Origin of the sequence: Taylorella equigenitalis ATCC 35865, from assembly GCF_000276685.1 — a bacterium.
Classification (GTDB): domain Bacteria; phylum Pseudomonadota; class Gammaproteobacteria; order Burkholderiales; family Burkholderiaceae_B; genus Taylorella; species Taylorella equigenitalis.
In genome coordinates, this window is record NC_018108.1 from 1,672,472 (window position 1) to 1,730,142 (window position 57,671).

Here is a 57,671-nt window from a genome sequence, read left to right on the forward strand (position 1 = left end):
CGTAGCTGCCTTGGATTCCGACATATTTCCCAGAATCACACTGTTTGCGTTGGCTACGGTTACATTGCGACCCAATACATATGTGCGGTCTGCAGTTTCTTCGATTGTATTGAAGTTACCGAATGCACCCGAAGAGTTAGAATTAACAATGTTTTTATTACCGTATGCGTATGCACTAGGCGATTTAACTTGGTTTGCGTAACCATATGCACCAGAATAGCGACCATTCACTTTGTTAGCATCACCAGTGGAGAAGCTCTGTGCCATAAATGATTCGTTATGACGACCCAGTGCTAATGAGCTTTCACCAAAGGCATGTGCAGTATCACCATAAGCACTTGATAGGAACCCATAAGCGTATGCTTGATAGCCAGAAGCGATTGCACGAGATTTAGTTGCATGAGCTTCTACCCCTAGGGCAACAGAATTTGACTCAGAAGCAATAGATTCATGTCCGATTGCTGTAGCAAAGTCGGCTGCTGCAATGTTCCTACTACCAAATGTATGGGCATTTTTACCAAATGAAGCATTTGCGTAACCCACTGCTGTACTGAAATTACCTTTCTCAGCATCAATTTGTTCTTTAGTGGGTTTTAGATAACCTACCAAGTTACTACTACCCAAGGCAGTAGCATTTCTAGCCATGGCTCTATTGAAAAACCCTAGTGAGGATGTTTTATCATCTTTAGACAGGTTGAATTGTCCTACAGCTAACGATTGATTTCCAAGTGCTAAGTTGTAATAACCTGAAGATAATGTTTTATCACCTACTGCGTAATTGTTATAACCCAAAGCTACTTGATACCCACCATAGACAGGCAGGTATGCGTTAGGTTTGTTTTGGTCATAGTCTTTATGTTTAGTTTTGTCTACGTTTAAATTTTCATGGGCTAAAAGAATATTAGTGTCTACGCCAAATACATTTAAAAATTTAAGTCTTTCACCATTCTCTGCAGAAATGCTTGTTCCATGAGTATTTCCAGATGCACCTGCAAAAACATCAAATTCATCTGATAATTCATAAATTGTTTCTTGTGTAGTTAGCTTGCCAGCTACGTTGTTGTTCCCGAAAGTGGATGAATTTATACCCAGTGATCTATTAGTTACCCCATAGGAATTTGAATAATCACCCAGTGCTACAGAATACAACCCTATTGCGTTAGCTTTAAAATTTGAATAAGAATAATATCCTAAAGCAAGTGATCGATTACCCTCAGCTGTTGAAAAATATCCACCTGCAAAAGACTGTTCACCTTTTGCTAAGTTCCTAGCTCCAATTGCTGTAGAATAAGTATTTAAAGCTGTGTTCCTATAACCCAATCCCGTTGCGTATGCTGCTGAAACATAGTTACGCACGCCAAGTGCAGATCCATTAATTACTGGTTGGGAATTACCTTTTAATATGAAAGGCGTTTCTTTAGAAATTCTATTTCCAAATCCAAGAATTGAAGCAAACTGTTGAACCGATACATTTTCCGTACCCACAAGTTGGGAATATTCACCTATAGATAAATTATCTCTACCAATTAATGTTGTATTGTAGCTTCTAGACTTATTGCCATAACCAATAGCAAGGCTGTACTGACCCAGTATAGTGTTAAAACTACCAAAAGCTATTGATCTATTGTTATAGTTGTTATTTGGATTGCTTAAACCTCCTTCGTCATCAACTATTTGCTTTTCTTGTGATTTAAGAGCTTCTCTCAGTTTTTTATCGAAATCGTCTACCTCATTTAATAAAATTTGACTCTTTAACAAGTTATCATTGCCAAGTGAGTCAATGTTAGAGTTATCCCATTTAAGTCCAGACGGTTTTTCAGTTTGGAATGAGTCAGCATAGTTGGTCATATTCTCTGATATTATTTGATCAAACTTAGCTATCTCTTCTGCTTTGTGCGTTCCTATATAATTAGAATCACCAATCATCATAGCACCTGTTGAATAATAGGTATGGTTTTGTGCACCAATTGCTATTAGGGAACCCCAAGCAATATTGTTATAACCAGACACTACGGATCGCGCTGAGGATTCTGTAAGATTTTTATACCCAGTTACTACTTGGTTCCGACCTAATGCATGGTTGGAAGTACCCATTACTATGGAATCAACTCCATCGATGTAATTGTCCAGACCAATTCCAATACTACCTGGGATAAATTCAGGATGTTTAGCTGGACTTTGAAGAAGCCTAAACTTATTAAGTGAACCTATAGCAATATTACCCACACCTTTGGCATCATTTTCTGCACCTATCGTTACTCCACCAAGGCTATGAGAATTATTATTTGTACCGATAACTACTTCATGATTTCGTGATGATATATTCTTATCACCTATGGCAATAGAAGATTCACCAAAAGCCGTATTCCTATGTCCTATACCGATTGATTTCCAACCAAATACGGCTGAATCTGTACCTATTGAAATTAAATCAGACCCCATTGTAAGTGCCTTATGGCCTAATGCAATATTGCGACCTACAGTGAATCCCTGCAATCTTTTATCTCCGTCAGCTTTTCTTTTGAGAAGATCTCTATTTGAAGCTAAATCTTCTGACGGACCATAAATTTCGACTATATAGTTTCTTACGTAACCCCTGGTTCTAATGTTACGTAATTTGTTTTGATCGAAGCCAATCTGTGTTTGACTACCTATAGAAATGGATTTATTTGTTAGTATGTTATTTTGAGTTCCAAATACAACTAACTCAGTTAGATTTTGACCGTCCTCTATATTTTTGACTGTGTTTTTCTTTCCGAGTACTACTGAATCTTGAAGTTTTGTAACTTGGTTTTCTTTTCCTAAAACCACGGAATCTGTAGCATCTGTCACGGTGTTTGTATTTGAAATTAAGTTGCCTTGTGCATTAAGTTGTGGTTGAGCTTGAGTTTGTGGATAGGCTACCCCACACATTGAAAGAAAGAACATTGCCACCATTGCAAGTTTTGATGTATTGGATTTTTTTCCGTGAGATTTTGTGTTTTCTGAGACGGCAACCCAAGCACCAAGGGTTTCGTTATATAAAGACTTATAAACCTTATTCATATGCACTCCAAGATTAGTATGAGGACGGAATTGAAATATTTTGAAAGGACTTGAAATAAGTCTTAAATTTTAGTAATAATTTGCAAGTTTTAGAAGTTCTTTATAACAAAAAACCCCATATTCTTTCGAATATGGGGCAAAAACGTAACAAAAGCTAAAGAATTAAATAACGCGAGCAGCCTCAACTAATTTAACTACTCTCCACGATTTATGTTTTGAGATTGGGCGACCTTCAGCGATTTCAACTGTATCACCTTCGTTATACTCATTATTCTCGTCGTGTGCTTTGTACTTATTTGTACGGATGATGATTTTGCCATAAAGAGGATGTTTTACGCGACGTTCAACTTGAACAACTACAGTTTTATCCATTTTATTGCTAACAACTTTACCGACTAATGTACGTTGAAGTTTTTTAGGTGTGTCTACTGAAGTAGCATCAGTAGACTGACTTTGAGTTTGGTTTTGTTCTGTCATGTCTATTTACCTGCCTTTTCAGTAATCAATGTACGAACACGAGCAATATCACGACGCACTTTGCCTAATTGGCTTGTGTTTGTAAGTTGCTGTGTGGCACGTTGCATACGTAAACCGAATTGTGCTTTAAGAAGCTCATCAAGCTCTTTTTTCAATTCAGCTACATCTTTAGAACGTAGTTCACTTGCTTTCATAAGAGCTCCTTAAGATAAATGGCGTGTTACGAATGTAGTAGAGATTGGCAATTTTGCAGCTGCTAAGCGGAATGCCTCTCTAGCTAGTTCTTCACTAACACCGTCCATTTCATATAACACTTTACCAGGTTGGATTTCTGCTACCCAGTACTCTGGGTTACCTTTACCATTACCCATACGAACTTCTGCAGGTTTCTGAGAAATCGGTTTGTCTGGGAATATGCGGATCCAAATACGACCACCACGTTTGATATGACGAGTCATAGCACGACGAGCCGCCTCGATTTGACGAGCAGTAAGACGACCGCGACCAGTTGCTTTAAGACCGAAATCACCGAAGTTAACGTTAGTGCCGCGAGTAGCAAGACCAGTATTACGACCTTTTTGCTCTTTACGATATTTTCTACGAGCTGGTGACAACATTTATTATTCTCCTTTTGCTTCCGCTTGCGGTTTAGCTTCAGCCTGAGCCTGTTCTTTAGCTTGTGGCTGATCCTTAGCTGCGGTCTGTGCCTGAGCTTGAGAGCTATCACCTTGAGCTTGAGCTTGTGAGTTTTCTGCTTGGGCTCCTGCAGCTTTACGTGCACGACCACGACCGCTAGGACGGCGCTGATCTTGGCGCTCACCACGTGGACGACGTGTGCGACGCTCCTCTTCACGAGAAACTGTCTCTACTGGAGCTTCACCGTTAGGTAGAAGATCGCCTTTGTAGACCCAAACTTTGATACCTAATAATCCATAAGTAGTTAATGCTTCAGAAGTTGCATAATCTACCATTGCACGTAAAGTGTGTAGAGGCACACGACCTTCACGATACCACTCAGTACGAGCAATCTCAATACCATTTAGACGACCAGAAGCTGCAACTTTAATACCCTGTGCACCTGCACGCATAGCATTTTGAATAGCACGTTTCATAGCTCTACGGAACATGATACGTTTTTCAAGTTGCTGTGCAATAGAGTCTGCAATCAGTTGAGCATCAACTTCAGGTTTACGGATTTCTTCAATATTTATATGAACAGGAACGCCCATAATTCTTTGTAAATCGGATTTAAGTGCATCGATATCATCTCCGCCTTTTCCGATAATCACACCTGGACGTGCTGTAAATACAGTAATACGTGCGTTTTTCTCTGGACGCTCAATAAGAACGCGACCTACAGAAGCTTGCTTAAGTTTGCGTTTAAGATATTCGCGTACACGAAGATCCTGTGCAAGCATAGTTCCAAAGTCTTTGTCCTCTGCGAACCAACGAGAATTCCAATTACGAGTAACCGCAAGGCGGAAACCGGTTGGGTGAACTTTCTGACCCATTATTGCTCCTTAGTGCCAACTTTGACCGTAATATGGCAAGTTTGCTTTTCAATGCGGTTGCCGCGACCTTTAGCGCGTGCGGAGAAACGCTTCATAGACTGTGCTTTATCCACGAATATAGTAGTTACTGTAAGTTCGTCGATATCTGCACCATTATTGTGCTCAGCATTTGCGATGGCAGATTCAAGAGCTTTCTTAAGAATGCCAGCAGCTTTTTTCTGAGTGAAGTTTAAGATATGCAAAGCTTGATCAACTTTTTTGCCACGGATTAAATCTGCAACAAGTCTAGTTTTTTGAGCTGATATATGTACTCCACGTACTATTGATGTAACTTCCATGGTTTACCTCTTAGCTTTCTTATCTGCTGCGTGACCTTTAAAGGTACGAGTGTGCGAGAATTCACCAAGTTTATGACCAACCATGTTCTCGTTTATATATACAGGAACATGCTGACGACCATTGTGAACAGCAATCGTTAGACCAATAAAGTCTGGCAATATAGTTGAACGACGTGACCAAGTTTTGATCGGTTTTTTATCTTTATTTTCAATAGCTACTTCAACCTTTTTAATAAGGTGAGCATCTACGAAAGGTCCTTTTTTAGTTGAACGTGACATTAAATACTCCCTTATTATTTACGCTTACGACGCGAAACAATCATGTTATCGGTACGCTTATTACTGCGAGTTTTGTAGCCTTTCGCTGGTGTACCCCATGGACTCACAGGCTCACGAGCTTCACCAGTACGACCCTCACCACCACCATGTGGGTGATCTACAGGGTTCATCGCTACACCGCGAACTGTAGGGCGGATACCCCTCCAACGCACGGCACCAGCTTTACCGATTTGACGTAGGCTGTGCTCACCATTACTCATCTCACCGATAGTTGCACGGCAATCGATATGAATTAGGCGTACTTCACCAGAGCGAAGACGAAGTTGTGCATAAACACCTTCACGTGCCATAAGCACCGCAGAAGCACCTGCTGAACGTGCGATTTGAGCACCCTTACCTGGTTGCATCTCAATGGCATGAACAGTAGTACCAACAGGGATATTACGAATCAACATAGTGTTACCCACGCGGATAGGAGTTTCTTTTCCTGATTCGATTTTATCACCCGCTTTAAGTCCGTTAGGAGCAAGAATATAACGACGCTCACCATCTGCATAGCAAACCAAAGCGATGTGTGCTGTACGGTTAGGATCGTACTCAATACGCTCAACTTTAGCTGGGATACCATCTTTATTTCTACGGAAGTCAATCACACGGTAGTGAGATTTATGACCACCACCACGATGACGTACAGTGATATGTCCATTATTATTACGACCAGAACTACGCTTTTTAGGCTCAAGTAAAGGAGCATATGGAGCACCTTTATGTAGGTCTGGATGCACGATTTTAATCATGCCACGACGACCTGCCGATGTAGGTTTAATCTTAACGATAGCCATCTTAGTTTACCTCCGCGAAGTCAAATTCTTGACCTTTTTTGAGTGACACATAGGCAATACGATTATCGCGACGACGACCCATAAAACGACCAGTACGCTTAAGTTTACCTTTGCGATTTAGTACGGAAACTGAATCAACCTCAACTTTAAATAACAATTCAACCGCATCCTTAATTTCAGATTTAGTAGCATCGGATGCCACACGGATAGCGATTTGAGGTTTAGAACCAGACTCAGCAACAAATGTAGCCTTCTCGGTTATTACAGGAGCAAGAATTACTTGCATAAGACGCTGCTGATACGCTTGTGATTTTGTATTTGTAGTACTCATGCAAACATCTCCTCTAACTGAGCGATAGCAGCTTTAGTAATCAACACCTTTTTGTAGTGAACTAAAGATAGTGGATCTGCATAACGCGGTTCTACAACTGCAACATGCGGAAGATTACGAGTGGCAAGATAAGTATTTTCGTCTAGGGAATCAGTAATGATTAATACTGAATCCAATCCCATATCTTTCAATCTAGCAGCCGCTTGTTTAGTTTTAGGTGAATCAAATGTAAACGTATCCACGACCGCAATACGATCCTCACGTGCTAATTGAGAGAAGATAGAACGGATACCTACACGGTACATTTTCTTATTTAATTTTTGTGAAAAATTCTCTTCTGGAGAATTTGGGAATGTGCGACCACCTCCACGCCACAACGGTGATGAAGTCATACCAGCACGAGCACGGCCAGTACCCTTTTGACGCCATGGTTTTTTAGTAGTGTGCTTAACTTCTGAGCGATCCTTTTGAGCACGATTTCCGCCACGAGCATTTGCTTGATATGCAACTACTAACTGGTGAACAAGTGCTTCATTAAATTCGCGACCGAAAATAGCATCAGAAGCAGAGATAGTTTCGCTTGATTGTCCCTGATCATTGATTAGCTTAAGATCCATTATTTAGCTCCTTTTGCTACCATTTTGATTGCAGGCAAAACAACGATATCGGAATTTTTGTGACCAGGAACCGCACCTTTTACTAATAAAAGACCACGCTCTGCATCCACGCGAACGATATCTAAATTCTGAACTGTACGAGTAACATCACCCATATGACCAGACATGCGCTTACCAGGGAAAATACGACCTGGATCTTGTGCTTGACCGATGGAACCTGGCACTCTGTGTGAACGAGAGTTACCGTGTGATGCACGCTGAGCACCAAAATTATGGCGCTTGATAGTACCAGCAAATCCCTTACCGATTGTGGTACCCTGTACGTCAACTTTCTGACCTACCTGAAAAACGCTATCAACAGCAACAACTGAGCCAGCTGAAAATTCAGCAGCTTTAGCTGGATCTAGACGGAATTCTTTTAAGATTGAGCCAGCTTCAACGCCAGCTTTTGCGTAATGGCCTGTCTGTGCTTTATTAACTCTAGAAGCACGACGAGTACCGTATGCGACTTGGACCGCAGCATATCCATCAGTCTCGACCGATTTAACTTGAGTCACGCGGTTGTTTGATACATCAAGCACAGTCACAGGGATAGACTCTCCCTCATCTGTGAATATACGCATCATACCAACTTTACGACCCAATAGACCAAGACGATGAGCAGCCTTAGGTGCTACATCTTTAGACAAATTGTTAGTCATTTTTTTCTCCAAAGCCCCTAACTACGATTGGTTAAGGGAGTTTTATATGTACCCTTTTTGGGTAATTTTCTATTTTTGCATAAATTTAAGGGGAATTCAAGGCTTAACCTTTGATTTTGTTGTTATTTTCTATCTTTGGCAATGTTTTTGCGACTGCAATTTCTAACCGTTCCACATCTGGAGTTTGTTCAATCATTTTAATATCAGACATATCCTTAGCAGATTTTGTAGACAAGGCTTTAAATCGCTCCACCTTGCCGTATAACCCCTGCTGCCCGACAAGACTTGTAACGCCTGAATTGTAAGATTTAGTGGCTGTCGATAGAGCATTGCCAACCTTATGGTAATGCTCACAAAACACAGCAAGTTGATTGTATATATCCATTGCCTTGTTCACTATTTCCTGTGCCTGCTCATCGCTTTTTACAAGTTTCCAAATATTTGCGACCGTTTTAAGAGTTGGCAATAATGTCGATTGCGACACCAATACAACGCCCTTGTTATATGCCTCTACAAACATTTGCGGATACTGCTGAAGAACAAGTGTGTAGGCCGCTTCTATAGGCATAAACATGAACACAAAGCCAATCGACTGCTTCCCAAGGCTCTTGAGATTTGCGTAATCCTTTTCGGAGAGGGATTTTACATGATCCTTGACGGCTTTAACGTGCAATTGAATATGAGTTTGAGTCTGTTCAGGGTTCTCACTTGCTAAGGCTTCTTGATAGGCGTTGAGCGAAACCTTACTATCGATAACTATAAAACGCTCATCAGGGAGGTGAACAATAAAATCTGGTATTGCTTTTGTACCCTCATCGGTAGTAGCTCTAGTCTGAGCCTCATACTGAACACCTTTTTCTAGTCCGGCATTTTGTAGCAATGTCTCGAGCTGCATCTCACCCCAGTTACCTAGGATTTTTTTATTTCCTTTAAGAGCTGCGGCCAAATTACTAGCTTCCGTACTCATCTGAATCCCTAGGTTTTTGACCATCTCGATTTGGGTTTTAAGAGATGAGAATTCTGTAGTATTCTGCGTTTGAGCATCGTTTACGCGCTTTTGGAAAATATTGATTTGCTCACGAAGTGGCAATAGTATTGAGCCTAGAGATTTAGTACTTTGCTCAGAAAATTCTTTCGATTTTTGATCTAGAAAACGATTCGATAAATTTTCAAATTCTGTGGACAAATGTTTACGTGCTTCTTCGAATTGCTCTTTTTGAGATCTAAGATTTTCTTGTGCCGTCGCTTTTTCATAGTCAAGCTGCTCTTTTAACGACTTGGATTCGAGAGATGATGCTAGAATCTGCTTTTCGAGGTCTTTTGTTTGCATAATAGTCAGTTCATGAGCCTGTTGCATGCGGTCACGTTCAGCTTTTAAATCGTTAGTTTGCGCCTCGAGTATCTCGTATTTTGATTTAACCGCTGCCAGTGTCTCAGCCAATTCGTCGCGTGTGGCATTTAGTTGTTGTGTTTCTTGCTTTAAAACTTGAATATCCTGAGTGTCCTCTGTGGCCTTATGCTCAAGAACAGCTAAACGTGTGGCTTTTGAAGCATTGCGCCCCAAAGCGAAAAGCCATAAAACAAAAAACACAACCGCCCCAATCGCTAGATATAATGCGAATGGAGCGAGTGCAGATGATAGATTTTGTAGTGTAAATGAGTCCATTGAATCCTTAGAATGCAGGAACAACAGCTCCTTTGTACTTATCGTTAATGAACTTCTTAACTTCTTCGGTTTGAAGTGCCTTAACTAGAGCTGCAACTTCGGGCTTATCTTTGTTATCCGGACGGGCAACGACTAAATTTGCGTACGGAGATTCAGCACCCTCTAAGTATACCGCATCTTGCACAGGGTTAAGACCTGCTTCAAGTGCATAATTAGCATTAATTACTGCAAGATCCACATCAGCAAGTACGCGTGGCAATGTAGCTGCTTCTATCTCTTTGAATTTCAATTTAAGATCATTTTTTACGATATCACGAGTTGTTGATAAGATATTTTTTGGATCTTTCAGCTCAATCAAGCCATTAGACTGAAGAAGCAATAACGCACGAGCACCGTTTGATGGATCATTAGGTATCGCAACGACCGCACCTTTTTTCAGAGCTTCGCCTTTTTTAATTTTTTTAGAAAAGGCACCAAGTGGCTCTACGTGCACATTGCCAACTGGAACTAAATCAGTTTTATGCTCTGCATTGAATGAATCAAGATACGGTTTATGCTGGAAGAAGTTAACGTCGATTGCTTTATCCGCAACTTGTTGGTTGGGCTGAATGTAGTCAGTGAATACTTTTATATCCAAATCCACACCATCTTTAGCTAGTGTAGGTTTTACAAACTCAAGCAATTCTGCATGTGGAACAGCAGTTGCAGCGACGGATAATTTCTCTGCGTTAGCCCCACCAATAGAAGCGATTGCGAATACACCAGCAGTTAAAATTTTCTTTAATGTTTTCATATAAATTCTCCAAATTATTTTCTACTTAATTTATTTACAAAGTGATCTCCTAACATCTGAACACCTTGAACTAGTAAAACTAAAATCACTACAGTTACTATCATCACATCCATTTGATATCGCTGGTACCCGAAACGTATCGCAATATCACCGAGCCCGCCGCCACCGATTACACCTGACATTGCAGAATAACCGATTAGAGAAATTGCAGTTACTGTAATCGCTGCCAAAATCCCTGTCCAGGCTTCGGGCAAGAGCGACATTCGTACTGTCTGCAATGTGGTTGCACCCATCGATTTCGCAGCTTCGCTTATGCCTGGGTCGAGCTCACGTAGGGCGTTTTCTACAAGGCGTGCAAAGAACGGCACGGCACATACAACTAATGGAACTACTGCACCTGCAACGCCCAGTGCACTTCCAACCACAAAGCGTGTAAACGGGATAAGCACAACAAGCAAAATAATAAACGGTACAGACCTAAAAATATTAACAATCAAGGAAAGAACTTGATACACAGGCTTATTTTCTAGGAGTTGCTTTTCTGAGCTTAGGAACAAATAAACTCCAAGGGGCAAGCCTAATAATATCGTGAATAGAAGCGACCATCCCGTCATAAGCAATGTATCAATGGTAGCTTCAAGGATCATGTCCCAATCGATTTCAGACCAATTCATGATTTCAATACCTCCACATCAACATTACGTTTTTCGAAAAATTGTTTTAATTGTGTAATTGAGTTTTGCGATAGGCCGTGAGAGACCTCATTTAATGTAGCTTGCGACTCACTTGTGTTATTTTGTGGGTTTTTTGGCCTAGCCTGTCCTTCTGAAACAGTAATCACCATCTGACCAAACGGTGTATCTTTAATAAACCCAACCGACCCTTGTAAGATACTGAACTCTAGATTTAGTTGCGACACTAGATGGCTCAACAATGGCTCTACCGCCGTCTTTCCGTGATATGTAAGTCTAATCACAGTATCGTGAATGTCAGAATCGAATTGTTGCCAACTTTCATTATCCACACCGCTCTCAGAAAGCAACGCCTTCGTAGTCTCATGTTGCGGGTGCAAAAATACATTTACTACATCACCCTGCTCCACAATCAAGCCCTTATCGATAACCGCCACCTCATCGCACAAATTGCGCACAACATCCATACTATGCGTAATAAGTACGATAGTGATGCCCAGTTCTTTATTAATTTTATTTAGCAATGCAAGAATCGACTTTGTAGTCTCAGGATCGAGTGCACTAGTCGCCTCATCACAGAGCAAAATCTCTGGCTGCGTTGCCAATGCTCTCGCAATCCCTACGCGCTGCTTCTGCCCGCCCGACAACTGTGACGGGTATTTGTGCACATGCTCTTCCAGCCCCACTAATTTAAGCAAGTGATTCGCCCTTTCAATAGCCTGCGATTTCGGAGTGCCTGCTATTTTGAGCGGATACAGCACATTGTTAAGCACGGTCTGCGAAGAAAGTAAATTAAAGTGCTGAAACACCATGCCAATTTTTTGACGCAGTTTTCTGAGCTGGCTATCGGAAGCATTAGTGTAGTCTTGACCATTAATCAATACACGACCCTCGGTTGGCTTCTCTAGCAGATTAATCATACGGATAAGGGTACTTTTTCCCGCACCCGAGCGTCCAATAATCCCGAAAACCTGCCCACGCTTGATTGTGAGATCAACGCCCTGCAATGCGTGGAGTGCTTTCTCTTTCGTGTGAAATGATTTTTTTATTCCTCTTAGTTCAATCACTTTTCGATGACCTTTTGTTTTTGTATGTGTTTATATTAATAGATTGAGGTTAATAAAAAACCTTATGTTTATAACTATTGGTTATAAAACAAAACGATGCCTGCACGGGCTCTCGTTATATTTGTTGGGTTGGCAATGCTTCTGTTTTCCGCACTTTACGTCAGTCACGCGGAATATAAGAATCAGTCAGTCCCACTTTAGGATACACCAATTTCATTATAGATAATAGTTTTACGCGTAACCACACGTTAGAGGACAGTTCAAGTTGCAGTTGGCAATGATCATGATCTTGATCTGAAGTACATTCGTTAGCTTCCGCCCACTTAGTCAAGGTTTCTGCATAATCAAAATGTTCAGATTGGAAATCGTATTCATTTAGGATTTTGATAAACCCAATCATCTCATAGTTCAATTTTCTAAGATGTTGGTTATACCCTTGAATATCTTGAGATTCCCACTCTTCATACTCCTTCGGATTTTGCCTTACTATATTTAAAATTTCATCTAAGGAATTTTCAACAGAAATTTTATCGATGAGGGCATTATTTCCAAAGAATTCAAGCTCTAAACTAGAGAAGGAGATTTGCTTAAAAATTTTCTTATTTGCTTCTATTAGCAAATTTTGAATTAGATCCAAACATGCGGTTTCTGCTACACATAGTTGATCGCTTAGCTTCTCAAATCCAGTCCAGATCTTTGAGAAAATTTTCTCAAGGTCATGTGATTTGAACTCACTGTGGGTATTTATTCTTTCAGCCACAATTGGCAACGAGTATACTATTAACTTTTTTATGATTGGTAGTGCGATGTTATTTGGTGCTGCAATGCCATCAGAGGTTTTGCGATTTTTGAGAATTTGAGCAAAGCTATTTTCTAAATCTAAATGGCACAATGTTTGTTCAAGATGATAGCCATTTTTATTTGACTCCTGACCTGATGAATGGATGGTCATTAAATCACAAATATTTTTTGAAAGCTCATCCCACTCTTTGTATATTGTTGCCTGGTGATGGTTATTTAATTTTTGTAGATATTTATGATTGTTTTGATGAATGTTATCTAGCTCTGAGTCCAAGCATTCCAGTGAACTTTCTATGGGTTGTAAGTCGTAGCAATATTCAGTAGGCTCAGCCAAAACGGGCTTTGGTACTAGTCCGAAACTCAGCAATATAGCCACGTGTGATAGAAATTTCATTTAAGGCTCCGCCCTGAGAAATGGAATTCTTTTTCTGTTCTTTTCGTACCGCTTAATCTTTGGTAAACCTTCTAAGTAATTTGCAAATTTAGATTCACTAAAATTAACTTTTATAAGTTTAATTATGTCTTCCTCACTCAAGACACCTTGATATCTCATATCAACTAACAAAGTACGAACTTTTTTACTCAAATGGTTCCATGTATAAATTTTCGGAATATCTTTTTTTGATATGCTTGTAACACAGCCTTATCAAAAAAATTTATGGTTTTCTTCTCAATATTTTGATGAGCAATCTTGAATAAATTTATCTGTTATTCATGGCTAATTTCGCCAACTAAAATTCTATTCTTTTTAACGAAACTTCGGGCTACTCCCCCTATAAACTTCACTCCATTACTAATTATTTGTGCTTATGCTAGAGGTATTCCTGAATTGTTTAAATCGGTTAATAAGTCCTGTCTTTCCCGTTCCCCTAAATCATAACCTCTGCCAATCGTAACTCCAGAATTTGTGTATTCAGGGGAGTGAAGTATTCTAGAAAAATAAGGGCTCAAATAAAAATCATTTCCTCAGAATCAAACGTCAATTGACCAATGTCTACTCTCAGAGGACCATGAGAATAATGAGTAGGAATGAATACCCCCAAAGGAAGACTCTCTACCATTTTTTTAAATGTCGAACTTTGATTACTTACAATTTTTTCATTATAGATTCCGTTATTTTTTTGAAATTCTAGTAAAAGTTCTTGTGTTTTAATACCAAATACACCATCTACTGTTAAATTTTCATTTAGTATTTCATTAAGAATGATTTGAACCATTCCCACATCCATGTAAAAATTGGTAGCATCTACTCCAACAGTTTTTCTAAGTTTAATAACCCTCATATTCCTCTCCATTTAACTATGGGTTATCTTAATCAACATTATTTACATTAAAATAATAATAAAAAACGAGTGCTTTGTGGGCACTCGTTTATTTGTAATTTGAGGGTGGCAATATTATCGTGACTATCATTTAGCTCACATACCGCCAATTAATACAGCTTCTTACTGAAGTGCAATCTCCACATTCACGCCTGCTGGTAGATCAAGGCGCATCAATGCATCTACAGTTTTATCTGTAGGGTCAACGATATCCATAAGTCTTTGATGTGTGCGGATTTCGAACTGGTCACGCGAAGTTTTGTTTACGTGAGGAGAACGAAGCACGTCATAACGCTTGATACGAGTAGGAAGAGGTACAGGACCGTGAACTACAGCACCTGTGCGTTTTGCTGTATCAACGATTTCAGCCGCAGATTGGTCGATAAGTTTATAGTCAAACGCTTTTAAGCGAATGCGAATTTTTTGGTTTTTCATTTATTGTTTTACCTTAAAAGAACGTAAAAAAGAACAATTTCAAAAGAACAGAATTTGATATTGTAAGATAATTTGTAAGGCTCTGTAAAGAGATATAATGTAAAATCTAAGAAAACATTGCCACTGACTTAAAAATTACAACACCCAAAAAGTACAATTTAATGAACAAAATTTTTGAATGGTTCGAGAGCCTCATAAATCCATATCCTCCTGAGGAGCCAGAGCTTCAAAAGGGTGGGCTCTTCGCTTTTATATGGCATAACACAAAGGGTATGCACTTGGCATTGCTTGCGTTATTGGTGTTGTCTGTCATCATAAGCGTCCTCGAGGCGATGATGTTTCAATTTACGGGTCTTATCGTCGATTGGATGAGCCATATCCCTGTGGGCGAACTATGGCAGGAAAAATCTTCAGAGCTGATTTGGATGCTTGTGGCGATGCTTATCTTCGGTGTCACTACTGTCTGTGCCGAGTTACTGGAGGATCAGGCGTTTGCTGGGGCTTTTCCGATGCGATTGCGTTGGAATTTTCATCGGATTATGCTCGGAAAAAGCTACTCATTCTATCAAAACGAATTTGCTGGTCGCCTTTCTGCGAAGGTGCTACAGACGGCTTTAGCAGTACGTGAAACTGTGATGGAATCTATTAATATCGTCGTCTACGCTTTGGTACTTGGTGTATCGGCGGTCGTTTTGTTATCGCAATTTAATGCTTATCTGATATTGCCATTTGTGGTGTGGTTTGCCCTTTATTTTGTGGCTGGTTATTACTTCATTCCAAAACTTGCTAAGTATTCGCAAATGCAAGCCGATGCGAGAAGCATGATGACAGGGCGTATTACAGATGCATACGCTAATATTCAGACGGTCAAACTTTTCTCTCACACCTCACATGAAGTTGGATACGCACAGGAGGCAATGGACGAGTTTTTAGTTACTGTTCATAAGCAAATGCGTATTATTACTCTAATGCGGATGAGCATAAACTGGCTGTTTATTGCTTTGCTGATTGCAACTTTTGGTTTGAGTTTTCATTTGTGGGCTAAGGGGGCTCTAACTATAGGTGGACTGGCTGCGGCTTCTGCCTTTGTGTTTCGCTTATATGGCTTGTCTCACTGGATTATGTTTTCGTTTGCAAGGTTCTTGGAAAATATCGGGACCGCCCAAGATGGCATGAGGACCTTACGTACGCCCGTAACTGTTCAGGATCGTGCAGATGCTGGTGATTTGGTTGCGGATCGCGGAGACATCGAATTTGTGGATGTCGATTTTTCATATGACCGTGACAAGCCATTGTTTGAAGATTTTAATTTGCATATTAAGCCAGGCGAGAAGGTTGGTCTAGTTGGTAGAAGCGGTGCGGGAAAATCGACTTTGACGAATTTATTGTTACGTTTCTTCGATATTCAGGATGGACGGATTCTTATTGATGGGCAGGATATACGTGATGTTACGCAACATAGTCTTCGTTCACAAATCGGGTTGGTTACGCAAGATACATCGCTGTTGCATCGCTCTGTGCGTGAGAATATTATGTATGGTTGCGACAAGTCAAGCGAGAATGAGGTTTTGGCTGCTATCGAAAAGGCTTCGGCGAGCGATTTTATTGCCACATTGCGTGATATGAAGGGACGCAAAGGATTAGATGCATATGTTGGTGAACGTGGAGTTAAGTTATCAGGAGGTCAACGCCAACGCATTGCCATAGCACGAGTTTTACTGAAAGATGCACCTATACTGATTCTGGACGAAGCCACGAGTGCTCTTGACTCTGAGGTGGAGGCCGTGATACAGGAAAATCTGAATCGACTGATGGAAGGCAAAACTGTGATTGCGATTGCTCATAGGCTTTCTACGATTGCTGCTATGGATCGGCTGATTGTGATGGATGGTGGACGAATCGTAGAGGAAGGCACTCATCAGGAGCTACTGGAGCGAGGCGGGATTTATGCTAATCTGTGGAATCGTCAGAGAGGTGGCTTTTTGGATTTGGATTAGATTGTGGCTCGGGCGGGCTAGAACTGGGGGCGTTAGAACATAATGAAAATATAACCTCACGCCATTCCAAAGTTGATAACTCCAAAAGAGCTCGCCTCACAACTCGATTTGCAAAAAGCTTAAAAGCCTGTGCCACAGTTAATCCATATTCTTTTAAAACCTGTGCTAAAGCTTCCCTAGCTTCAGAATCAAAACTCATAAAAATTATTACTCATTTTTTTCACCTTAAAATAATAATGAACTAAAAAGCATTCATAACGATTAAATAAAGTTTTGTGAATCACATCAAAAATAAGCTGTATAAAATAACACAATAAAAAAGGGTCTCATAAGAGACCCTTCTAGCTATGTACATAGCGAGCACCTCTCGGCACTCAATATTCAACTATTACTTAGTGATTTTAGCAACGACACCAGCACCGACTGTACGACCACCTTCACGGATAGCGAAGCGAAGACCTTCCTCCATCGCGATTGGGCTGATTAACTCAACGTCCATCGATACGTTATCGCCTGGTAGCACCATCTCTTTATCTGCTGGCAATGTAATCGCTCCTGTCACATCTGTTGTACGGAAGTAAAACTGCGGACGGTATCCTTGGAAAAATGGTGTGTGACGTCCACCTTCTTCTTTAGATAGAATATACACCTCTGCTGAGAAGTTAGTGTGTGGCTTGATTGTACCTGGCTTAGCCAATACTTGACCACGCTCTACATCCTCACGCTTAGTACCACGAAGTAGCAATCCTACGTTATCCCCTGCTTGACCTTCATCAAGTAGCTTACGGAACATCTCTACACCTGTACATGTAGTCTTCGCTGTCTCACGAATACCTACAATCTCAATCTCTTCGCCTACTTTAATAACACCACGCTCAATACGACCTGTAACCACTGTACCACGACCTGAAATTGAGAACACGTCCTCTACTGGCATCAAGAACGTACCATCTACTGCACGCTCTGGAGTTGGAATGTATGTATCCAAAGCTTCTGCTAATTTTAATATAGCCTCTTTTCCTAATGGACCCTCATCTCCCTCTAGAGCTAACTTAGCTGATCCCTTAATTATCGGTGTGTCATCACCTGGGAAATCATACTTAGATAAAAGCTCACGAACTTCCATCTCTACTAACTCTAATAGCTCCTCATCATCTACCATATCCGCTTTATTTAAGAATACGATAATGTAAGGTACGCCTACTTGACGTGATAGTAGAATGTGTTCACGTGTCTGTGGCATAGGACCGTCTGCTGCTGAGCATACCAATATAGCTCCATCCATCTGTGCAGCACCTGTAATCATGTTTTTTACATAGTCAGCGTGCCCTGGGCAGTCTACGTGTGCATAGTGACGTGTAGCTGTCTCATACTCTACGTGGGCTGTATTAATAGTAATACCACGTGCACGCTCCTCAGGGGCCGCATCAATTGCTGAATAGTCTTTCGCTTCACCACCGTACATCTTTGACAATACAGTCGTAATCGCTGCTGTCAATGTTGTTTTTCCGTGGTCTACGTGACCGATTGTACCTACGTTTACGTGCGGTTTGGTACGTTCAAACTTCTCTTTAGCCATATTAAATAAATTCCAAAATTAAAATTATAAAAATTTAAAAAAACAAAATTTTAAATATAAATCGTTACAAAATTACGAATAAGCAAAGCTTATTTCGCACGTGAACTAATCACTTCCTCAGCTACATTTTTAGGAGCTTCAGCATAATGCTTAAATTCCATAGTGTAAGTAGCACGCCCTTGTGTTAGTGAACGAAGGTTAGTTGCATAACCGAACATTTCAGCTAGAGGAACTTCTGCTTTAATTGATTTGCCACCACCTGCCATATCGTCCATACCTTGAACCATACCACGACGAGAAGATAGGTCTCCCATCACAGTACCTGCATAGTCTTCTGGAGTTTCAACTTCAACTGCCATCATAGGTTCTAGAAGAACTGGAGATGCACGACGCATACCCTCTTTGAAAGCCATAGAAGCAGCCATACGGAATGCGTTTTCGTTTGAGTCCACGTCATGGTAAGAACCGAATGTCAATGTAACTTTAACGTCTACTACTGGATAACCAGCAACTACACCAGAAGATAGAGTTTCTTGAATACCTTTATCTACCGCAGGGATATATTCACGAGGAACTACACCACCTTTAATTTCATCAACGAATTCGTAACCTTCACCACCAGGTTCCATAGGTTCTAGTTTTAAAACTACATGACCATATTGACCGCGACCACCTGATTGTTTAACAAATTTACCTTCAACGTCAGTAACTGTTTTACGTATAGTTTCACGATAAGCAACTTGAGGTTTACCTACGTTAGCTTCAACGTTAAACTCACGTTTCATACGATCAACAAGAATCTCTAAGTGAAGCTCACCCATACCAGAGATAATTGTTTGACCAGATTCCTCATCCGAGCGAACACGGAATGAAGGGTCTTCCTGAGCTAAACGTGAAAGAGCTAAACCCATTTTTTCTTGGTCAGCTTTAGATTTAGGTTCTACCGCTTGAGAAATAACTGGTTCTGGGAATTCCATACGTTCAAGAACGATAGGAGAAGAAACATCACATAGAGTTTCACCAGTTGTAACCTCCTTAAGACCAACAACCGCGGCAATGTCACCTGCAAGGACTTCTTTTATCTCTTCACGATTGTTTGCGTGCATCTGAAGGATACGACCAATGCGCTCTTTTTTGTTTTTAACTGAGTTAAGTACAGTATCACCAGAATTTAAAACACCAGAATATACACGGATAAATGTAAGTTGACCTACGAATGGGTCAGTCATAAGTTTAAATGCAAGAGCAGAGAATTTCTCTTTGTCGTCTGCTTTACGCTCAGCTTTATTTCCGTCTGCATCTTCACCTTGAACTGGAGGGATATCAACTGGAGATGGCAAGAAATCAAGCACTGCATCAAGCATGCGTTGTACACCTTTATTTTTGAAGGCTGTACCACAAAGCATAGGTTGAATTTCGCAGGCTATAGTTCTTGTGCGTAGAGCCTTAATAATATCTTCTTCAGAAAGATCACCTTCCTCAAGATATTTATCCATAAGTTCTTCGCTACTTTCAGCAGCTGACTCAACCATTTTTTCACGCCACTCTTTAGCTGAAGCTTCTAACTCAGATGGGATATCAATGTAATCAAATTTTGTACCTTGGCTTGCTTCATCCCAAATAATTGCTTTCATTTTAATTAGGTCAACAACACCTGAGAATGTATCCTCTGCACCAATAGGGATTACGATAGGTACTGGATTTGCGTTTAAACGTGCTTTTAATTGATCGTAAACTTTAAAGAAATTTGCACCTGTACGGTCCATTTTGTTTACGAACGCTAAACGTGGCACATTGTATTTATTAGCTTGACGCCACACTGTTTCGGATTGTGGTTGAACACCACCCACTGCACAATAAACCATGCAAGCACCATCAAGAACACGCATAGAACGCTCAACCTCAATTGTGAAGTCAACGTGTCCCGGAGTATCAATAATATTAATACGGTGTTCAGGGTAGTTACCGCCCATACCACGCCAGAAAGCAGTAGTTGCCGCTGAAGTAATAGTAATACCACGCTCTTGCTCTTGTTCCATCCAGTCCATGGTAGCTGCACCGTCATGAACCTCACCGATTTTGTGATTTACACCAGTGTAGAACAAGATACGTTCTGTAGTTGTAGTTTTACCAGCATCGATGTGAGCTGAAATACCGATATTACGGTAGCGATTGATTGGGGTTTTACGAGCCATTTGAAATAGGTCCTATGATTACCAGCGGAAATGTGAGAATGCTTTGTTAGCTTCTGCCATACGGTGGGTGTCTTCGCGTTTTTTCATAGCGGCACCACGACCTTCAGAAGCATCAATTAGTTCACCTGCTAAGCGAAGGTCCATAGATTTCTCACCGCGTTTCTTAGCAGCTTCACGCACCCAACGCATTGCAAGAGCTAGGCGACGAACTGGACGAACTTCTACAGGTACTTGATAGTTAGCGCCACCTACACGACGGCTTTTAACTTCAACGATTGGTTTTACATTATTAATAGCAGTATTAAAAACTTCTAGTGGCTCTTTACCTGTTTTTGATTGAATTTGATCAAGAGCACCATATACGATACGCTCTGCAACGGCTTTTTTACCGGAAAGCATAACAACGTTCATAAATTTAGCTAGTTCTACGCTTCCGAATTTTGGATCAGGTAGAATTTCGCGTTTTGGGACTTCGCGACGACGAGGCATAATTAAAATTCCTTTTTTGTGTCAATTTCAGTTGAACCACTTTCGTGGCCATGGTTGCCTAATAACAAGGACAACCCCTTACATACCGCAGAAAATTTCACGCAGCTGCGGCTGCACTATAAAATGCACTATGATACAGAGCAAATATGAACTAAATAAGTAAATGATTACTTTTTAGGTTTTTTAGCACCATATTTAGAGCGAGCTTGTTTGCGGTCTTTAACGCCTTGAAGGTCAAGAGCACCACGAACAATGTGATAACGTACACCTGGCAAGTCTTTAACACGACCACCACGGATTAGAACAACACTGTGCTCCTGAAGGTTGTGACCTTCACCGCCGATGTATGAAATTACTTCATAGCCATTAGTAAGACGAACTTTAGCCACCTTACGCATAGCAGAGTTTGGTTTTCTTGGAGTAGTGGTATACACACGAGTACATACACCGCGACGTTGTGGGCAGTTTTCAAGAGCTGGGCTCTTACTTTTCATAACGGCAGTTTCACGTGGTTTACGCACTAACTGATTGATAGTAGGCATGCTTATCCTTTAAATATTGTTATTAATCTTTAAATAAAGACGGCCCTTTAAAATTTAAGGACCTACTCATTCATGAGTAAATAGGTATAAAAAAACATACTAGTAAAATTTACTAGTAAGCCCACTAAATTAACACGTATTTGGCAATGAGTCAATAATTAAAGGGCAGATTTTGTACTAAAAACAAACAGTTAAGGATTTATTAGCTCTTCTAGACCTAAATTATGAAATGCCTTATATGTGGTGGCAATGAATAAGTAATCCATCCAGTTTTTAATAACACCCTCTATTAGTAATTTGCAATTGGAAGAATTTGGATCACACACATATTCTCTAGTTTCTGATATTGAATCTAGAATTTGATGCATCTTTGCATCTAAGTTAGAAAAATTATCTCTTTCATTAATGGAAAGTGCCTTTAGATTTAGTTCTATAAGACTTGTTTCATAAGACAATTTTTCCCTTAATGAATTTAATCTTTTGAGATAACCTGGGTCTTGTGAATGACTTTTGTCAGAAAACTCATCCAAAATAATTTTTGAATGATATGACATTAGGTAATGACATGTCGCACCCAATGTATCCTTTTGGTTATGCCCATTATAAATTTCGGCTAACAAAAGGCAGATCTCATTGCCAAATAAATTATTTTTTTCGATTATTGTTTCTACGACTTTTTGCTCATCTTTATTATGAGTGGCAATAAATTCAGTTAAGTTTTTATCTAAGACTTCTTTAATTTTCGAATTACTATCTTCTACGCAATTTTGAAAGTCCACTGCACCAGAATTTGCCTTGCAATTACTCTCATCCAAAAATATGAGAGCATTCTCGTAAGGCGAGCCAATAATATCTGGAACTTGAAACTCAACAAAAACCGAAGAAATGTAATGATCCAAAATAATATCAACATAAGATTCCAACATGGTCAGATATGAATCTAAACATTCGCCTGTTTTTTCGTTATGTGCACAGATAGTATTTTCAAGCTCATTGAAACTAGAAAGCACCTCATCAAATTGTTTTTCTTTGCTTTCAGATTGTGAATAATGGGCAACCAAATTTAGATACTTCTTCAAAATGGCAATTTTTATTTGTAACTTTTGTGAATAAACAAGTTCTTTTGATAATTGATTTTGAGTTTTCTCTAAGTAGGTTAGATTTTCTACGAATCTATAATTAAGTTCGTACAAGCAAGTAATAAAATTCAGATCAAATTCTAAGTCTTTTATTTCGATCTCATCCAAATATGGCACTGCGAGTTCGCACCCCCTCTTACTAAACCCTCTCCAATACTTTTTTATATTGCCTTTCGTGGTCTCTGTTAACTTAGTGTACTGGATTTTTTGGTCTCTAATTTTCTCAATACTCTTTAAATTAGTGGCAAAGCAATCGTCTACTTCACCTTTCCAATAGAATTTAGTACAAACATTTTCAACTTCACTGATATTGGGTATTTCGTGAGCTGCGATGCCTTTCAGTGAAATTGTGAGTAAACAAAATATGGTGGCAATGATGTTTTTCAGTGTCATGGCGATTGTGATAAGAGACCTAGTTTTGGCAATAGCATTCTCTTAGTCATAAAATACACATTCCTTAGCCAGTCGTTGTGATACTTTTGCCATGCTAATTGTCTTCGTTCATTAAATGATTTTGTTGATATTTTATTCCACAAGATTATTGCCTGTTTGAAAGCGGAATAATTAAAATCGGGTTCAATACGCATATTTGTTTTACCAAGTGTTTCGTAATTGATATCAATCATACTTAGAAAAAATATAGTTTTTGCTTGCTCATATTCAATTGCATTTTTGTATTCATTTTTTGTGATTAAGTACTCATTAAACTTCTTTGTGCTAAAGCCCTCTATATAAGCAGAAGTATCAGAAAATTTCACGGTTTTGTTCTTTTCATAAATTTCAGAAATGCTATCAATAAATTCGTTTCTAAATTTTGTATACAACGCCCTTAAGTTTTGATTAAACGATAATTTGCTACTTTTCAAGCAACTAGCATTTTTACTAAATTTTCAAAGGGTCTCATATGAGCGGTTCCATTTAACAATAAGCTCACTGAACAGTTTTTGAATTTTATCTTTAGTGTAGGATGTATACAATCCCAATTCTATGCCTAGGATTGGTATGTATGAATTTAGGGTACTAATTAAATATTCATTAATAAATTCACCGTTATGATTTTCTAAATCACGAGCTGGCGAATAGCTATTATCTAATGAACTTATGAGTCCCGCATAAAGGCTATAAAGACTGCTACTTTTCTCTACGATATACAAATTAACTGACGACTCTTGTTCTGCAGTTGACATGCTGTACAACTCGCAAGAGTTACTTTTATAAGCGTCCCAATTCTCTACAGCTTGTAAGAAATTTTCCTTTTCGGTATCTGGCAATGAATAAGTAATCCATCCAGTTTTTAATATCCTGTAAAACTATAGCTGAGACTGAATTATTGAAAATAAAAAGAAAGAAAAAATAGAATTCTTAACATTTAATTTTATTTGGCTAAAGGTGAATTTAAAATAATTTTTATACCCCAAATCAGAGACCCAATATCCTCTTAGCCCTCTCTATAACTGGCTTATCAACCATCTGCCCGTCTAGACTAAAAGCTGACTCGCCGTGCACTACCACAGCATCCATCACAGACTGTGCCCATGCGAGCAATTCTGGATCTACGGCAAACACATCTTTTACAACCCCAACTTGCTTCGGATGAATGCACAAGCCACCAGCGAAGCCCATGCCTTTAGCAAATTTCAAACGAGACGCATAACCATCTACGTTTTTGTAATCGGAGTATACAGAAGCTAATGGACCTTGAATACCCGCACAGCTACTTGCTATTGCAAGGTCGGCGTAAATCTGCTTCATTAAAAATTCAAGCCCCGCATCTATCTTCACGTCAGAGCCAGTAACAGGTAACCCCATCGAAATTCCAAGATCGAGCTCGCCGATGGACATAGCCAACGTGCCAGAACTACTTGCAATTTCACGCAAAGCCACCAGCCCACGAGCAGTTTCTATCAAAGTAATCACACGTAAACCTGTCCGCTCATAAATAGCGTGCACCTGATCGGCGGTCTCTACTTTAGGTAACATCACACAAAATAGTTTAAACTTAAACTTTTCGCATAACGCCAAATCTTCCTCATGCCATTGAGTGTCATCGCTATTCAAACGCACGCATAGGTTCTGCTCCGAATCAGTTACTAGATAATCAGCCAAAGCATCACGTGCCGTAGCCTTATCCAAGGGACCGACGGCATCTTCCAAATCGACAATTACAATATCCGCACCCGTCGCAACAGCCTTTGAAATTCTATCTGTGCGGGTCGCAGGCACAAACAGTCCGCTTCTTATAATCGCACCCATCAGATAACACCCTTAGATTTCATTTCGCTAATACGATCGCTTGCAAATCCAAGCTCCTCCAAAATTGCTTCCGAGTGCTGCCCTAAATCAGGTACAGGATCCATGCGGTATTCGAACTTATCATTAACTCCTGGTGGCAATGGTGCCGCAACCTCACCCACAGGTGTATTCACCATTCTCCAACGATTGCGAGCTTTTAGTTGCTCGTGTTCCCATACGTCATGCATATCGTTCACAGAGGCATTTGCGATTCCGCATTTATCAAGGCGTTCTATAAGCTCATCCTTGCTCATAGCAATCAATTTGCCCTTTATCCTTATATCAAGGTCTTCGCGATTTTTCTGACGCAGATTATTTGAAGCATATCTCTCATCGTAAGCCATATCAGGCTCCTCGATAACTTCCTCGCAAAACCTCACCCACTCACGTTGGTTCTGCAGACCGAGCATCACAGTTTGATCATCTGCAACTTGAAATGGACCATATGGATAAATTGTCGCATGATGAGCACCAGCACGTGCAGGCGGTTCAGCTCCATCAAACGCATAATACAAAGGAAAGCCCATCATCTCAACCATAGTCTCAAGCATGGACATATCGATATGAGAGCCCTCTCCAATTCGATCACGAAGCATTAAAGCTGCCAAAATGTTTGAGTATGCAAAGAAACCTGTGCTTGAATCCGCTATAGAAACTCCTGCTTTAGTCATTTCATCAGGCGTGCCAGTAACTGATAAAAATCCGCTCTCACTTTGTACAAGCAAATCATAAGCCTTTTTCTGCTCATATGGACCACCTATCCCATACCCAGAAATATCACAGCAAATCAATCGAGGGTAACGATTACGCAACTGATCATACGATAGACCAAGTCGCCCTATTGCCCCTGGTGCTAAATTCTGCACTAACACGTCCACTTTTGGGAGCAAGCATTCAAGCACCTCTTGAGCCTCTTGGGATTTTAAATCCAATGTTAGACTTTCTTTTGAGCGATTAATCCACGTAAAGTGAGAGGACATACCCCTAATGCGATCGTCATAGCCACGTGCAAAGTCACCCACTCCAGGACGTTCAACTTTAATAACGCGAGCCCCCATATCTGCAAGCAATCGCGTACAAAACGGTGCCGCAACCGCATGCTCAAAACTAAGAACCAATACCCCATCCAAGGGGCGAATATTACCTTGATTCATAAGTAATCATGCCCTCATGCGCAAGAATCCCGTCCTGTTCGGCCCAACACACAGACGTAGCAGAGCCTCCTTCTGTAGGCAAATCAAAATCCCCACCTACCCTATAAGGAATATTGCAAATAATTGGACGCACACCCCTGTATTTATACCTAGTTACACGCACCTCAGGGTGTGCCTGCTCAAAGCCCTGAACAACAAAAGTTGCTGTTAAAGGTCCATGTACTACTAAATCAGGGTATCCTTCTTCCTTCGTAGCATATGGCACATCATAATGAATTCGATGACTATTCGCAGTGACAGCTGAATATCTAAATAACATAGTTGGAGTTGGCAATATTTCCGTACTCCATGCCCCCTTGCCCGTATGCTCCTTTCCGTAAAGCTTAGGAGGAGTTGGTTCGCGATAAACAATATTTTGTAGCTCTCTAACAGCCACTTCACCATCCTGCACCACCTCATGTTCAACGCTGACAAAAGTCAGCTTCCCCGTAGTACCTTCTTTAAACTTAATATCTGATACACGCGATTTACGAGTCGCCTCTTTTCCGACAATTAAAGGCTTCAGAAATTCAACATCTCCTCCCGCCCACATGCGATTCGTACCCTCAAGCGGGGGCAAAAATCCGCCCGTTATTTCGTGACCGTCCTTTCGAGTATTTGCATATGGTGCCATTTCATTAAAAAAACACCAATGCCATAAGTATGGCAATGCCCCTCCCTCCTCAGGCACGTCAACATCCAAAGCCCTTGCTATTTTATGAACATGAACTGAATCTAAGATTTGGGTGACGGAGGAGGTATTGCCCACCCAAGAAGAAAAATCTTCTTTCATTATCGATTTCCATACTTTATTTCAACAGATAGAATATGTAACATAATGGAATTTCTGTCAATTAGTAAAGGAACGTATTTTGAACTCCCATACACCTGAAAATTCGTATATGGATATACGCGAGGGCATCCGTGATTTGATGTCAAATTTTTCGGCGGATTATTTTCGTCGTGTGGATGAGGAGAGAGGTTATCCTGAAGAGTTTGTGGACACTCTAACTCAAGCTGGATGGCTTGCCGCCTTGATTCCAGAAAAGTATGGTGGATCTGGGTTATCACTTACAGAAGCTACTGTAATCATGGAAGAGATAAACAGATGTGGCGGAAATTCTGGTGCAGTTCATGGTCAAATGTATAACATGGGCACATTGCTCAGACATGGGTCAGAGGAGCAAAAGCATTTATATCTTCCAAAGATTGCAAGTGGAGAGTTGCGTTTGCAGTCCATGGGCGTGACTGAGCCTACAACTGGAACCGATACGACCAAAATTAAAACTACAGCTGTTCGTAAAGGCGACCGATATATCGTGAATGGGCAGAAGGTTTGGATTTCCCGTGTTCAGCATAGCGATTTGATGATATTGCTAGCACGCACCACACCAATTGAACAGTGCGAAAAAAAGTCGCACGGCATGTCTATTTTTCTAGTAGATATTAAGGAGGCAATGTCCTCTGGAATGACTGTACAACCAATTCCTAATATGGTTAATCACGAGACCAATGAACTCTTTTTCGATAATCTTGAAATTCCTGCGGAGAATTTAATAGGCGAAGAAGGCATGGGGTTTAAATACATTCTCGATGGACTTAATGCAGAACGTACATTGATTGCTGCGGAATGTATTGGCGACGGATATTGGTTTATCGATAAAGTTTCTTCTTATGTTAAGGAACGTGAAGTTTTCGGTCGACCTATTGGACAAAATCAAGGTGTACAGTTTCCCATTGCCAAAGCATATATTAATATCGAAGCTGCAAGCTTAATGCGCTATGAAGCTAGTCGCCTATTCGATGCACATAAACCGATGGGAGCTCAAGCGAATATGGCCAAACTTCTTGCTGCGGATGCATCTTGGGAAGCGGCGAACTGTTGCCTACAATTTCACGGTGGATTTGGCTTTGCAAATGAGTATGATGTTGAGCGTAAATTCCGCGAAACTCGTCTATATCAAGTAGCTCCAATATCAACTAATTTAATTTATTCTTATATCGCTGAACACGTATTGGGATTGCCACGAAGCTTTTAGTAATATGTAATTTTGAATTAATGCACTTCGAGGATAGTGTGAAACATAGACACCTAAATCATAAAAATTTTACCTTAGTCGCTATCGATGACATCATTAGCCGAGGAAATAGGTACTATTGGCGTGACTTGTTGTACAAGATGTCACAAAATCACGAAGTTATAATTCCTAAGATTCTAAAGGTCTGCGAACCTAAAATCGTGGACCATTACGCACAAAGATATATTCTGTGGTACACATATGCAAAAGCAAAAAGAGAAGAATTTTCAAATAAATCAAAAGATCTTCTAAATGATGTCCCATTTATCGTATAGCTTTTCAAGCTTACTTGAAGATATCCTAAAACCCGTTCCATGGTCATGATATTTAAAAGCGGCTTTGCCGTTAAGATCCGCACCAATTCTAAAATCAACTTGGATATGACCATCTCTTAGAGCGTTAATGAATTTGTTAAAACTAAAATCAAAATAGCATTTGAAATTAGTGTAATTAATTAATTCTAATCCATCGGAATTCTGTTTAATGTCAGCTGTACATAACACAAGATTAGTAAGTTTTTTTTCTGTGCTTTTTTTAAGTGACTCAATGGACCATTCAGCTTCTTTTAATTTTTCTCCAGTAGCTGTATCCTCAACCTCTACGTTTATGAATTGAGGATTAGCAAAATCATCAAAACTTAATGAGAATAAATATTTTCCATGTATTAAAGACGGGGTATTCATATATAGAGAGCAATATAAACGTGATATTCCATCATTAGAATCTATGCGGTTATATTTATTAAATAACTTTCTGTTACCTCTCCTAGCTGTTGCTTTACTAAACAAAGAAACTACACTTGAAGTATTGGACCGACGGGCCTTAATTTCAAAATCTAAAAAATCTGGTAATGATAAATTGTTTTCTTTTATACCTAATAGGTCTTCTAGAGTGTTACCGATTGAGCCATGTATATTAGAGGGCCTGGTATTTTCAACCCACCCTAAATTTTTAATTTCTCTTAATTTCCGTACTAATTCTGGGTAACTTTTTGGTGCTGATTTCATTAAATTGACTCCTCAGGTAAAAGTAATCTAGGACTTACATGAAGAAACTTTGAAACCTTATTAATATGATCTAAATTATATTTAGCATTATGATTTGGGCTTTCAATGCGGCCTATAAACCCTGCTGATACACCAATTCCTTGAGCTAAGGCTAATTGAGAAATATTTTTTTCTTTTCTCAATGTTTTAATTTTTTCAATTACATATAAATCAAAAGCTGACTTCAATTCATTCTCCAATGGTGATAAGGTTAAAATGATTTGATAAATCTTCACTTACCTATAAGTAAGCATTGCCACATGATCGAACTCAATAAAATTTATAACGAAAGTTGTCTTGACACTTTGTCACGTATGGAGGATAAAAGTGTAAATCTAGTTATTACCTCACCTCCATACAATATGAATTTAAGAATTAGAAATGGAAATTATTGTTCGCGACAAATAGTTGAAGAATTTAGTACTAAATATTCTGGATTTAGTGACAACATGCCTATCGAAGAATATTTCCAATTTCACTTATCAGTATTGAAGGAGTTGCTTAGAGTTTCGGATTTAGTTTTCTATAACGTTCAAATTGTCACTGGAAGCAAGCGTGCTATATTCCGTATTATGGGAGAATTAAACGAACAATTAAAAGACATAATCGTATGGGATAAAGGAGTTGCTCAGCCGGCTATGGCCGAGAGAGTATTAAATAGGCAATCAGAACTTATTCTTGTATTTGAATCTGAAAATGCAATTAGCCGACAATTCAAAAATGCTAATTTTGAAAGAGGCACACTAAACGATATTTGGCAAATTAGAAGAGGGGCAAAAGATAAATTTACCAAAGGCCACTCAGCCGTCTTTCCAGAAGAATTGGTAGAAACAATATTGATAAATTTTTCTAAGGAAAACGACATAGTTTACGACCCATTTATGGGTACAGGGACAACAGGTTTAGTTTGTAAGAAAATGAATAGAAAATTTATAGGAAGTGAGCTCATGAAATCGTACGCAGAACAGGCAACCGAGCGTATCAATAATTTTACACAACAAAGACTACTAACAGCATAAATTCAAAATAGTTCGGATTGAAGGGCATTGCCACTATGAGGCAAATTATCTAAATCAGCTTCGGCCACCCTTATCGAGGCTAGATGCTCACGGATAACATGTAATTTGCGTTGCCTGCACAGCATGACTACACGACGTTTTTGCGGATTAGTAAATCTATTCCAATGAAATCTCTCATCGCGCGACCTATAACAACCCATGCAATATCCGCGATTATTAGTCTGGCATACATTTATGCAAGGGCTTGGGATATCAAAGAGTTCCTCTTGTTCCATTTCAGTACAGTACAGTGCCGATGTCACTACCTATTTTACTAGAATGCTGTATAACTACCTCGCTGACACCAGCTTCAATAGCTCGAAAAGCATTGTCCAGTTTTGGGATCATGCCATCGTAAATCGCCTCTTTCGATTTAAGTTGCTCATAATCAGAATGCGACATACGATCAATAAGTGTGCTGTCATCTTGAACATTTCTAAGCACGCCGATTTTATCAAAACAAAAAACGAGCCTAGTTTTTATCTCCGCACTAGAAGCCATTTTTGTGGCAATACCCCCTGCTATCGTATCTGCGTTCGTATTCAAAAGTTGACCATTGCCATCGTGCGTTATAGCCGATATTACAGGGACAAATTTGGTCTCAAGCATTTTTATTAAGGGCTCATGATTAATTGAATCAGGTGTCAAATCACCTACAAAACCATAATCGACAGGCTTAGATTCACGCCTTTGAGTACGAATTATCCCACCATCCGCACCACATAGACCTATCGCATTAGTGCCTTTGGCTTGCAACTTAGCCACTATAGTTTTATTAATCCAACCCGCATAAGTCATAACTGCGACACGCAACATCTCTTTAGATGTAACACGACGACCACCAATCATCTCAGTTTCTATACCAAGACTCTGTGCCAGTTCAGTAGCCAATACTCCGCCACCGTGAACTAAAATCTTAGGACCATCTATGCACGAAAACTTATCAAGAAAATCGTCAAGCTCTGAAGGGTTATTAATAACATTGCCACCTATTTTAATTATAGATAGTTTAAGCATAAACTAATTTCCCAAACAATCTCGAATGGCTAAAATTAGCTTGTCGCAATCCTCTTGCGTAACACATAAAGGTGGCAATAATCGCAAAATATTGCTCTTTGCATTGCCAGTGAATATGTGGTGCTTTTGGAGTAAGTCATTACGTAATGTGGCAATGTTGAAATCAAACTCCATGCCTATCATTAATCCACAACCGCGAATCTGAAACTGCCCCATTTGTTGAAATGCACTGATGAGATACTCCCCCATGCGAGTGGCATTATGAATTAATTCATCTTCTACTATCACATCGAGAACCGCAATAGCGGTAGCACAAGCGAGATGATTTCCGCCAAAAGTCGTGCCTAATAAGCCTTTGGAGGCTTTGATATTAGGGCTAATTAAAACGCCACCTATCGGAAAACCATTGCCCATACCCTTTGCCACTGTAATCAAATCGGGATGTACACCAGCAAATGCGTGATAAAAAAACTTGCCCGTTCTTCCGTAACCACTTTGAATTTCATCAAGGATTAGAAGTGCTCCATATTGATCACACAATTCGCGGGCACTTCTCATATATTCATAACTTATTTCGTGTATTCCTGAAACTCCTTGTATGGCTTCCATGATTACAGCGGCCACATCATTTTTTTTAAGGACTTCTTCAAGTTGATCTAGATTATCTCTTGGAACAAACTCAACTTCATGCTTAGAATTAAAAGGCGACTGAATGCTCGGATTATCCGTGATGGCCACAGCTCCTGAAGTACGTCCGTGAAACGCTTCGCTCATAGCTATCACCTTCGATCGACCTGTATGAAAAGATGCAAGCTTTAATGCGTTTTCATTTGCTTCGGCACCGCTATTACATAAAAATAGCGAATAGTCCTCATAGCCGCTAACCTCGCCTAATTTACGTGCAAGCTCTTCCTGCAGTGGATTCTGTACAGAGTTTGAATAAAACCCTAGCTTAGAAACTTGTTCAGAAATAGCTTCCACATAACGAGGATGCGAATGGCCAATAGAAATTACAGCGTGACCTCCGTAAAAATCCAAATATTCGCAACCTTCAGAGTCCCAAATGCGTGAACCCAAAGCACGCACTGGACAAACAGGAATCAAGGAATAAACATCAAATAGCTTCAACTTATCACCACAAATTACTTAGACCCACTCTCTATCGCACTCAAAAAAAACTAAAAAGCCGAACCCTTAAGCTGCAAACCAAGCACCTCATCAATTTTGCACATCACATTCATATTTTGCACAGCTTGGCCTGATGCACCTTTAAGCAAATTATCAAGAACAGAAGTTACATGCACGTATCCATTGTGAAATTCCACATGCAACAAACATTTGTTCGTATTTACCACCTCCTTAAGGCTCACCTGTTTATCAGAAACATGTACAAATGCACTGCTCTCATAAAAATCTGCAAAGTGCTGTATCAAATCACCTTCAGACATCGACCCATGCCATTTCGTATAAACACTGGCCATAATACCTCGTGTGAATGGTCCCCTCATAGGCACCCATTGCAATGCTGGCAATGCCCCCGCGACACCGCTCACAGACGAACCGACGCCCGCACTATCAGTAACGTCCCTAGCATCAGCCCCATCAACCGCCACGGCACTCAATGCACCCATAATTTCTTCAATATGTTGATGCTCGAAATTCTTATAAATAGTCACATTCGACTCACGATAACTGTAGTGTGTGTAATCTGAAAGCATACGACCCGCACCAGTAGAACCCGTCACAGTATGAGCATGCATGTCATCCACTAATAAACCACGAGCTGCTAAAGGAGCCATAGCTAAAATAATTGCTGTAGCTAAACATCCTGGGTTAGCCACACTATGAGATTTACGGATTCGGTCTCTATTTAACTCTGTGATGCCATATACAAATAATCGATCATCAAAACGAGGCTTATTACGAAAATCATTTCCCAAATCAATAATGCGACAATCCTGAGAAATAGAGTGTGTGTACAAAAACTCTTGCGATAAACCATGCCCAAGACACAAAAACAAAACGTCCGCATCTCCAACTTCACGCGTAAATTTCAAATCGGTCTCGCCTAATAAATCGCGATGCACTGAATCAACTCTCTCTCCAGCACATGAATTTGATGATACAGATTTAATCTCTACTCGCGGATGACGCAAAAGCAAGCGTAATAGCTCTCCAGCTGTATAACCCGTACCACCCGCAATTGAAACTTGAATCATAGTCTATCCTTTTTAAGTATGCCCTTTGCTATAGGGACAAATTTTCTAGTAAATGTGCTCACTGATTTAACTACACCTTTTGGTTTGGTCATAGGATCAAATAGTAAACCTGTACAGAGACACATCTTATTATTGTTGCGCTGTAGTATGTCATAGTTTCTACAGCCAGAACAGCCCCTCCAAAATTCTTCGTCAGCAGGTAGCTCAGAAAATGTCACTGGCTTAAAACCTAGCTCAGTGTTCATCTTCATAACTGCAAGTCCAGTTGTTATGCTAATAATCTTAGCTTGTGGGTATAATTTGCGTGCTAGTTCAAATATGCGTTTTTTAATGCGACGTGCAATGCCCTGATTTCGATACTCTGGATGCACAACAAGACCAGAATTAGTAACAAAACGGTTATTACTAAAAGTCTCAATATAAGAAAAACCTACCAATCGAATCCCATCCAAAGCAATAATAGCTTTACCGTTTTCGATTTTATCGATGATGTATTCTGGTGTTCTTTTGGCAATGCCCGTGCCCCGTGCCATAGCGGACGTATAAATCAAATGACAGATATCATCTGCGTAGAGTGCATGCTCCTTTTGGGCTACTTGTATCTCAATGGTCATATAACTATTTTGAGAAATATCTTAGTCTCACATAGTCATATGTTAAATTATAAAAATACGTAAACAATAGGTAAAACACTATATAGCCCGCATCCAAGACTAGGGCTTCTACTAAGTTCATATTCATGAACCAACATATTATTGGTATCGTGAAAAGTAGAAGTGTCGCCTCAAACCCCACCATATGGATAATTCGGACAGTTTGTGTTTTCGATATTTCTCGGGAAATTAGTAATATATCGAAAAAATAATTGTAGGTGCAATTAAGCAGTAATGCTACGATGGCGATCACAATAGTTATGACACCAATATCAAATAGCGGATGACCATATATCCAACTCATAAGTGGTGCAGATAACACTATTCCAAGAAACTCAAAAAGGGCTGCATAGAATAATCTCTCAGCAGGACTTTTATCGTAGACCCTTTTTAAATCTACTTCTTTTTGACTTGCTAACTCTGCACTCACTGTCTGACTAAAGTATTTTTGCCAAACAAACTCTCAACAAGTTCGCACGCAATATTAGCAGTCAAATTCTGAACATCTAGTGCAGGATTAAGCTCCACAATATCAAGAGAAGAAATTAGGCCAGTGTCGGCAATCATCTCCATGCAAAGCTGAGCTTCGCGGTAATCAGGTCCACCACGTACAGTAGTACCAACTCCAGGAGCAATTTCTGGGTCTAAAAAATCAACATCGAAACTTACATGCAGATGATACTCATCGGTTAGACCATCAAGGGCAAACTCCATTGCTTCACGCATGCCTATTTCATCTAGCTTACGCATATCAAACACTTGATGACCCGCTTCGTGCACCAACACTTTCTCGATAGAGTCAACGCTTCTTATGCCAATCTGATATATTTGATCTGACGTGAGTGCAGGAACAATACCACTTAACTCAATCATCTCTTTAGGACCATGTCCAAAAAGGCATGCAACGGGCATGCCGTGCATATTGCCACTTGGGGTAGATTCTGATGTATTGAAATCAGTGTGTGCATCAAGCCATATCACACGCAACTTCTTACCGCTTTCACGTACATAACGAGAAACCGCACTTATAGATCCTGTAGCCAAACAGTGATCACCGCCGAGCATAATGGGCAAATTCCCTTGCTTTAGTTCATCGTATATCGCATCGCATGTAAGACGATTCCACTCAACCACCTCATCAAAATTCCTGTAACCCCTTTCTGGTGCACGTACAGGATTAACAGGACCGTGCAGATTTCCGCGATCTAAAACTTCAAACCCCATCGCCAAAAGTCTATCACTAATACCTGCAACACGAAGAGCCTCAGGACCCATAGATGAGCCCCTATGACCTGCTCCCACATCTGTGGGTACCCCAACTAGTGCGATTTTTTTCTTCATATTAATAAATAACTCGAGTTTTAATAGTACCGTCGATTGCTTTAAGTTTATCTAAAATAGTAGCCGTATCAGTGACTACTGTATCAACTACAACATAACCAATTTCTGCATTAGTTTGTAGATACTGTCCTAAAATATTTAGCCCACTATCGATAAATACTTTATTTACTTCTGCTAATACCCCTGGTTTATTTTCATGAATATGCATAAAACGGCTTGCACTCTTATTAGGTGTTAAGCCGACTTCAGGGAAATTAACTGATGTTATTGTAGTACCCACATCTGAGTACGCAACGATTTTGCTTGCAACTTCGGTACCGATATTAAATTGTGCTTCAACCGTAGACCCACCAATATGGGGCGTTAGAATAACATTTTCAAATGCACGTAATGGAGATACGAATTCCTCTTGGTTTGATTTTGGCTCTTTCGGGAAGACATCGATTGCTGCTCCAGCTAAATGACCACTTTCAAGAGCCGCCGCTAAACCATCAATATCCACAACAGTACCCCGAGACGCATTTATAAGAATGCTGTCCTTTTTCATTTTGGCAATGCGTTCTGCACTCATCAAATTTTTTGTTGTTTCATCCTCTGGTACGTGCAATGTTACGATATCGGATTGGGCTAGTAAATCCTCAAGAACTGGGACCTCACGAGCATTGCCAATAGGGAGTTTTGCTTCTATATCATTAAAAATAACTTCCATGCCAAGGGCTTCAGCCAACACAGAAATCTGAGTGCCAATATTACCGTAACCGATAATACCTAATTTTTTTCCACGTACTTCATGGCAACCATCAGCGGATTTCTTCCACTCACCACGATGTACCTGAGTGCTAGCTTGTGGAACTTTTCGCATTAAAAGAATCATCTCAGCAAGCACGAGCTCCGCCACAGACCTAGTGTTTGAGAAAGGTGCATTAAAGACTGCAATACCGCGCTTTGTGGCAGCCTCGAGATTTACTTGGTTTGTGCCTATGCAAAAGCAACCTATGCCAATTAATTTTTGAGCTTTTGATAGAACTTCTTCTGTAAGCTGAGTTCTAGAGCGGATGCCGATAAAATGAGCATCAGAGATTGCTTCAATAAGATCGTCACCTTCCAATGCCTTTTTGTGATAATCGATATTCGTATATCCATTACGTCCTAGAACTTCTAGAGCATTTGGATGCACGCCTTCTAGTAAGACAATCTTGATTTTGTCTTTATCGAGAGAGAACTTTTCCATGAGTACACCTTAATAAAATATTTGCTAATTATAATCGTAAAAGTAAAATGCCCCCAGACTCCGAAGAGAAAGGGGGCTTAGTCATTTTTATATTTAAAACTACTGATCTTGTGTTTCAGGAGTTTCGCTTGAATTGCTTGAAGATGGCAATGTAAAGAATGATGACATTGAATCTTCGGCTATATCCTTCGCTTGACTAGCGGCACCAGCCACCTCTTCGAACGGATTCTCTAAAACGCTCGAGGATTCCGAAGAGATCATTGGGCTTTGGTTATTAGATGACGCTTTTCTCGCTAAGTGGTAAGCAAGACCAGTACCAGCTGGAATCAATCTACCTACAATAACGTTTTCTTTAAGACCGTTAAGTTTGTCACGTTTGCCAATGATAGCTGCTTCAGTAAGCACACGAGTAGTCTCTTGGAAAGAAGCTGCAGATATAAATGAATCGGTAGAAAGAGAAGCTTTCGTAATACCTAAAAGAATATTTTCGAATGTAGCTTCACGTTTACCTTCTTGGCGCATACGGTCATTTTCATTTAGTAAAGCGGCACGTTCAACTTGTTCGCCTGGTATGAAATCGGTATCACCAGCATCAACAATATTCACCCGACGAAGCATTTGTCTAACAATCACTTCAATATGTTTATCATTGATTTTTACACCTTGAAGTCTATAAACGTCTTGAACTTCATTAACGATGTACTGTGCAAGGGCTTCTATACCTTTGAGTCTTAAAATATCATGCGGATCAGGTGGACCGTCCACTATTAGCTCACCCTGATTTACAACTTGACCGTCGTGAACAAGAACTTGTTTCTCCTTAGGAATAAGGATTTCGTGCTCCTCTCCATCAACTTTAGTAATGATAAGTCGTTGCTTACCTTTAGTTTCCTTGCCGAAGGAAACATTGCCAGTAACATCTGCAAGAACACCAGCATTTTTAGGAGAACGTGCTTCGAACAATTCAACCACGCGAGGTAGACCACCCGTAATATCGCGGGTTTTTTGTGACTCTTGAGGGATACGAGCTAGGATTTCACCTACGTCCACGTCCTGACCATCACGCACAGTAATCAACGCACCGACTGGGAATGTGATATTTACTGGATGTTCAGATCCAACGATTTTGACTTCTTCACCGATATCGCTTAGAAGCTTGATTTGCGGGCGAAGAACAGTTTTACCAGTGCGAGTTTTAGGAGTAATCACTACAAGAGTTGATAGACCTGTAATCTCATCAACTTGTTTGGCAACGGTAACGCCTTCTTCGATATTTTCAAATTTAACGCGACCTTTGTATTCAGACACGATAGGACGTGTCAATGGATCCCATGTAGCTAGCTGAGCACCAGCATTTACTTGATCACCATCACCTACTAAAACCGTAGCACCATAAGGAACTTTATGTCTTTCTCTTTCACGATTTTGATCGTCATAAACAACGATTTCTCCAGAACGAGAAATTGCTACACGCTCTTTTTTCGCATTAGTTACATATCGCATTGAACCTGTGAAGCCAATACGTCCAGAAGATTTAGTTTCTACAGCAGATGCTAATGATGCACGTGATGCAGCACCACCAATATGGAAGGTACGCATCGTCAACTGTGTACCAGGTTCACCGATTGATTGAGCTGCAATTACACCAACAGCTTCTCCACGATTTACAAGGTAACCACGACCTAAGTCGCGTCCATAGCAATGTGCACATAATCCATGACGTGTTTCGCATGTAAGTGGAGTGCGGATTTTAACTTCATCGATACCAAGTTTATCAATAAGTTCTACCTTATCTTCATCTAATAATGTGCCCGCAGCTATAGCTACTTGTTGAGTATCTGGATCTAGAATATCAGTAGCTGCCACGCGACCAAGAACGCGATCACGTAACGGCTCGATTACATCACCACCTTCAACTAATGCCTTCATAACGTAGCCATTACTTGTACCGCAATCTTGTTCTGTAATAACTAAATCTTGTGTAACATCTACAAGACGACGAGTCAGATATCCAGAGTTTGCTGTTTTAAGAGCAGTATCCGCCAAACCTTTACGTGCACCGTGAGTTGAAATAAAGTATTGAAGAACGTTTAATCCTTCACGGAAGTTAGCCGTAATTGGCGTTTCGATGATTGAACCGTCAGGTTTTGCCATCAGACCACGCATACCAGCAAGCTGACGAATTTGAGCTACAGAACCACGCGCTCCAGAGTCAGCCATCATATAAATTGAGTTAAATGACTCTTGAGACAATTCATCACCAAATCTGTCGATAACGGGCTCAGTCGATAAAGTCTCCATCATTTTCTTACCTACTTTATCGCCTGCTTTACCCCAAATATCAACCACGTTGTTGTAGCGCTCTTGTGCAGTCACAAGACCAGAAGAATATTGATTATCAATTTCCTTAACTTCTGCGGCTGCTTTAGCAAGAATTTCCTCTTTTTCTTTTGGTATAACCATATCAACCATAGCGATAGATATACCTGCTTTAGTTGCTAGGCTAAAGCCCGATTGAAGAAGTTTATCAGCGAAAATAACTGTATCACGCAAACCGCATCGACGGAATGATTGGTTGATTAAACGAGAAATTTCTTTTTTCTTAAGAGCTTTATTTAAAACATTAAATGGCAAGCCTTTTGGCAATATTTCTGATAACAATGCACGACCAACAGTTGTTTGGAATCGTTTTAATTGAGGTATGTAATTGCCATGTTCATCTTTTGTATATTCGTTAAGACGAACAGTAATACGTGATTGCAAGCCAACATCACCGTTGTTATAAGCACGTAGCATCTCTTGAATATCAGAGAAGAACATGCCCTCACCTTTACCATTAATACGCTCACGAGTTGCATAATACAAGCCTAAAACCGTATCTTGTGAAGGTACGATTGACGGTTCACCGCTTGCTGGGAACAATACATTATTAGATGCAAGTAAAAGTGTGCGCACTTCCATCTGAGCTTCCAATGAAAGCGGAACGTGTACAGCCATTTGGTCACCGTCGAAGTCGGCGTTAAATGCCGCACAAACTAATGGGTGAAGTTGAATAGCTTTACCTTCGATTAACTGAGGCTCAAATGCTTGAATACCAAGACGGTGCAATGTAGGAGCACGGTTTAGCATAACCGGATGTTCACGAATAACATCCGCTAAGATATCCCATACTTGCGGATCTTGAGTCTCAACCATGCGTTTAGCTTCATTGAAGTTTTTCGCAATGCCTTGTTTGTACAAACGATTATGAATAAACGGTTTAAACAACTCAAGTGCCATAAGTTTAGGCAAACCACATTGGTGTAGTTTAAGTTGTGGACCAACTGTAATAACTGAACGACCTGAATAGTCTACGCGTTTACCAAGTAGGTTTTGACGGAAACGACCATTTTTACCTTTAATATTATCCGCTAGAGATTTAAGCTGACGCTTATTCGCCCCAGTCATAGCCTTACCACGACGACCATTATCTAGCAATGAATCCACGGCTTCTTGAAGCATACGTTTTTCATTGCGAATAATAATTTCAGGAGCTGTCTTAAGCTCAAATAATCGTTTTAGACGGTTATTTCGGTTAATAACATTGATATAAAGTTTATTTAAATCTGATACTGCAAAACGACCGCCATCTAGTGGTACCAATGGTCTTAAGTTAGGTGGCAATACTGGCAATACTTCCAAAATCATCCATTCAGGCTTGATTCCAGATTTTTGGAAGCCCTCGATAACTTTAAGACGTTTTGAAATCTTTTTAACTTTCGCATCAGACTTAGTAACTTCTAATGCTTCACGTAAGGTTTCAACTTCCTTATCAATATCGATAGTATGCAATAACTCACGAATAGCTTCGGCACCCATTGATGCTTCAAACTCATCACCATATTCTTCAGTTCTACGATCGTACTCTTCTGAAGTCATTATTTGACCACGTTTAAGAGGGGTCATGCCAGGGTCAGTTACGCACCATGCCTCAAAATAAAGCACACGCTCGATATCACGTAAAGTCATATCAAGCACCATACCTAAACGAGATGGCAATGATTTCAAGAACCAAATATGTGCAACTGGACTGGCAAGCTCAATATGCCCCATTCTTTCACGACGTACTTTTGATTCAGTTACTTCAACACCGCACTTCTCACAAATAACGCCACGATGTTTTTTACGTTTATATTTGCCGCATGAACATTCGTAATCTTTGATTGGTCCAAATATCTTTCCGCAGAACAAACCGTCGCGTTCTGGCTTAGAAGTGCGATAGTTGATAGTTTCAGACTTACGAACTTCCCCGTAAGACCATGAACGGATTTTATCTGGTGATGCAATTCCAATTCGAATAGAATCGAATTGGTCTTTGCTGTTGGATACTTGTCCGTAAAGGTTAAGAATACCTTTCATTACTGTTTACCCTCCAACTCCATGTCGAGACCAAGTGACCTGATCTCTTTAACAATTACATTGAACGACTCTGGCATACCCGCATCAATTACGTGATCGCCTTGGATAATATTACGATTTACGTTGTTGCGTCCTTCCATATCGTCAGATTTTTCTGTCAACATCTCTTGCAATGTGAATGCTGCACCATATGCTTCAAGTGCCCACACCTCCATCTCACCGAAACGTTGACCACCAAATTGAGCTTTACCACCCAATGGCTGTTGTGTAACAAGTGAGTAAGAACCTGTTGAACGAGCATGCATCTTATCATCCACTAAGTGGTGTAGTTTCAAATAGTGCATATAGCCGATAGTCACAGGTCTCTCAAAAGGCTCACCCGTACGACCATCTATTAAATAAGCTTGTGTACGAGAATCTGTCAGATGAAGTTTCTCTTTGATGTCATCTGGATAAGCAAGTTCAAGCATATCGTTAATTTCTTCTTCTGTTGCCCCATCAAAAACAGGAGTAGCAAAAGGAATACCATCTTTTAGATTGTGAGCCATTTCAATAATTTGCTCATCTGTAAATTCTTTAAGATCCTCAGTTTTACCTGTACGGTTATAAACTTTTTCTAGATACTTACGAATTTCGGATGCTTGGATTTTACGTTCATCTGCAAGCATATCGGCGATTCGTTGCCCAATACCTTTTGCGGCCCAACCTAAATGAACTTCAAGAACCTGACCGACATTCATACGGGATGGCACGCCCAGTGGGTTTAAAACGATATCTGCAGGTGTACCGTCAGCCATATGAGGCATATCTTCTACTGGCAATATCCTCGAAACAACACCTTTGTTTCCGTGACGTCCCGCCATTTTGTCACCAGGCTGCAAACGACGTTTAACTGCTAAGAACACTTTAACCATCTTACGAACACCAGGAGGTAATTCGTCGCCTTGAGTTAGTTTTTTCTGTTTCTCTTCAAATTTGATATCAAACTCATGACGTTTCTTCTCGATTGAATCCTTAGCTTGTTCAAGTACGATGGCAACATCTTCATCCACAGGACGAATATCAAACCAATCCCAAGTTGGTAGGTTTTTCAAATATTCCTCAGTAATACTAGATCCCTTAGATAGTGAAATTGGACCACCATTTACCTTTTTACCTACCAAGACTTTACGTAGACGATTAAACATATCCTTCTCAACAATGCGTAGTTGAGAATCAAGGTCTTGACGATAGCGACGCAATTCCTCTTCTATAATAGATTGTGCACGTTTATCGCGTTCAACTCTTTTACCAGTTAATACCTGTACATCGATGACTGTACCAACCATACCAGATGGTACACGTAAAGAAGTGTCTTTTACATCTAGTGCCTTATCTTGGAAGATTTCTCTTAATAGCTTAGTTTCAGGACTTTGTTGAGTTTCACCTTTAGGAGTAACCTTTCCTACTAGCACATCGCGAGCTCTAACTTCAGCACCAATATGTACGATTCCAGATTCATCAAGCCTGTTTAATTGTTCTGCAGCAAGATTTGGAATATCGCGTGTTATTTCCTCATCACCCAACTGTGTTTCACGAGCTACTACTGACAGTTCTTCGATATGGACAGAAGTGTAACGATCATTTGCAATAACTTTTTCAGAAATTAGGATTGAATCCTCAAAGTTATATCCATTCCATGGCATGAAAGCTATAAGCATATTCTGACCAAGAGCAAGCTCTCCTAAGTCAGTTGAAGCACCATCAGCAATCACATCTCCACGTTGTACAACATCACCCTTTTTAACGATTGGTCGTTGATTGATGTTTGTATTTTGATTTGAGCGAGTGTATTTATTTAAATTATAAATATCTACACCAACGCTTCCAGACACGCTTTCATCATCATTTACGCGAATAACAATTCTTTCTGAGTCGACATAGTCAACTTCACCGCCACGACGTGCTTGAACAGTAGTTCCAGAGTCAACGGCTACCGTACGCTCGATACCTGTACCCACAAGTGGTTTTTGAGGGCGTAGGCACGGAACTGCTTGACGTTGCATGTTTGCACCCATAAGTGCACGGTTCGCATCATCATGCTCAAGGAAAGGAATTAGTGAAGCTGCAACCGAAACAATTTGAGATGGTGCAACGTCAATATATTCTACTTTCTCTGGTGACATAAGCATAGTTTCACCAGCTTGACGACACGCAATTAAATCATCAATAAAATTTCCATGTTCATCTAAGTTTGCGTTTGCTTGAGCAATAACATACTTACTCTCTTCAATCGCTGATAGATAATCGATTTGATCTACAACCTTACCGTTTTCCACTTTGCGGTATGGTGTCTCAAGAAATCCGTACTCATTTTGACGAGCATAAAGAGCCATCGAGTTAATAAGACCAATATTTGGACCTTCTGGAGTCTCAATCGGGCATACGCGACCATAGTGAGTTGGATGCACGTCACGAACTTCAAAGCCTGCACGTTCACGAGTTAGCCCGCCTTGTCCTAACGCAGATACACGACGTTTGTGTGTAATTTCAGATAATGGATTAGTTTGATCCATGAACTGAGAAAGCTGGTTAGAACTGAAAAACTCTTTGATCGCAGATGAAATAGGTTTTGAATTTATTAAATCATTTGGCAATAAATTCTCAGACTCTGCATGCCCGAGATGCTCTTTAACAGCCCGTTCCACACGAACAAGACCTGATCTAAATTGGTTTTCTGCAAGCTCACCAACACAACGAACACGACGATTTCCTAAATGGTCAATATCATCGATTTCACCGCGACCATTACGCAAATCAACAAGTGTTTTGATTGTGTCTAAAATATCTTCATTAGTTAAAGTAGTAGGACCTTTGTCAGAATTGCGTCCCAACCTACGATTAACTTTCATACGTCCCACAGTAGATAAATCATATGTATCTGAGTTGTAGAACATACGGTTAAACAATGACTCAACGGCGTCATCAGCAGGCAATTCGCCTGGACGCATCATCTTATAAATAGATTTACGAGCAGCCGTTTGGTCAAGAGTCTCATCAATGGCTAGTGTAGCAGATATATAAGCACCATGATCAAGCTCATTTGTGTAAAGCGTCTCAATCTCTTTAATTGAAGACTTGCGCAATTGAGCTAAAACAGACTCAGTAATTTCAGTATTAGCTTGAACTAAAACCTCACCTGTTTCTTCATCGATAATTGTTTTGGCAATGGTTTGTCCCACCAAATAATCATCAGGTACAGGCAATTTTGTTAATTTAGCCGCAGCGATATCACGTATATTTTTAGAGTTAATACGTTTGTCTTTTTGTACGATTACATTGCCCTTTTTATCTACAATATCAAAGCGAGCAACTTCACCTTTAAGTCGCTCAGGAACAAAATGTAATACGGCACCATCATCATTAAGATCATATTTTGAAAACTCAAAGAAAGTCCCCAAAATTTCGTCACTGCTCATTCCTATGGCTTTAAGTAGGATAGTTACTGGCATCTTACGACGACGGTCGATACGGAAGTACAAGTAATCTTTGTGATCAAACTCAAAATCAAGCCATGATCCACGGTAAGGGATAACACGTGCTGAAAAAAGTAATTTGTTTGAGCTATGGTTTTTACCTTTATCATGCTCAAAAAATACACCAGGCGATCTGTGCAACTGTGACACGATTACACGTTCAGTACCGTTAATAATAAACGAACCATTGTCAGTCATTAGAGGCAAATCCCCCATATAGACTTCTTCTTCTTTTACTTCTTTGACAGTTGGTTTGCTTGCTTCTCTATCAAGAATTTCAAGGCGTACTTTCGCATAAAGTCCAGAATAGTATGTAAGCCCACGAAGCTGACACTCTTTAACATCAAACTGAGGCTCCTTAAGTACATAACTGACGAACTCAAGTCTCGCAGAGCCATTATTACTCTCGATAGGGAAAATTGAATTAAAAGCAGCTTGAAGACCTATGTCAGCTCTTTTTGAAGGTGTAAGGTCTTTCTGTAAAAAGCTGCGATATGATTGAATTTGTGTTTCTAAAAGGTATGGAACGTCTTGAACAACTTGACGTTTCGCAAAATTTTTGCGGATACGTTTCTTTTCAGTAAACGAGTAAGGCATGCTCTCTCCGACCCCGAAGGTTCATAAAATAAATGATATGGGTAGGCCCCCATAAGGCATAGCCATCAAAATATACGGCTTTTAAAAAAGACACTTAATAAAATATCTGCTGTGTTAGAACAGCTCTAAATGCATTTTTCAAAAGGCACAAAACCCGAAGAGGCTTTAAGTCTCTCCGGGTATCCAAAATTAATGGATTATTTAAGTTCGACTTTAGCACCAGCTTCTTCAAGTTTTTTCTTAGCAGCTTCAGCATCAGCTTTTGCAAGACCTTCTTTAAGAGGTTTTGGTGCGCCGTCAACAAGATCTTTAGCTTCTTTAAGACCAAGACCTGTGATTTCACGTACTGCTTTAATAACGTTAACTTTAGAAGAACCAACTTCAGCAAGTACAACAGTGAACTCAGTTTGTTCAGCAGCAGCACCGCCAGCAGCATCGCCACCACCAGCAGCTGGTGCAGCAACAGCAACTGCAGCCGCAGCCGCAGATACGCCAAACTTCTCTTCCATTTCTTTGATTAATTCAGATAACTCAAGCACAGACATCGCTGCGATTGCATCTAAGATTTCAGCTTTAGTAGCCATAATATAAGAACTCCAAAAATAAAATTAAAAATAAATATCCAGATTAAATTGCCTATCACTTCCACTAAGCTGCTTCTTTCTGATCACGAACAGCAGCAAGTCCGCGAACGAACTTAGTAGGAACTTCATTAAGCGTACGCACAAATTTCGCGATAGGAGCTTGCATAGTACCCATAAGCTTAGATAACAATTCTTCACGAGATGGCATAGTAGCTAACTGCTTAATACCATTACTATCAAGAACTGAACCTGGCAATGCACCTGCTTTAAGAACAATTTTGTCGTTCTCTTTTGCAAAGCTTGAAAGCACCTTAGCTGCTGCAACAGGATCTTTGCTAATTGCATAAATTAGAGGACCTACAAGTTTGTCTTCTAATTGTTGGAAATTAGTTTCCTTGATTGCACGTGTAACTAAGGTATTTTTTAGGACACGTAAATAAACGCCTGATTCGCGTGCTTTTTTGCGCAATACAGTGACAGAGGCAACGTCAATTCCACGATATTCAGCAACAACAATCGATTGTGCTTCTGACAATTGAGCAGAAATTTCATCGATTACGATTTGCTTTTCATTCCGATTTAAACTCACGGTTTGAACACTCCATCTAAAAAACAATCCAGGTTTCCCTTTCATGCTACCTATAATGCGGCGTACTTCCTGGTAGAGCTCAATAACGAATTCTTCCATGGGACGAACGCCATCTACGCGGGATCTAGAAAACTAGTTTTAAGATTGCAACTCTGATTAGTCACTCTCTCCTGCGGTCTTTGACAGCAACACTCAGAGCACTTACTGAGTGCAGCCCAAAGTTCTTTAACTATTTGAAGTAGACAATGATCCTACTTCAACTTTAGCTCCGCCACCCATAGTGGATGACACAGCTAACTTGCGTAAATAAATCCCTTTTGCAGCAGCAGGACGAGCTTTATTTAAAGCATCAACTAAAGCAAATAGGTTTTCTTGTAATTTTTCAACTTCAAACGATGCACGTCCGATAGTTGCGTGGATAATACCCGCTTTGTCAGTACGATACTGAACTTGACCAGCTTTAGCGTTTTTAACAGCTGTAGCAACATCAGGTGTAACTGTTCCAACTTTAGGATTAGGCATAAGACCACGAGGACCTAAAACCTGACCTAATGTACCTACTACACGCATAGTGTCTGGGGAAGCAATGACAACGTCAAAATTCAAATTTCCTGCTTTAATATCAGCAGCTAAGTCATCAAGCCCAACAATATCTGCACCTGCCGCTTTCGCCTGTTCTGCTTTTTCACCTTGTGCAAATACAGCAACTCTTACAGTTTTACCCGTACCCGCTGGCATAACTACAGATCCACGAACTAACTGATCAGATTTTTTAGGATCAATACCAAGTTGAACAGCAACATCAATTGACTCATCAAATTTTGCAGTTGCAGTTTCTTTTATTAAAGCCAATGCTTCAGTAACTGGATAAAGCTTATTACGATCGATTTTAGAAGCTATCGCAGCTGTTCGTTTTCCAACTTTAGCCATTATTGCTCTCCCTCAACAGTGATACCCATACTACGAGCACTACCAGCAATCGTTCTTACAGCAGCATCAAGGTCAGCAGCAGTTAAATCTGGCTCTTTAGTTTTAGCAATTTCTTCAGCTTGAGCTCGTGTTAATTTACCCACTTTATCTAAATGAGGACGAGAAGATCCTTTTTGTACCCCAGCTGCTTTCTTAATCAGAATAGTAGCCGGAGGTGTTTTCATTATAAAAGTAAATGATTTGTCTGCATATGCAGTAATCACCACTGGAATTGGAAGACCTGGCTCCATGCCTTGAGTTTTAGCATTGAAAGCTTTGCAGAATTCCATAATATTTAAACCACGTTGACCTAATGCAGGCCCAATCGGTGGCGACGGATTAGCTTTACCAGCTGGCACTTGCAGCTTGATATAGCCTACGATTTTTTTAGCCATAAAAATATCTCCTTACGGGTAAAACGCTCATAGAGCTCCCCGGGGTTAAAACACAAGTTGAAAAATTAAATGCTTAATCAAGCACCTTCTTTTTCAACTTGACTAAAATCTAGTTCAACAGGAGTACTACGACCAAAAATCATCACAATAACAGTGACACGATTCTTCTCATAGTTGACCTGATCAACTACACCATTAAAGTCAGCAAAAGGACCATCTTTAATACGAAGGGTTTCACCAACTTCAAATAGAACTTTAGGACGTGGCTTACCGCCACCTTCCTCTAAATTAGCAAGAAGTGAATCAACTTCTTTTTGTGGGATTGGAGAAGGTTTAGAATTAGAACCTCCACCCAGAAACCCAGTTACTCGGTTAGTACTTTTTACTAGGTGCCAAGTATCTGGATTAAATTCCATCTCGACCAAAATGTAGCCTGGAAATATCTTCCTCTGACTAACACTTCTTTTTGAACCACGAGTTTCAACAATTTCTTCGGTCGGGACTAATATGCGACCAAAATACTCCTGCATGCCAGCTTGCTCGATTCTTTCTTGTAGAGCAGCATGTACTTTTTTCTCCATACCAGAAAAAACATGTACTACATACCAACGCAAACTCATGATTACTTCCAACCTAAAGTAATGCCATAGATAATCCAAACTAACAGCTTATCTATAATCCAAAGTAATATAGCCATCAGAGCCGCAAATGCAAAAACGATACCAGTCATCTGAAAGGTCTCTTTTCTAGTCGGCCAAGTGACTCTTTTTAGTTCGTTATATGCATCGTTTGCGAATGCTAAAGTGCTTTTGCCCTTAAAACTACGCAAGAACAGTACTAATGCAATCACTGCACCGCCCACGAACATACCTATCCTAGCTATAATTGGATATTCGGTAAAATATGAATAAGCAAAAATACCTGCTATCAAAAACAAAATAGCTAATATAATTTTTGCTTTGTCACCTGACTGTGCAACAGTTTCTATTTGATTGTTATTAGTTGACATATAAAGTACTGTGAATGGCAGGGGCAGTAGGAATCGAACCTACAACCTTCGGTTTTGGAGACCGACGCTCTGCCAATTGAGCTATACCCCTATTTAAAATACTAACAGTGGCAATGCGAAAACACACGCCACTGACAAGAGATCAATGCTAATCTTAAGATTACTTAGTGATTTTAGCAACGACACCAGCACCGACTGTACGACCACCTTCACGGATAGCGAAGCGAAGACCTTCCTCCATCGCGATTGGGCTGATTAACTCAACGTCCATCGATACGTTATCGCCTGGTAGCACCATCTCTTTATCTGCTGGCAATGTAATCGCTCCTGTCACATCTGTTGTACGGAAGTAAAACTGCGGACGGTATCCTTGGAAAAATGGTGTGTGACGTCCACCTTCTTCTTTAGATAGAATATACACCTCTGCTGAGAAGTTAGTGTGTGGCTTGATTGTACCTGGCTTAGCCAATACTTGACCACGCTCTACATCCTCACGCTTAGTACCACGAAGTAGCAATCCTACGTTATCCCCTGCTTGACCTTCATCAAGTAGCTTACGGAACATCTCTACACCTGTACATGTAGTCTTCGCTGTCTCACGAATACCTACAATCTCAATCTCTTCGCCTACTTTAATAACACCACGCTCAATACGACCTGTAACCACTGTACCACGACCTGAAATTGAGAACACGTCCTCTACTGGCATCAAGAACGTACCATCTACTGCACGCTCTGGAGTTGGAATGTATGTATCCAAAGCTTCTGCTAATTTTAATATAGCCTCTTTTCCTAATGGACCCTCATCTCCCTCTAGAGCTAACTTAGCTGATCCCTTAATTATCGGTGTGTCATCACCTGGGAAATCATACTTAGATAAAAGCTCACGAACTTCCATCTCTACTAACTCTAATAGCTCCTCATCATCTACCATATCCGCTTTATTTAAGAATACGATAATGTAAGGTACGCCTACTTGACGTGATAGTAGAATGTGTTCACGTGTCTGTGGCATAGGACCGTCTGCTGCTGAGCATACCAATATAGCTCCATCCATCTGTGCAGCACCTGTAATCATGTTTTTTACATAGTCAGCGTGCCCTGGGCAGTCTACGTGTGCATAGTGACGTGTAGCTGTCTCATACTCTACGTGGGCTGTATTAATAGTAATACCACGTGCACGCTCCTCAGGGGCCGCATCAATTGCTGAATAGTCTTTCGCTTCACCACCGTACATCTTTGACAATACAGTCGTAATCGCTGCTGTCAATGTTGTTTTTCCGTGGTCTACGTGACCGATTGTACCTACGTTTACGTGCGGTTTGGTACGTTCAAACTTCTCTTTAGCCATATTCCTGACTCCTAAGGATTAGAGGATAATATTGTTATAAATATAAAAGGGAAAACCCTAAATTTAACATAATTTTCTAATTCTTGTAAAGCAAAAGAATGAAAATTTCAAGCACTTTTAGATTTTATTTTCCAGAGTGTCGTTTTATAAACACTTTCCATCTATAGAACGAGTCGTAGATTTCGTACATAGGGTTTTTCCATGTAACAAACAATTAACAATAAACATCTATAGTAAATTTTATTTGTTTCTTCTCATACTCCCATGAAATTACTCAACATTGCCATCGCATTTTTTGTATTAGTCCTTGCAGGTTGCGAAACTAACCCAAGCAATTCTAGAGAATCTGTCTATAAAATTGCAGGACCTACAGAAGAAGATATTATTAATCTTGAAAATAAGTGCTATTCTGGAGAATCCTACTATTGCACACCATTAGCAAATTATTACTATGCAGGGGTAGCAACCTCACAAAATAAATCAAGGGCTATTGATTTATGGAAAAAGGCATGCAATATAAATGTAGCTGAGGCATGTTTTAATCTAGGTAAAGCATACTTAAATCGAGAGGAAGGACTTAGAGGAAACAAAACTGCCATCAAGCTTCTAACTAAAGCTTGCGATAAACGTGAAAGACGTGCTTGCACTCAACTTGGTGAGTTGCATGAAAAAGGGAAAATCGTCTCTAAAAACTTAAACAAATCCTACTCTTATTACTCAACAGCTTGCGATATGGTTGATGAAAAAGCTTGCCATAGGCTTGGATTAATGCAAGAGTCGCGTGCTAGTAGTCGTGAAGAAATTTTGCGAGCAGTCGCTTCTTACGAAAAAGCATGCAGATTTGATATAGCAGAGAGTTGCCTACGTGCTGGAAATATTTATAATTCTGGCAAAATAGTTTCTAAAATTCCATCGGTATCTTCTAAATTTTATGATAAAGGTTGCAAACTCGGTAACAAAGAGTCATGCAAGCAGTTAGGTCGTGTGCGATGAGTTTAGTGCAGGCTTTTATTTCATCTATACGCTGTGCCACATGTTTGATGGTCGTTGGTGCTCTTGGCGGGAATCGGACCCGCGACCTCTCCCTTACCAAGGGAGTGCTCTACCACTGAGCCACAAGAGCATATAATCCAAATAATAGAAGCATTTGGAGGACCGCATAAATACTAGCTTTCAGGGGAGGTGCTGGAGCGGGTGAAGGGAATCGAACCCTCGTCATCAGCTTGGAAGGCTGTTGCACTACCATTGTGCTACACCCGCGATTTATGGTGGTAGAGGTTGGATTCGAACCAACGTAGGCGCTAGCCAACAGATTTACAGTCTGCCCCCTTTAGCCACTCGGGCACTCTACCTACACGCTTTTAGTGTAATTTTTAAGTATAGCTTTATTGTAATTTCATGTCAATAAGACTGTAGCACTAATCCAATATTTCCATCACTCCTTGCTTTTCTAATATCTCATTTAACTGGTCCCAGCTATGAAAGTTGATAACTAGTTGTCCTTTTTCTTTTGTATTCATTTTGATTGATATAGTAGTATTGAAATGGTCAGATAATTTATTTTCCAACCGAACAATATCTGTAGACTTTTTGTTTTTATTAGATTTAGTACTAGCCCTAGAACCCTCTAAATATCGTGATACTAGTTTCTCAGTATCCCTAACGGACATGCCCTTAGATTCAACCTGATTCGCAACTAAAATTTGCTGTGCACTATCTAATGAAAGGAGTGCCCTAGCGTGACCCATATCAATTTTGCCATCATCAAGTTGTTTTTGAACAATCGGTGCTAAATTTAAAAGTCTAAGCAAATTTGTTGTAAAGGACCTGGACCTTCCAACAGCTTTTGCGGCTTGCTCATGTGTAAATTTAAAATCATCTATAAGCTTTCTAATACCCTTTGCTTCTTCGAGTGGCTTGAGATCCTCCCTTTGCATATTTTCAATTAAAGCCATAATTGATGCTTGTTCATCATTTACATCCTTAATTAAGGCTGGTATTTCAGTCAAACCAGCCATTGATGCGGCTCTAAATCTTCTTTCTCCAGCAATAATCTCATACTTATCTTTAGCTAGTGGTCTAACTAAAATTGGAATCATAACGCCCTGATCTTTGATAGAATTTGCCAACTCCTCAAGGTTTTCCTCATCCATAATTTTTCTGGGTTGATATTTGCCAGCTTGAAGTTTTTTCAAAGAAATATTAATTACATTTGCAGGATCAGGATTTTTAATAACTTCCAATACATCGGAATCGTGTCCTAGAAGATTCGATAAACCCAAACCACCCAATCCCCTTTTTGGAGTTTTATTTGATTTGGTGATGGTATTTTTTTTATTAGAACGTGTTGCCATTGTTATGCTCCAAATTTTTTCAGAAATTCTTTGGCAAAATCTCTGTACGCTAATGCTCCTCTCGATGATTTATCGAATAAAACGCCTGGTACGCCAAAACTTGGGGCCTCAGCTAACCTCACATTTCGGGGAATTATTGTTTTGAACACGTTATCTTTAAAGTGTTCTATCAACTGTTCAGAAACTTGTTGTTGCAAAGTGATTCTTGTATCGTACATTACCCTAAGAAGTGATATGCTTTTTAAATTAGAATTCATGTTTCTATTAACTAATTTTATTGTGTGAGATAAGTCACTCAAACCTTCCAAAGCAAAATACTCACACTGCATAGGTATAAGAACCCCATCTGCAGAATTTAGACCATTAAGAGTTAGTATAGATAATGTTGGGGGGCAATCGATAAGTATAAAATCATATAGATTTGAAACGGAGGCTAGAGTTTGAGCGAGTTGCTTCTCCCTATCCTCTACGTCGACTAAATCCATATCAGCACCAGCCAATTCTCGATTTCCTGGTAGCAAATCATAACCACCTGCTTCCGACTTGGTTATGGCATCTTTTATATCAACTCTTCCTATTAGAACTTCATAAACAGTATTTTCAAGGGACAATTTATCAACACCACTTCCCATCGTAGCATTACCTTGCGGATCCAAATCCACTAATAACACTTTCTTTTTGAGTAATGTTAAACTAGCAGCCAAATTTATAGCTGTTGTTGTTTTCCCAACCCCACCCTTTTGGTTGGCAATGCAGAACACTTTAGCCACAATTCATCCTTTTTTAAAAATAAGTAAACATCTTTCAGCATCCAAACCTGGAACTTTTAATTCATGGTCAACTATAAGCTTCCATTCTGGATGTTTTTTATTTAGTGTGTTTAATTCGTCTATTGGTTGTTTACCTTTCATAGCCACAACTATTGAATTTCCATTACATAGAGGATCTACTAAACCTATATAGTCATCCAATGATGCAAAAGCTCTACTAATAAAAATATCTATATCCTCAGGTATATTAAAATTTTCTATCCTCGTATGAATTGATTTAAGATTTGAAAGTTTTAAAGTGGAAGCTACTGCTTTTACAAAAGCCGTCTTCTTTTCAACTGCATCAACACTATAAATAGAAAAATTTTTCATAACTATAGCTAAAACTATAGCTGGTAATCCACCCCCTGAACCCACATCAACAACGGTTTTTGTTTGTGTGTTACCCTCTTTATTGTTTAAAAAATCCCTTAGAGGATTAATAATTGATAAACAGTCTAGAATATGTAGTTTAAGGGCATCTAACTCATTCTTAATTGAAGTTAAATTGTAGGTTTTATTCCATTTAAGTAAAAGATTGATATATTCAATTAATTGTCCTTTTTCTATATCGGACAGTTTCAAGGATAAGTCTTTAAGCCCATCTTCAAGCAAGGCTAATAAATTCTCTTGCATGATAATTTTATCCACCCATTCTCTTAATATGAATAAGAAGTAATGAAATAGCTGCAGGAGTAACACCTGAAATTCTGCTCGCTTGCCCAATAGTTTCAGGCATGTGCTCTTTTAATTTTTGCCTAACTTCAAACGATAGATGCACTAAGTCATCATAATTTATTCCCTTTGGAATTCTTAAATTTTCATAATTTAATGTTCTATCGACTTCTTCCTTTTGCCTTGAAATATAACCTTGATACTTAGTTTGAATTTCTATCTGTTCAATTTCTTTATCAGTTAAATTTGTAGAAGATTTAGCTGAAATATCTCCAGACAAGTTTAAATTCATTAACATTTCATATGATATATTAGGTCTTTTTAGAAGATCCTCCAATGTATAATCCTTTTCAAAAGGCTTACCAAATTTAGATATAACTTCATCGTTACTGATTAATTTTGAAGTTAGTCTAAAATCTCTTAGTCTTTGAATTTCTCTTTCAATATTCTCTCTTTTTTTATCAAAAGTTTCCCATCTTTGATCATCCACGAGCCCTAATTTACGCCCAATTTCAGTCAATCTATAGTCTGCATTATCTTCTCTTAAGCTAAGTCTATATTCTGCTCTTGAAGTAAACATTCTATATGGTTCAGAAACACCTTTAGTAATTAAATCGTCAATCAATACACCTAAATATGCTTGATCCCTTCTTGGGTACCAGGGTTCCTCACCCCTAGTATATCTAGCTGCGTTCAAACCTGCTATTAAACCCTGAGCCGCAGCTTCTTCATATCCAGTAGTACCATTAATTTGACCAGCAAAAAATAAACCTTTAATGCTTTTAGTTTCTAAACTACCTTTAATTTCTCTAGGGTCAAAATAATCATACTCAATAGCATATCCGGGACGTAATATGTAAGCATTTTCTAATCCATTTATAGATTGTATAAATCTTAATTGAATATCAAATGGCAAACTTGTAGACATACCATTGGGATAAATTTCATTTGTTAACAATCCTTCAGGTTCCAAAAATATCTGATGAGAATCTCTATGAGAAAATCTATGTATTTTGTCTTCAATTGAAGGACAATATCTTGGTCCTACACCATCAATAACACCAGTATAAAGAGGAGATCTATCCAATCCTTCCATAATAATTTCATGGGTATTTGGATTTGTATGTGTAATCCAACAAGATATCTGTTTTGGATGCATTTCCTCTGATCCCATAAATGAAAATACAGGTATAGGATTAGTATCCCCTTTTTGTTCTATTAATTTAGAAAAATCTATACTTCTTGAATCTAATCTTGGAGGTGTACCAGTTTTTAATCTCCCCTGAGGTAATTTAAGCTCTTTTAGTCTATCTGCAAGAGATTTAGATGGAGGATCACCCGCACGACCACCTTTATAATGAGTTAAACCTATATGAATTAAACCATTAAGAAATGTTCCTGCAGTTAAAACTACAGATTTTGATTTAAATTTATAACCTATTTGAGTTATAGCTCCAACTACTGTGTCTCCTTCTAGAATTAAATCTTCAACAGCTTGTTGAAATACAAATAGATTTTGTTGATTTTCTATCTTACTTCTTATAGCTTGTTTATATAAAAGTCTATCAGCTTGAATTCGTGTAGCTCTAACAGCTGGACCTTTAGAAGAATTTAGAATTCGAAATTGAATTCCTGCCTCATCAGCAGCCAAAGCCATAGCTCCACCTAAGGCATCAAGTTCTTTTACTAAATGTCCTTTTCCTATACCACCTATTGATGGATTACATGACATCTGACCTATAGTCTCAATATTATGAGTTAACAATAAGGTTTTGGCACCAGTGCGTGCAGAAGCTAAAGCAGCCTCCGTACCAGCATGTCCACCACCTACTACAATTACATCAAATTCTTGGGGATAATACATACTCGATGTTCCACGTGGAACACTTTATAAATTAGGAAGAATTAATTATAAAAGTTTTTGTTTAATGTTTCACGTGGAACATTTTGGATAAGTCTGTGGATAAGTTACTTATATTTTTTGGATAAATCTTAGTTATTCGTTTTAGATTTATATTTAGAATGTTCATAACAATAATTAGATATATATATTTATCTATATCTAATATGTATATTGAATAATGTGGATAACTTCATAAAACTTATTATTTTCATACTCTTATAGGAATTCAAATTGTTCAAATTATCTTTTATTCTTTTTTAGTATCTTTTGATAAGAACTTTAATTTAATGTAATTAAAAATTATTTTTCAATTGTTCTAAAATGGTTATCAACAAACTTATGAAAGGGATTTAAATGAAAGAGAATTTCGGACGTGATTATGATGATCAAAATATATTTTCTAAAATTATTAAAGGTGAAATACCTTCATACAAAGTTTATGAAGACGAACATACATTAGTAATTATGGATATTATGCCTCAATCTAAGGGGCATTTACTAATTATTACTAAAGAAAATTCAGCTACTTTTTTTGATTTAAGTATTGAAGCAGCTCAAGCATGTATTAAGACCGCAAAACTTATTGCTCCTTATTTAATGCAATTGACTAAAGCTGATGGTTTAATTATTAAACAATTTAATCATGAAGTAGCAGGTCAAACTGTGTTTCAAGTTCATTTTCATTTAATTCCTGTCTATGCAGATAAAGAAATGCAAGCACACGCCCGACATAATGTTGACATGGAAGAGCTGAAGCAATTTGCCGAAGAATTAAAAAATATGATTCATTAAAAAAGGTCCCATAAGGGACCTTTTATTATTTGTGAGTTAAGATTTTCTCATTTGATGTTTGAGTAAATCTCTTGGTGTTATACCATTGTTGAAGTATAGATAACAAACTATTCACTGTCCAATACAGTACTAAACCTGCAGGGAAGAAGAACATCATCGCACCAAATACTAGAGGCATAATCATCATAATTTTTGCTTGTGTAGGATCTGGTGGAGTAGGATTCATCCTCATTTGTAAGAACATAGTTAATATCATCAATGTGGGCAATATATAGTACGGATCCTGAGCTGATAGGTCAGTAATCCATCCAATCCAAGATGCACCTCTAAGTTCTACGCTTGAAAGTATTACTCTATAAAGAGTAAGGAAAATAGGAATTTGTAGCAGAATAGGTAAGCAACCGCCTAAAGGATTGATTTTCTCTGTTTTATATAACTGCATCATAGCAGCGTTAAGTTTTTGCTTATCATCTCCGTATTGTTCTTTAAGAAGCTTCATGCGTGGAGAAATATTTTTCATCCTAGCCATAGATTTATAGCTAGTAGCAGAAAGAGGATAGAGCAATAATTTAATAATAACTGTTAATACAACAATGGTCCAACCCCAATTGCCTATCAAGGTATTAATCCAAGACATAAGTGCAAACATAGGCTTAGCTATGAAAGTAAGCCAACCATAGTTAACTACAGTATTTAGATTTGGATGTAATTTAACTAGAGCTTTTTGGTCTTGAGGACCCACCCA

At 39.4% G+C, this 57,671-nt stretch carries 60 protein-coding genes and 4 tRNA genes (2 of these 64 running past the window's edge); 6 read left to right on the plus strand and 58 right to left on the minus strand.

The genetic code is table 11. The features are described from left to right. The 19 genes from KUI_RS07690 to rpsJ form a co-directional block, all read right to left on the minus strand. On the minus strand, nt 1-3,045 hold the 5' portion of the coding sequence (locus tag KUI_RS07690) for an ESPR-type extended signal peptide-containing protein (protein WP_013521738.1). 2,187 nt of this gene lie to the left of the window's left edge; the window shows 3,045 of its 5,232 coding nt (coding positions 1-3,045); the start codon lies at nt 3,043-3,045; its stop codon lies off the left edge, out of view. Between the two features lie 162 nt (nt 3,046-3,207). Further along, complete coding sequence (rpsQ, locus tag KUI_RS07695; RefSeq protein ID WP_013521739.1) at nt 3,208-3,522, minus strand: 30S ribosomal protein S17; 315 nt, start codon at nt 3,520-3,522, stop codon at nt 3,208-3,210. 2 nt (nt 3,523-3,524) lie between these two features. Beyond that, nucleotides 3,525-3,716 carry a 50S ribosomal protein L29 gene (gene rpmC, locus KUI_RS07700; RefSeq protein ID WP_013521740.1) on the minus strand — a complete coding sequence of 64 codons (192 nt, stop codon included), beginning with the start codon at nt 3,714-3,716 and terminating at the stop codon, nt 3,525-3,527. 9 nt (nt 3,717-3,725) lie between these two features. Beyond that, entirely contained in the window at nt 3,726-4,139 is a 414-nt protein-coding gene (gene rplP / locus KUI_RS07705) for a 50S ribosomal protein L16 (RefSeq protein ID WP_013521741.1), read from the minus strand. 3 nt (nt 4,140-4,142) lie between these two features. Further along, nucleotides 4,143-5,033 carry a 30S ribosomal protein S3 gene (rpsC, locus tag KUI_RS07710; protein WP_013521742.1) on the minus strand — a complete coding sequence of 297 codons (891 nt, stop codon included), beginning with the start codon at nt 5,031-5,033 and terminating at the stop codon, nt 4,143-4,145. After that, nucleotides 5,033-5,371 (minus strand): 50S ribosomal protein L22, encoded by a 339-nt coding sequence (gene rplV, locus KUI_RS07715; RefSeq protein ID WP_013521743.1) that lies wholly within the window; start codon nt 5,369-5,371, stop codon nt 5,033-5,035. The genes rpsC and rplV overlap by 1 nt, the downstream gene beginning before the upstream one ends. A gap of 3 nt (nt 5,372-5,374) precedes the next feature. After that, the gene (gene rpsS / locus KUI_RS07720; RefSeq protein ID WP_013521744.1) at nt 5,375-5,650 is read right to left on the minus strand and encodes a 30S ribosomal protein S19; all 276 of its coding nucleotides are present in this window, start codon (nt 5,648-5,650) and stop codon (nt 5,375-5,377) included. 14 nt (nt 5,651-5,664) lie between these two features. Then, entirely contained in the window at nt 5,665-6,492 is an 828-nt protein-coding gene (gene rplB / locus KUI_RS07725) for a 50S ribosomal protein L2 (RefSeq protein ID WP_013521745.1), read from the minus strand. Nucleotide 6,493: 1 nt separating this feature from the next. Then, nucleotides 6,494-6,823, minus strand: coding sequence for a 50S ribosomal protein L23 (gene rplW / locus KUI_RS07730; RefSeq protein ID WP_013521746.1), 330 nt, complete (start codon nt 6,821-6,823; stop codon nt 6,494-6,496). Next, complete coding sequence (rplD, locus tag KUI_RS07735; RefSeq protein WP_013521747.1) at nt 6,820-7,440, minus strand: 50S ribosomal protein L4; 621 nt, start codon at nt 7,438-7,440, stop codon at nt 6,820-6,822. The genes rplW and rplD overlap by 4 nt, the downstream gene beginning before the upstream one ends. Then, nucleotides 7,440-8,141 (minus strand): 50S ribosomal protein L3, encoded by a 702-nt coding sequence (gene rplC, locus KUI_RS07740; RefSeq protein WP_013521748.1) that lies wholly within the window; start codon nt 8,139-8,141, stop codon nt 7,440-7,442. The genes rplD and rplC overlap by 1 nt, the downstream gene beginning before the upstream one ends. A gap of 103 nt (nt 8,142-8,244) precedes the next feature. Further along, nucleotides 8,245-9,807 (minus strand): DNA recombination protein RmuC, encoded by a 1,563-nt coding sequence (gene rmuC / locus KUI_RS07745; protein ID WP_013521749.1) that lies wholly within the window; start codon nt 9,805-9,807, stop codon nt 8,245-8,247. Between the two features lie 7 nt (nt 9,808-9,814). Next, on the minus strand, nt 9,815-10,600 hold the full coding sequence (locus KUI_RS07750) for a MetQ/NlpA family ABC transporter substrate-binding protein (RefSeq protein WP_013521750.1): 786 nt from the start codon (nt 10,598-10,600) through the stop codon (nt 9,815-9,817). A gap of 14 nt (nt 10,601-10,614) precedes the next feature. Next, complete coding sequence (locus KUI_RS07755; protein WP_013521751.1) at nt 10,615-11,274, minus strand: methionine ABC transporter permease; 660 nt, start codon at nt 11,272-11,274, stop codon at nt 10,615-10,617. Then, nucleotides 11,271-12,359 (minus strand): methionine ABC transporter ATP-binding protein, encoded by a 1,089-nt coding sequence (locus tag KUI_RS07760; RefSeq protein WP_013521752.1) that lies wholly within the window; start codon nt 12,357-12,359, stop codon nt 11,271-11,273. The genes KUI_RS07755 and KUI_RS07760 overlap by 4 nt, the downstream gene beginning before the upstream one ends. 160 nt (nt 12,360-12,519) lie before the next feature. Then, nucleotides 12,520-13,554, minus strand: a complete 1,035-nt coding sequence (locus tag KUI_RS07765) for a hypothetical protein (RefSeq protein ID WP_014840657.1) — start codon at nt 13,552-13,554, stop codon at nt 12,520-12,522. Next, nucleotides 13,555-13,746, minus strand: a complete 192-nt coding sequence (locus KUI_RS07770; protein WP_013521754.1) for a hypothetical protein — start codon at nt 13,744-13,746, stop codon at nt 13,555-13,557. Between the two features lie 361 nt (nt 13,747-14,107). Next, the gene (locus tag KUI_RS07775; protein WP_013521756.1) at nt 14,108-14,443 is read right to left on the minus strand and encodes a peptidoglycan-binding domain-containing protein; all 336 of its coding nucleotides are present in this window, start codon (nt 14,441-14,443) and stop codon (nt 14,108-14,110) included. A 162-nt stretch (nt 14,444-14,605) separates the two neighbouring features. Then, nucleotides 14,606-14,917: a 30S ribosomal protein S10 gene (gene rpsJ, locus KUI_RS07780; RefSeq protein WP_013521757.1), complete on the minus strand. Its 312-nt coding sequence runs from the start codon at nt 14,915-14,917 to the stop codon at nt 14,606-14,608. Nucleotides 14,918-15,078: 161 nt separating this feature from the next. On the opposite strand from rpsJ, the gene KUI_RS07785 reads away from it, so the two are divergent. Then, nucleotides 15,079-16,914 carry an ABC transporter ATP-binding protein gene (locus KUI_RS07785; protein ID WP_013521758.1) on the plus strand — a complete coding sequence of 612 codons (1,836 nt, stop codon included), beginning with the start codon at nt 15,079-15,081 and terminating at the stop codon, nt 16,912-16,914. Here the strand turns inward: KUI_RS07785 and KUI_RS08220 are convergent. The 11 genes from KUI_RS08220 to KUI_RS07835 form a co-directional block, all read right to left on the minus strand. After that, on the minus strand, nt 16,868-17,113 hold the full coding sequence (locus tag KUI_RS08220; protein WP_013521759.1) for a type II toxin-antitoxin system RelB/DinJ family antitoxin: 246 nt from the start codon (nt 17,111-17,113) through the stop codon (nt 16,868-16,870). The genes KUI_RS07785 and KUI_RS08220 overlap by 47 nt on opposite strands. 189 nt (nt 17,114-17,302) lie before the next feature. Beyond that, on the minus strand, nt 17,303-18,493 hold the full coding sequence (gene tuf / locus KUI_RS07790; protein ID WP_013521790.1) for an elongation factor Tu: 1,191 nt from the start codon (nt 18,491-18,493) through the stop codon (nt 17,303-17,305). A gap of 89 nt (nt 18,494-18,582) precedes the next feature. After that, on the minus strand, nt 18,583-20,688 hold the full coding sequence (gene fusA / locus KUI_RS07795) for an elongation factor G (protein ID WP_013521761.1): 2,106 nt from the start codon (nt 20,686-20,688) through the stop codon (nt 18,583-18,585). Nucleotides 20,689-20,706: 18 nt separating this feature from the next. Next, nucleotides 20,707-21,177 (minus strand): 30S ribosomal protein S7, encoded by a 471-nt coding sequence (gene rpsG / locus KUI_RS07800; RefSeq protein WP_013521762.1) that lies wholly within the window; start codon nt 21,175-21,177, stop codon nt 20,707-20,709. Between the two features lie 167 nt (nt 21,178-21,344). After that, nucleotides 21,345-21,719, minus strand: coding sequence for a 30S ribosomal protein S12 (gene rpsL / locus KUI_RS07805; protein WP_014840658.1), 375 nt, complete (start codon nt 21,717-21,719; stop codon nt 21,345-21,347). Nucleotides 21,720-21,910: 191 nt separating this feature from the next. After that, nucleotides 21,911-23,251 carry a hypothetical protein gene (locus tag KUI_RS07810; RefSeq protein WP_014840659.1) on the minus strand — a complete coding sequence of 447 codons (1,341 nt, stop codon included), beginning with the start codon at nt 23,249-23,251 and terminating at the stop codon, nt 21,911-21,913. Further along, on the minus strand, nt 23,248-23,682 hold the full coding sequence (locus KUI_RS07815; protein WP_014840660.1) for a hypothetical protein: 435 nt from the start codon (nt 23,680-23,682) through the stop codon (nt 23,248-23,250). Before KUI_RS07815 ends, KUI_RS07810 begins: the two co-directional genes overlap by 4 nt. A gap of 66 nt (nt 23,683-23,748) precedes the next feature. Next, nucleotides 23,749-24,129 carry a hypothetical protein gene (locus KUI_RS07820; protein ID WP_014840661.1) on the minus strand — a complete coding sequence of 127 codons (381 nt, stop codon included), beginning with the start codon at nt 24,127-24,129 and terminating at the stop codon, nt 23,749-23,751. Between the two features lie 148 nt (nt 24,130-24,277). Beyond that, on the minus strand, nt 24,278-25,111 hold the full coding sequence (locus KUI_RS07825) for an HpcH/HpaI aldolase/citrate lyase family protein (RefSeq protein WP_014840662.1): 834 nt from the start codon (nt 25,109-25,111) through the stop codon (nt 24,278-24,280). Further along, the gene (locus tag KUI_RS07830) at nt 25,111-26,304 is read right to left on the minus strand and encodes a CaiB/BaiF CoA transferase family protein (RefSeq protein WP_014840663.1); all 1,194 of its coding nucleotides are present in this window, start codon (nt 26,302-26,304) and stop codon (nt 25,111-25,113) included. Before KUI_RS07830 ends, KUI_RS07825 begins: the two co-directional genes overlap by 1 nt. After that, on the minus strand, nt 26,291-27,136 hold the full coding sequence (locus KUI_RS07835) for an HTD2 family dehydratase (RefSeq protein ID WP_013521768.1): 846 nt from the start codon (nt 27,134-27,136) through the stop codon (nt 26,291-26,293). The genes KUI_RS07830 and KUI_RS07835 overlap by 14 nt, the downstream gene beginning before the upstream one ends. Before the next feature lie 109 nt (nt 27,137-27,245). Between KUI_RS07835 and KUI_RS07840 the strand changes: the two genes are divergently transcribed. Beyond that, entirely contained in the window at nt 27,246-28,382 is a 1,137-nt protein-coding gene (locus KUI_RS07840) for an acyl-CoA dehydrogenase family protein (RefSeq protein ID WP_014840664.1), read from the plus strand. A gap of 38 nt (nt 28,383-28,420) precedes the next feature. Next, nucleotides 28,421-28,696 carry a hypothetical protein gene (locus KUI_RS08270; RefSeq protein ID WP_167536009.1) on the plus strand — a complete coding sequence of 92 codons (276 nt, stop codon included), beginning with the start codon at nt 28,421-28,423 and terminating at the stop codon, nt 28,694-28,696. Here KUI_RS08270 and KUI_RS07850 read toward each other — a convergent pair. Further along, a complete protein-coding gene (locus tag KUI_RS07850; protein ID WP_014840666.1) occupies nt 28,670-29,428 on the minus strand; it encodes an MvaI/BcnI family restriction endonuclease in 759 nt (252 codons plus the stop codon). The two genes, KUI_RS08270 and KUI_RS07850, sit on opposite strands and share 27 nt — an antisense overlap. Continuing rightward, complete coding sequence (locus tag KUI_RS07855; RefSeq protein ID WP_014840667.1) at nt 29,428-29,655, minus strand: helix-turn-helix domain-containing protein; 228 nt, start codon at nt 29,653-29,655, stop codon at nt 29,428-29,430. The genes KUI_RS07850 and KUI_RS07855 overlap by 1 nt, the downstream gene beginning before the upstream one ends. A gap of 72 nt (nt 29,656-29,727) precedes the next feature. On the opposite strand from KUI_RS07855, the gene KUI_RS07860 reads away from it, so the two are divergent. After that, nucleotides 29,728-30,486, plus strand: coding sequence for a DNA-methyltransferase (locus KUI_RS07860; protein ID WP_013521773.1), 759 nt, complete (start codon nt 29,728-29,730; stop codon nt 30,484-30,486). 2 nt (nt 30,487-30,488) lie between these two features. Here the strand turns inward: KUI_RS07860 and KUI_RS07865 are convergent, their stop codons facing one another. The 18 genes from KUI_RS07865 to tuf (KUI_RS07950) form a co-directional block, all read right to left on the minus strand. Further along, nucleotides 30,489-30,761 carry a DUF1289 domain-containing protein gene (locus KUI_RS07865; protein ID WP_014840668.1) on the minus strand — a complete coding sequence of 91 codons (273 nt, stop codon included), beginning with the start codon at nt 30,759-30,761 and terminating at the stop codon, nt 30,489-30,491. Between the two features lies 1 nt (nt 30,762). Beyond that, entirely contained in the window at nt 30,763-31,542 is a 780-nt protein-coding gene (gene argB, locus KUI_RS07870) for an acetylglutamate kinase (RefSeq protein WP_014840669.1), read from the minus strand. Between the two features lie 3 nt (nt 31,543-31,545). Next, nucleotides 31,546-32,670, minus strand: a complete 1,125-nt coding sequence (locus KUI_RS07875; RefSeq protein WP_014840670.1) for an aspartate aminotransferase family protein — start codon at nt 32,668-32,670, stop codon at nt 31,546-31,548. A 50-nt stretch (nt 32,671-32,720) separates the two neighbouring features. Then, nucleotides 32,721-33,761 (minus strand): N-acetyl-gamma-glutamyl-phosphate reductase, encoded by a 1,041-nt coding sequence (gene argC, locus KUI_RS07880; protein WP_014840671.1) that lies wholly within the window; start codon nt 33,759-33,761, stop codon nt 32,721-32,723. After that, entirely contained in the window at nt 33,758-34,375 is a 618-nt protein-coding gene (locus KUI_RS07885; protein ID WP_013521778.1) for a GNAT family N-acetyltransferase, read from the minus strand. The genes argC and KUI_RS07885 overlap by 4 nt, the downstream gene beginning before the upstream one ends. A 4-nt stretch (nt 34,376-34,379) precedes the next feature. Then, nucleotides 34,380-34,844: a PACE efflux transporter gene (locus KUI_RS07890; RefSeq protein WP_013521779.1), complete on the minus strand. Its 465-nt coding sequence runs from the start codon at nt 34,842-34,844 to the stop codon at nt 34,380-34,382. Continuing rightward, on the minus strand, nt 34,841-35,755 hold the full coding sequence (rocF, locus tag KUI_RS07895) for an arginase (protein ID WP_014840672.1): 915 nt from the start codon (nt 35,753-35,755) through the stop codon (nt 34,841-34,843). Before rocF ends, KUI_RS07890 begins: the two co-directional genes overlap by 4 nt. A 1-nt stretch (nt 35,756) precedes the next feature. After that, entirely contained in the window at nt 35,757-36,986 is a 1,230-nt protein-coding gene (gene serA / locus KUI_RS07900; protein WP_013521781.1) for a phosphoglycerate dehydrogenase, read from the minus strand. Nucleotides 36,987-37,085: 99 nt separating this feature from the next. After that, nucleotides 37,086-41,384 carry a DNA-directed RNA polymerase subunit beta' gene (gene rpoC / locus KUI_RS07905; protein ID WP_013521782.1) on the minus strand — a complete coding sequence of 1,433 codons (4,299 nt, stop codon included), beginning with the start codon at nt 41,382-41,384 and terminating at the stop codon, nt 37,086-37,088. Beyond that, nucleotides 41,384-45,496 carry a DNA-directed RNA polymerase subunit beta gene (gene rpoB, locus KUI_RS07910; RefSeq protein ID WP_013521783.1) on the minus strand — a complete coding sequence of 1,371 codons (4,113 nt, stop codon included), beginning with the start codon at nt 45,494-45,496 and terminating at the stop codon, nt 41,384-41,386. Before rpoB ends, rpoC begins: the two co-directional genes overlap by 1 nt. 197 nt (nt 45,497-45,693) lie before the next feature. Beyond that, nucleotides 45,694-46,083, minus strand: coding sequence for a 50S ribosomal protein L7/L12 (rplL, locus tag KUI_RS07915; RefSeq protein WP_095675569.1), 390 nt, complete (start codon nt 46,081-46,083; stop codon nt 45,694-45,696). A gap of 61 nt (nt 46,084-46,144) precedes the next feature. Beyond that, nucleotides 46,145-46,669: a 50S ribosomal protein L10 gene (rplJ, locus tag KUI_RS07920; protein ID WP_044954062.1), complete on the minus strand. Its 525-nt coding sequence runs from the start codon at nt 46,667-46,669 to the stop codon at nt 46,145-46,147. 225 nt (nt 46,670-46,894) lie between these two features. After that, nucleotides 46,895-47,599: a 50S ribosomal protein L1 gene (gene rplA / locus KUI_RS07925; protein ID WP_013521786.1), complete on the minus strand. Its 705-nt coding sequence runs from the start codon at nt 47,597-47,599 to the stop codon at nt 46,895-46,897. After that, nucleotides 47,599-48,033, minus strand: coding sequence for a 50S ribosomal protein L11 (gene rplK / locus KUI_RS07930; protein WP_013521787.1), 435 nt, complete (start codon nt 48,031-48,033; stop codon nt 47,599-47,601). The genes rplA and rplK overlap by 1 nt, the downstream gene beginning before the upstream one ends. A gap of 77 nt (nt 48,034-48,110) precedes the next feature. Next, the gene (gene nusG / locus KUI_RS07935) at nt 48,111-48,653 is read right to left on the minus strand and encodes a transcription termination/antitermination protein NusG (protein ID WP_014840673.1); all 543 of its coding nucleotides are present in this window, start codon (nt 48,651-48,653) and stop codon (nt 48,111-48,113) included. A gap of 2 nt (nt 48,654-48,655) precedes the next feature. Further along, nucleotides 48,656-49,042 (minus strand): preprotein translocase subunit SecE, encoded by a 387-nt coding sequence (secE, locus tag KUI_RS07940; protein WP_013521789.1) that lies wholly within the window; start codon nt 49,040-49,042, stop codon nt 48,656-48,658. Between the two features lie 15 nt (nt 49,043-49,057). Beyond that, nucleotides 49,058-49,133 (minus strand) — tRNA-Trp (locus KUI_RS07945). 69 nt (nt 49,134-49,202) lie between these two features. Then, complete coding sequence (tuf, locus tag KUI_RS07950; protein ID WP_013521790.1) at nt 49,203-50,393, minus strand: elongation factor Tu; 1,191 nt, start codon at nt 50,391-50,393, stop codon at nt 49,203-49,205. A 264-nt stretch (nt 50,394-50,657) separates the two neighbouring features. Here tuf (KUI_RS07950) and KUI_RS07955 point away from each other — a divergent pair, with 264 nt between their 5' ends. Beyond that, nucleotides 50,658-51,386 (plus strand): tetratricopeptide repeat protein, encoded by a 729-nt coding sequence (locus KUI_RS07955; protein ID WP_013521791.1) that lies wholly within the window; start codon nt 50,658-50,660, stop codon nt 51,384-51,386. A 55-nt stretch (nt 51,387-51,441) separates the two neighbouring features. On the opposite strand, the gene KUI_RS07960 is transcribed toward KUI_RS07955, so the two are convergent. The 7 genes from KUI_RS07960 to mnmG form a co-directional block, all read right to left on the minus strand. Continuing rightward, nucleotides 51,442-51,516 (minus strand) — tRNA-Thr (locus KUI_RS07960). Nucleotides 51,517-51,579: 63 nt separating this feature from the next. Continuing rightward, a tRNA-Gly gene (locus tag KUI_RS07965) sits at nt 51,580-51,653 on the minus strand. Between the two features lie 6 nt (nt 51,654-51,659). Next, a tRNA-Tyr gene (locus KUI_RS07970) sits at nt 51,660-51,745 on the minus strand. Between the two features lie 66 nt (nt 51,746-51,811). Continuing rightward, nucleotides 51,812-52,747 (minus strand): ParB/RepB/Spo0J family partition protein, encoded by a 936-nt coding sequence (locus tag KUI_RS07975; protein ID WP_013521792.1) that lies wholly within the window; start codon nt 52,745-52,747, stop codon nt 51,812-51,814. Between the two features lie 2 nt (nt 52,748-52,749). Further along, complete coding sequence (locus tag KUI_RS07980; protein WP_013521793.1) at nt 52,750-53,517, minus strand: ParA family protein; 768 nt, start codon at nt 53,515-53,517, stop codon at nt 52,750-52,752. A 3-nt stretch (nt 53,518-53,520) separates the two neighbouring features. Further along, entirely contained in the window at nt 53,521-54,207 is a 687-nt protein-coding gene (rsmG, locus tag KUI_RS07985; RefSeq protein ID WP_225972157.1) for a 16S rRNA (guanine(527)-N(7))-methyltransferase RsmG, read from the minus strand. Next, on the minus strand, nt 54,200-56,095 hold the full coding sequence (gene mnmG, locus KUI_RS07990) for a tRNA uridine-5-carboxymethylaminomethyl(34) synthesis enzyme MnmG (protein WP_013521795.1): 1,896 nt from the start codon (nt 56,093-56,095) through the stop codon (nt 54,200-54,202). Before mnmG ends, rsmG begins: the two co-directional genes overlap by 8 nt. A 393-nt stretch (nt 56,096-56,488) precedes the next feature. Here mnmG and KUI_RS07995 point away from each other — a divergent pair, with 393 nt between their 5' ends. Next, nucleotides 56,489-56,926, plus strand: coding sequence for an HIT family protein (locus tag KUI_RS07995; RefSeq protein WP_013521796.1), 438 nt, complete (start codon nt 56,489-56,491; stop codon nt 56,924-56,926). A 25-nt stretch (nt 56,927-56,951) separates the two neighbouring features. Here the strand turns inward: KUI_RS07995 and yidC are convergent, their stop codons facing one another. Next, nucleotides 56,952-57,671: the 3' end of a membrane protein insertase YidC gene (gene yidC, locus KUI_RS08000; RefSeq protein WP_013521797.1), read on the minus strand. It continues 930 nt past the right edge of the window; 720 of the gene's 1,650 nt are visible here — the last part of the coding sequence; the start codon falls outside the window, past its right edge; it ends in the stop codon at nt 56,952-56,954.

Coding starts and splice junctions, on each gene's coding strand:
- KUI_RS07755 (WP_013521751.1), bottom strand. CDS start 11,274: ATGAATTGGTCTGAAATCGATTGGGACATGATCCTTGAAGCTACCATT.
- KUI_RS07775 (WP_013521756.1), bottom strand. CDS start 14,443: ATGAGGGTTATTAAACTTAGAAAAACTGTTGGAGTAGATGCTACCAAT.
- KUI_RS07850 (WP_014840666.1), bottom strand. CDS start 29,428: ATGAAATCAGCACCAAAAAGTTACCCAGAATTAGTACGGAAATTAAGA.
- KUI_RS07865 (WP_014840668.1), bottom strand. CDS start 30,761: ATGGAACAAGAGGAACTCTTTGATATCCCAAGCCCTTGCATAAATGTA.
- rplA (WP_013521786.1), bottom strand. CDS start 47,599: ATGGCTAAAGTTGGAAAACGAACAGCTGCGATAGCTTCTAAAATCGAT.
- rpoB (WP_013521783.1), bottom strand. CDS start 45,496: ATGCCTTACTCGTTTACTGAAAAGAAACGTATCCGCAAAAATTTTGCG.
- KUI_RS07975 (WP_013521792.1), bottom strand. CDS start 52,747: ATGGCAACACGTTCTAATAAAAAAAATACCATCACCAAATCAAATAAA.
- KUI_RS07995 (WP_013521796.1), top strand. CDS start 56,489: ATGAAAGAGAATTTCGGACGTGATTATGATGATCAAAATATATTTTCT.
- KUI_RS07955 (WP_013521791.1), top strand. CDS start 50,658: ATGAAATTACTCAACATTGCCATCGCATTTTTTGTATTAGTCCTTGCA.
- rocF (WP_014840672.1), bottom strand. CDS start 35,755: ATGAAGAAAAAAATCGCACTAGTTGGGGTACCCACAGATGTGGGAGCA.
- KUI_RS07810 (WP_014840659.1), bottom strand. CDS start 23,251: ATGACACTGAAAAACATCATTGCCACCATATTTTGTTTACTCACAATT.
- KUI_RS07750 (WP_013521750.1), bottom strand. CDS start 10,600: ATGAAAACATTAAAGAAAATTTTAACTGCTGGTGTATTCGCAATCGCT.
- rpsL (WP_014840658.1), bottom strand. CDS start 21,719: ATGCCTACTATCAATCAGTTAGTGCGTAAACCACGTGAAACTGCCGTT.
- rmuC (WP_013521749.1), bottom strand. CDS start 9,807: ATGGACTCATTTACACTACAAAATCTATCATCTGCACTCGCTCCATTC.
- KUI_RS07840 (WP_014840664.1), top strand. CDS start 27,246: ATGGATATACGCGAGGGCATCCGTGATTTGATGTCAAATTTTTCGGCG.
- rpsC (WP_013521742.1), bottom strand. CDS start 5,033: ATGGGTCAGAAAGTTCACCCAACCGGTTTCCGCCTTGCGGTTACTCGT.
- KUI_RS07885 (WP_013521778.1), bottom strand. CDS start 34,375: ATGACCATTGAGATACAAGTAGCCCAAAAGGAGCATGCACTCTACGCA.
- KUI_RS07860 (WP_013521773.1), top strand. CDS start 29,728: ATGATCGAACTCAATAAAATTTATAACGAAAGTTGTCTTGACACTTTG.
- rpsS (WP_013521744.1), bottom strand. CDS start 5,650: ATGTCACGTTCAACTAAAAAAGGACCTTTCGTAGATGCTCACCTTATT.
- rplB (WP_013521745.1), bottom strand. CDS start 6,492: ATGGCTATCGTTAAGATTAAACCTACATCGGCAGGTCGTCGTGGCATG.
- rplK (WP_013521787.1), bottom strand. CDS start 48,033: ATGGCTAAAAAAATCGTAGGCTATATCAAGCTGCAAGTGCCAGCTGGT.
- rplD (WP_013521747.1), bottom strand. CDS start 7,440: ATGGATCTTAAGCTAATCAATGATCAGGGACAATCAAGCGAAACTATC.
- KUI_RS07825 (WP_014840662.1), bottom strand. CDS start 25,111: ATGGGTGCGATTATAAGAAGCGGACTGTTTGTGCCTGCGACCCGCACA.
- mnmG (WP_013521795.1), bottom strand. CDS start 56,095: ATGTATTATCCCCAAGAATTTGATGTAATTGTAGTAGGTGGTGGACAT.
- rpoC (WP_013521782.1), bottom strand. CDS start 41,384: ATGAAAGGTATTCTTAACCTTTACGGACAAGTATCCAACAGCAAAGAC.
- rplV (WP_013521743.1), bottom strand. CDS start 5,371: ATGGAAGTTACATCAATAGTACGTGGAGTACATATATCAGCTCAAAAA.
- tuf (WP_013521790.1), bottom strand. CDS start 18,493: ATGGCTAAAGAGAAGTTTGAACGTACCAAACCGCACGTAAACGTAGGT.
- argB (WP_014840669.1), bottom strand. CDS start 31,542: ATGCTTAAACTATCTATAATTAAAATAGGTGGCAATGTTATTAATAAC.
- KUI_RS07830 (WP_014840663.1), bottom strand. CDS start 26,304: ATGAATCAAGGTAATATTCGCCCCTTGGATGGGGTATTGGTTCTTAGT.
- rplC (WP_013521748.1), bottom strand. CDS start 8,141: ATGACTAACAATTTGTCTAAAGATGTAGCACCTAAGGCTGCTCATCGT.
- fusA (WP_013521761.1), bottom strand. CDS start 20,688: ATGGCTCGTAAAACCCCAATCAATCGCTACCGTAATATCGGTATTTCA.
- rpsJ (WP_013521757.1), bottom strand. CDS start 14,917: ATGAAAAACCAAAAAATTCGCATTCGCTTAAAAGCGTTTGACTATAAA.
- rpmC (WP_013521740.1), bottom strand. CDS start 3,716: ATGAAAGCAAGTGAACTACGTTCTAAAGATGTAGCTGAATTGAAAAAA.
- rplW (WP_013521746.1), bottom strand. CDS start 6,823: ATGAGTACTACAAATACAAAATCACAAGCGTATCAGCAGCGTCTTATG.
- rpsQ (WP_013521739.1), bottom strand. CDS start 3,522: ATGACAGAACAAAACCAAACTCAAAGTCAGTCTACTGATGCTACTTCA.
- tuf (WP_013521790.1), bottom strand. CDS start 50,393: ATGGCTAAAGAGAAGTTTGAACGTACCAAACCGCACGTAAACGTAGGT.
- argC (WP_014840671.1), bottom strand. CDS start 33,761: ATGATTCAAGTTTCAATTGCGGGTGGTACGGGTTATACAGCTGGAGAG.
- nusG (WP_014840673.1), bottom strand. CDS start 48,653: ATGAGTTTGCGTTGGTATGTAGTACATGTTTTTTCTGGTATGGAGAAA.
- rpsG (WP_013521762.1), bottom strand. CDS start 21,177: ATGCCTCGTCGTCGCGAAGTCCCAAAACGCGAAATTCTACCTGATCCA.
- KUI_RS07765 (WP_014840657.1), bottom strand. CDS start 13,554: ATGAAATTTCTATCACACGTGGCTATATTGCTGAGTTTCGGACTAGTA.
- secE (WP_013521789.1), bottom strand. CDS start 49,042: ATGTCAACTAATAACAATCAAATAGAAACTGTTGCACAGTCAGGTGAC.
- KUI_RS08220 (WP_013521759.1), bottom strand. CDS start 17,113: ATGAGTTTTGATTCTGAAGCTAGGGAAGCTTTAGCACAGGTTTTAAAA.
- KUI_RS07785 (WP_013521758.1), top strand. CDS start 15,079: ATGAACAAAATTTTTGAATGGTTCGAGAGCCTCATAAATCCATATCCT.
- rplP (WP_013521741.1), bottom strand. CDS start 4,139: ATGTTGTCACCAGCTCGTAGAAAATATCGTAAAGAGCAAAAAGGTCGT.
- KUI_RS07835 (WP_013521768.1), bottom strand. CDS start 27,136: ATGAAAGAAGATTTTTCTTCTTGGGTGGGCAATACCTCCTCCGTCACC.
- serA (WP_013521781.1), bottom strand. CDS start 36,986: ATGGAAAAGTTCTCTCTCGATAAAGACAAAATCAAGATTGTCTTACTA.